The organism is Flammeovirga sp. OC4 (genome assembly GCF_000812565.1).
In the GTDB taxonomy this organism is placed as follows: domain Bacteria; phylum Bacteroidota; class Bacteroidia; order Cytophagales; family Flammeovirgaceae; genus Flammeovirga.
On the sequence record NZ_JTAM01000004.1, the window covers coordinates 173,014 to 230,684 of the forward strand.

Annotated in this window: 51 protein-coding genes, 3 tRNA genes and 1 riboswitch (2 of these 55 only partly in view); of the genes, 15 read left to right on the top strand and 39 right to left on the bottom strand. The window is 36.3% G+C overall.

Annotated features, from left to right (window positions below):
• From PL77_RS04930 to PL77_RS04945, 4 genes are all read right to left on the bottom strand, one after another.
• Window positions 1-631: the 5' portion of a TetR/AcrR family transcriptional regulator gene (locus PL77_RS04930; protein WP_044202313.1), read on the bottom strand. Its footprint begins 14 nt before the window's first position; the window shows 631 of its 645 coding nt (coding positions 1-631); the start codon lies at window positions 629-631; its stop codon lies off the left edge, out of view.
• 344 nt (window positions 632-975) lie between these two features.
• On the bottom strand, window positions 976-1,413 hold the full coding sequence (locus PL77_RS30270) for a hypothetical protein (protein WP_052444183.1): 438 nt from the start codon (window positions 1,411-1,413) through the stop codon (window positions 976-978).
• A 21-nt stretch (window positions 1,414-1,434) separates the two neighbouring features.
• Entirely contained in the window at window positions 1,435-1,899 is a 465-nt protein-coding gene (locus PL77_RS04940; RefSeq protein WP_044202314.1) for a DUF4920 domain-containing protein, read from the bottom strand.
• A 216-nt stretch (window positions 1,900-2,115) separates the two neighbouring features.
• Window positions 2,116-3,042 (bottom strand): peptidylprolyl isomerase, encoded by a 927-nt coding sequence (locus PL77_RS04945; protein ID WP_052444184.1) that lies wholly within the window; start codon window positions 3,040-3,042, stop codon window positions 2,116-2,118.
• Window positions 3,043-3,510: 468 nt separating this feature from the next.
• Here PL77_RS04945 and PL77_RS04950 point away from each other — a divergent pair, with 468 nt between their 5' ends.
• The gene (locus tag PL77_RS04950; RefSeq protein WP_156152245.1) at window positions 3,511-3,924 is read left to right on the top strand and encodes a response regulator; all 414 of its coding nucleotides are present in this window, start codon (window positions 3,511-3,513) and stop codon (window positions 3,922-3,924) included.
• Window positions 3,925-3,991: 67 nt separating this feature from the next.
• On the opposite strand, the gene fabD is transcribed toward PL77_RS04950, so the two are convergent.
• From fabD to PL77_RS04980, 6 genes are all read right to left on the bottom strand, one after another.
• Complete coding sequence (gene fabD / locus PL77_RS04955; RefSeq protein ID WP_044202316.1) at window positions 3,992-4,861, bottom strand: ACP S-malonyltransferase; 870 nt, start codon at window positions 4,859-4,861, stop codon at window positions 3,992-3,994.
• Between the two features lie 207 nt (window positions 4,862-5,068).
• Window positions 5,069-5,142, bottom strand: a tRNA-Asn gene (locus tag PL77_RS04960).
• A 16-nt stretch (window positions 5,143-5,158) separates the two neighbouring features.
• Window positions 5,159-5,232 (bottom strand) — tRNA-Asn (locus tag PL77_RS04965).
• A 19-nt stretch (window positions 5,233-5,251) separates the two neighbouring features.
• Window positions 5,252-5,325, bottom strand: a tRNA-Asn gene (locus PL77_RS04970).
• Between the two features lie 157 nt (window positions 5,326-5,482).
• The gene (yihA, locus tag PL77_RS04975) at window positions 5,483-6,085 is read right to left on the bottom strand and encodes a ribosome biogenesis GTP-binding protein YihA/YsxC (RefSeq protein ID WP_044202318.1); all 603 of its coding nucleotides are present in this window, start codon (window positions 6,083-6,085) and stop codon (window positions 5,483-5,485) included.
• A gap of 127 nt (window positions 6,086-6,212) precedes the next feature.
• Window positions 6,213-7,541 (bottom strand): discoidin domain-containing protein, encoded by a 1,329-nt coding sequence (locus PL77_RS04980; RefSeq protein ID WP_044202319.1) that lies wholly within the window; start codon window positions 7,539-7,541, stop codon window positions 6,213-6,215.
• Between the two features lie 196 nt (window positions 7,542-7,737).
• Here PL77_RS04980 and PL77_RS04985 point away from each other — a divergent pair, with 196 nt between their 5' ends.
• Together PL77_RS04985 and PL77_RS04990 are read left to right on the top strand one after the other, a co-directional pair.
• Window positions 7,738-9,102 carry a saccharopine dehydrogenase family protein gene (locus tag PL77_RS04985; protein ID WP_044202320.1) on the top strand — a complete coding sequence of 455 codons (1,365 nt, stop codon included), beginning with the start codon at window positions 7,738-7,740 and terminating at the stop codon, window positions 9,100-9,102.
• 147 nt (window positions 9,103-9,249) lie between these two features.
• Window positions 9,250-9,888, top strand: a complete 639-nt coding sequence (locus tag PL77_RS04990) for a MarC family protein (RefSeq protein ID WP_044202322.1) — start codon at window positions 9,250-9,252, stop codon at window positions 9,886-9,888.
• A gap of 72 nt (window positions 9,889-9,960) precedes the next feature.
• On the opposite strand, the gene PL77_RS04995 is transcribed toward PL77_RS04990, so the two are convergent.
• Together PL77_RS04995 and PL77_RS05000 are read right to left on the bottom strand one after the other, a co-directional pair.
• Window positions 9,961-10,614: a DUF1349 domain-containing protein gene (locus PL77_RS04995; RefSeq protein WP_044202533.1), complete on the bottom strand. Its 654-nt coding sequence runs from the start codon at window positions 10,612-10,614 to the stop codon at window positions 9,961-9,963.
• 147 nt (window positions 10,615-10,761) lie between these two features.
• Window positions 10,762-11,358, bottom strand: a complete 597-nt coding sequence (locus PL77_RS05000; protein WP_044202324.1) for a hypothetical protein — start codon at window positions 11,356-11,358, stop codon at window positions 10,762-10,764.
• Between the two features lie 236 nt (window positions 11,359-11,594).
• Between PL77_RS05000 and PL77_RS05005 the strand changes: the two genes are divergently transcribed.
• Window positions 11,595-11,966 (top strand): hypothetical protein, encoded by a 372-nt coding sequence (locus PL77_RS05005; protein ID WP_044202325.1) that lies wholly within the window; start codon window positions 11,595-11,597, stop codon window positions 11,964-11,966.
• A gap of 448 nt (window positions 11,967-12,414) precedes the next feature.
• The gene (locus PL77_RS05010) at window positions 12,415-14,262 is read left to right on the top strand and encodes a PAS domain-containing sensor histidine kinase (protein ID WP_044202328.1); all 1,848 of its coding nucleotides are present in this window, start codon (window positions 12,415-12,417) and stop codon (window positions 14,260-14,262) included.
• A 134-nt stretch (window positions 14,263-14,396) separates the two neighbouring features.
• On the opposite strand, the gene PL77_RS05015 is transcribed toward PL77_RS05010, so the two are convergent.
• A complete protein-coding gene (locus PL77_RS05015; protein ID WP_044202329.1) occupies window positions 14,397-15,179 on the bottom strand; it encodes an outer membrane beta-barrel protein in 783 nt (260 codons plus the stop codon).
• 376 nt (window positions 15,180-15,555) lie between these two features.
• Here PL77_RS05015 and rpsL point away from each other — a divergent pair, with 376 nt between their 5' ends.
• From rpsL to rpsJ, 4 genes are all read left to right on the top strand, one after another.
• A complete protein-coding gene (gene rpsL, locus PL77_RS05020) occupies window positions 15,556-15,930 on the top strand; it encodes a 30S ribosomal protein S12 (RefSeq protein ID WP_044202330.1) in 375 nt (124 codons plus the stop codon).
• Between the two features lie 102 nt (window positions 15,931-16,032).
• A complete protein-coding gene (rpsG, locus tag PL77_RS05025; RefSeq protein WP_044202332.1) occupies window positions 16,033-16,515 on the top strand; it encodes a 30S ribosomal protein S7 in 483 nt (160 codons plus the stop codon).
• A 6-nt stretch (window positions 16,516-16,521) separates the two neighbouring features.
• Window positions 16,522-18,660: an elongation factor G gene (gene fusA, locus PL77_RS05030; RefSeq protein WP_044202334.1), complete on the top strand. Its 2,139-nt coding sequence runs from the start codon at window positions 16,522-16,524 to the stop codon at window positions 18,658-18,660.
• Window positions 18,661-18,765: 105 nt separating this feature from the next.
• Complete coding sequence (gene rpsJ / locus PL77_RS05035; RefSeq protein WP_044202335.1) at window positions 18,766-19,071, top strand: 30S ribosomal protein S10; 306 nt, start codon at window positions 18,766-18,768, stop codon at window positions 19,069-19,071.
• Window positions 19,072-19,147: 76 nt separating this feature from the next.
• Here rpsJ and PL77_RS05040 read toward each other — a convergent pair whose 3' ends face one another.
• The gene (locus PL77_RS05040; protein ID WP_044202337.1) at window positions 19,148-20,107 is read right to left on the bottom strand and encodes a FecR domain-containing protein; all 960 of its coding nucleotides are present in this window, start codon (window positions 20,105-20,107) and stop codon (window positions 19,148-19,150) included.
• 363 nt (window positions 20,108-20,470) lie between these two features.
• Here PL77_RS05040 and PL77_RS05045 point away from each other — a divergent pair, with 363 nt between their 5' ends.
• Window positions 20,471-20,923: a hypothetical protein gene (locus PL77_RS05045; protein ID WP_044202338.1), complete on the top strand. Its 453-nt coding sequence runs from the start codon at window positions 20,471-20,473 to the stop codon at window positions 20,921-20,923.
• A 211-nt stretch (window positions 20,924-21,134) separates the two neighbouring features.
• Window positions 21,135-23,324, top strand: a complete 2,190-nt coding sequence (locus PL77_RS05050) for a bifunctional alpha,alpha-trehalose-phosphate synthase (UDP-forming)/trehalose-phosphatase (protein ID WP_044202340.1) — start codon at window positions 21,135-21,137, stop codon at window positions 23,322-23,324.
• A gap of 549 nt (window positions 23,325-23,873) precedes the next feature.
• Here the strand turns inward: PL77_RS05050 and PL77_RS05055 are convergent.
• The gene (locus PL77_RS05055) at window positions 23,874-24,905 is read right to left on the bottom strand and encodes a ferredoxin--NADP reductase (RefSeq protein ID WP_044202342.1); all 1,032 of its coding nucleotides are present in this window, start codon (window positions 24,903-24,905) and stop codon (window positions 23,874-23,876) included.
• Window positions 24,906-25,376: 471 nt separating this feature from the next.
• On the opposite strand from PL77_RS05055, the gene PL77_RS05060 reads away from it, so the two are divergent.
• Window positions 25,377-25,985 carry a YceI family protein gene (locus PL77_RS05060; RefSeq protein ID WP_044202345.1) on the top strand — a complete coding sequence of 203 codons (609 nt, stop codon included), beginning with the start codon at window positions 25,377-25,379 and terminating at the stop codon, window positions 25,983-25,985.
• On the opposite strand, the gene PL77_RS05065 is transcribed toward PL77_RS05060, so the two are convergent.
• On the bottom strand, window positions 25,982-26,779 hold the full coding sequence (locus PL77_RS05065; RefSeq protein WP_044202346.1) for a hypothetical protein: 798 nt from the start codon (window positions 26,777-26,779) through the stop codon (window positions 25,982-25,984). The genes PL77_RS05060 and PL77_RS05065 overlap by 4 nt on opposite strands.
• Before the next feature lie 62 nt (window positions 26,780-26,841).
• Between PL77_RS05065 and PL77_RS05070 the strand changes: the two genes are divergently transcribed.
• The 3 genes from PL77_RS05070 to PL77_RS05080 all read left to right on the top strand — a co-directional run bounded on the left by PL77_RS05070 (window position 26,842) and on the right by PL77_RS05080 (window position 31,497).
• Window positions 26,842-28,683 carry a ComEC/Rec2 family competence protein gene (locus PL77_RS05070; protein WP_044202348.1) on the top strand — a complete coding sequence of 614 codons (1,842 nt, stop codon included), beginning with the start codon at window positions 26,842-26,844 and terminating at the stop codon, window positions 28,681-28,683.
• Between the two features lie 83 nt (window positions 28,684-28,766).
• Entirely contained in the window at window positions 28,767-30,176 is a 1,410-nt protein-coding gene (gene glmM, locus PL77_RS05075) for a phosphoglucosamine mutase (protein ID WP_044202349.1), read from the top strand.
• A 175-nt stretch (window positions 30,177-30,351) separates the two neighbouring features.
• Window positions 30,352-31,497 carry a cysteine desulfurase family protein gene (locus tag PL77_RS05080; protein WP_044202350.1) on the top strand — a complete coding sequence of 382 codons (1,146 nt, stop codon included), beginning with the start codon at window positions 30,352-30,354 and terminating at the stop codon, window positions 31,495-31,497.
• Between the two features lie 120 nt (window positions 31,498-31,617).
• Here the strand turns inward: PL77_RS05080 and PL77_RS05085 are convergent, their stop codons facing one another.
• The 23 genes from PL77_RS05085 to PL77_RS05195 form a co-directional block, all read right to left on the bottom strand.
• Window positions 31,618-32,157: a YceI family protein gene (locus tag PL77_RS05085; protein WP_216595882.1), complete on the bottom strand. Its 540-nt coding sequence runs from the start codon at window positions 32,155-32,157 to the stop codon at window positions 31,618-31,620.
• A 5-nt stretch (window positions 32,158-32,162) separates the two neighbouring features.
• Entirely contained in the window at window positions 32,163-32,843 is a 681-nt protein-coding gene (locus PL77_RS05090; protein WP_156152246.1) for a hypothetical protein, read from the bottom strand.
• 207 nt (window positions 32,844-33,050) lie between these two features.
• The gene (gene eno, locus PL77_RS05095) at window positions 33,051-34,322 is read right to left on the bottom strand and encodes a phosphopyruvate hydratase (protein ID WP_044202355.1); all 1,272 of its coding nucleotides are present in this window, start codon (window positions 34,320-34,322) and stop codon (window positions 33,051-33,053) included.
• Between the two features lie 122 nt (window positions 34,323-34,444).
• Entirely contained in the window at window positions 34,445-38,185 is a 3,741-nt protein-coding gene (gene cobN / locus PL77_RS05100; RefSeq protein WP_044202357.1) for a cobaltochelatase subunit CobN, read from the bottom strand.
• 291 nt (window positions 38,186-38,476) lie between these two features.
• The gene (locus tag PL77_RS05105) at window positions 38,477-39,055 is read right to left on the bottom strand and encodes an MFS transporter (protein ID WP_082026401.1); all 579 of its coding nucleotides are present in this window, start codon (window positions 39,053-39,055) and stop codon (window positions 38,477-38,479) included.
• Window positions 39,056-39,059: 4 nt separating this feature from the next.
• Entirely contained in the window at window positions 39,060-40,076 is a 1,017-nt protein-coding gene (gene cobW, locus PL77_RS05110) for a cobalamin biosynthesis protein CobW (protein WP_044202360.1), read from the bottom strand.
• The gene (locus PL77_RS05115) at window positions 40,073-40,660 is read right to left on the bottom strand and encodes a cob(I)yrinic acid a,c-diamide adenosyltransferase (protein WP_044202361.1); all 588 of its coding nucleotides are present in this window, start codon (window positions 40,658-40,660) and stop codon (window positions 40,073-40,075) included. Before PL77_RS05115 ends, cobW begins: the two co-directional genes overlap by 4 nt.
• A gap of 219 nt (window positions 40,661-40,879) precedes the next feature.
• A complete protein-coding gene (locus tag PL77_RS05120) occupies window positions 40,880-42,214 on the bottom strand; it encodes a cobyrinate a,c-diamide synthase (protein WP_044202364.1) in 1,335 nt (444 codons plus the stop codon).
• A 5-nt stretch (window positions 42,215-42,219) separates the two neighbouring features.
• Window positions 42,220-42,735: a bifunctional adenosylcobinamide kinase/adenosylcobinamide-phosphate guanylyltransferase gene (cobU, locus tag PL77_RS05125; RefSeq protein WP_044202367.1), complete on the bottom strand. Its 516-nt coding sequence runs from the start codon at window positions 42,733-42,735 to the stop codon at window positions 42,220-42,222.
• A gap of 3 nt (window positions 42,736-42,738) precedes the next feature.
• The gene (locus PL77_RS30275) at window positions 42,739-44,337 is read right to left on the bottom strand and encodes an AAA family ATPase (protein WP_052444185.1); all 1,599 of its coding nucleotides are present in this window, start codon (window positions 44,335-44,337) and stop codon (window positions 42,739-42,741) included.
• Entirely contained in the window at window positions 44,337-45,050 is a 714-nt protein-coding gene (locus PL77_RS05135; RefSeq protein WP_044202370.1) for a cytochrome c biogenesis protein CcdA, read from the bottom strand. The genes PL77_RS30275 and PL77_RS05135 overlap by 1 nt, the downstream gene beginning before the upstream one ends.
• 2 nt (window positions 45,051-45,052) lie before the next feature.
• Window positions 45,053-46,138 carry a cobalt-precorrin-5B (C(1))-methyltransferase CbiD gene (gene cbiD, locus PL77_RS05140; protein WP_044202373.1) on the bottom strand — a complete coding sequence of 362 codons (1,086 nt, stop codon included), beginning with the start codon at window positions 46,136-46,138 and terminating at the stop codon, window positions 45,053-45,055.
• A gap of 268 nt (window positions 46,139-46,406) precedes the next feature.
• On the bottom strand, window positions 46,407-47,222 hold the full coding sequence (gene cobK, locus PL77_RS05145; protein WP_156152247.1) for a precorrin-6A reductase: 816 nt from the start codon (window positions 47,220-47,222) through the stop codon (window positions 46,407-46,409).
• The gene (gene cobM / locus PL77_RS05150; RefSeq protein ID WP_044202379.1) at window positions 47,171-49,015 is read right to left on the bottom strand and encodes a precorrin-4 C(11)-methyltransferase; all 1,845 of its coding nucleotides are present in this window, start codon (window positions 49,013-49,015) and stop codon (window positions 47,171-47,173) included. The genes cobK and cobM overlap by 52 nt, the downstream gene beginning before the upstream one ends.
• Window positions 49,012-50,229 carry a precorrin-6y C5,15-methyltransferase (decarboxylating) subunit CbiE gene (gene cbiE, locus PL77_RS05155; RefSeq protein WP_052444186.1) on the bottom strand — a complete coding sequence of 406 codons (1,218 nt, stop codon included), beginning with the start codon at window positions 50,227-50,229 and terminating at the stop codon, window positions 49,012-49,014. The genes cobM and cbiE overlap by 4 nt, the downstream gene beginning before the upstream one ends.
• A 3-nt stretch (window positions 50,230-50,232) precedes the next feature.
• Entirely contained in the window at window positions 50,233-51,603 is a 1,371-nt protein-coding gene (gene cobJ / locus PL77_RS05160) for a precorrin-3B C(17)-methyltransferase (protein ID WP_044202382.1), read from the bottom strand.
• Window positions 51,600-52,313 carry a precorrin-2 C(20)-methyltransferase gene (cobI, locus tag PL77_RS05165; RefSeq protein ID WP_044202385.1) on the bottom strand — a complete coding sequence of 238 codons (714 nt, stop codon included), beginning with the start codon at window positions 52,311-52,313 and terminating at the stop codon, window positions 51,600-51,602. Before cobI ends, cobJ begins: the two co-directional genes overlap by 4 nt.
• Window positions 52,313-53,248 carry a sirohydrochlorin chelatase gene (locus PL77_RS05170; RefSeq protein WP_044202388.1) on the bottom strand — a complete coding sequence of 312 codons (936 nt, stop codon included), beginning with the start codon at window positions 53,246-53,248 and terminating at the stop codon, window positions 52,313-52,315. The genes cobI and PL77_RS05170 overlap by 1 nt, the downstream gene beginning before the upstream one ends.
• Before the next feature lie 2 nt (window positions 53,249-53,250).
• Window positions 53,251-54,087, bottom strand: coding sequence for a hypothetical protein (locus PL77_RS05175; RefSeq protein ID WP_044202391.1), 837 nt, complete (start codon window positions 54,085-54,087; stop codon window positions 53,251-53,253).
• Entirely contained in the window at window positions 54,084-54,872 is a 789-nt protein-coding gene (locus PL77_RS30280) for a ferredoxin (RefSeq protein WP_052444187.1), read from the bottom strand. The genes PL77_RS05175 and PL77_RS30280 overlap by 4 nt, the downstream gene beginning before the upstream one ends.
• Window positions 54,873-55,007: 135 nt before the next feature.
• Window positions 55,008-55,200: riboswitch (cobalamin riboswitch) on the bottom strand.
• A 46-nt stretch (window positions 55,201-55,246) separates the two neighbouring features.
• Window positions 55,247-55,786: an AAA family ATPase gene (locus PL77_RS05185; RefSeq protein ID WP_044202394.1), complete on the bottom strand. Its 540-nt coding sequence runs from the start codon at window positions 55,784-55,786 to the stop codon at window positions 55,247-55,249.
• A 319-nt stretch (window positions 55,787-56,105) separates the two neighbouring features.
• Window positions 56,106-57,041 (bottom strand): adenosylcobinamide-phosphate synthase CbiB, encoded by a 936-nt coding sequence (cbiB, locus tag PL77_RS05190; protein ID WP_156152248.1) that lies wholly within the window; start codon window positions 57,039-57,041, stop codon window positions 56,106-56,108.
• On the bottom strand, window positions 57,032-57,671 hold the 3' portion of the coding sequence (locus tag PL77_RS05195; RefSeq protein ID WP_044202400.1) for a histidinol-phosphate transaminase. It continues 365 nt past the right edge of the window; the window shows 640 of its 1,005 coding nt (coding positions 366-1,005); its start codon lies off the right edge, out of view; its stop codon occupies window positions 57,032-57,034. The genes cbiB and PL77_RS05195 overlap by 10 nt, the downstream gene beginning before the upstream one ends.

Below are 57,671 nucleotides of genomic sequence, written 5' to 3' on the forward strand. Positions count from 1 at the left end.
TTTGTGATTCTTGACTAATAAATTCGTTTAGGTATTGATCCAATAATTTGACACCATTTGGAGTGGCAATACCTCTAATAAAGTGTTTGAATAATTCCACTTGTAGCTTGGCTACTGGAAACCGGTCATGTGGGAATACAGAAGTATCAAAAGCGACCTCTACTTGCCACATTCTCATTAAAACTAACATTTCCACATCAATATCATCATAGAAATGTCCTTCGGAACTCCCTTGCTTGATGATTGATATTAAAGTTTCATGAAAGCACCCTTCTTTATGGCATTCGTATTTATCCCATACTTCAGGATAAAACTTCTTCAAGTCCATAAAAACTGAAGGATTAATCGCACGCATTCTTTCATAAAAGAAATAAAATATCTTAGCCAGTTTGAAAACACCATCCTGGTCTAATTTCCCTACTCCTTCTATAAATTTTGAGTCCTCTTCCATATAAAAAGAAAGAGTAAATTCGATAAGTTCTTTTTTATTTCTAAAGACATTATACAAGGTTTTTTTTGACATGCCCAATTGCTCAGCAATGTCTGACATTGTCACTCTTTTGAGCCCTAAACCTTGAAATTGTTTTCGTGCTACTTCAATGATACGAAGACGTAATTGATCATTTACCACGACAGATATGATTGACTATTTAGTTAGAGTATGATAAAAGTTAAGATGAAATGAATTGTCATTAGGCACCTGTAATTAAATGAGTTTCATAATTAATTAGATGTTTAATTGACGAGACAAACATAAGGAAACCCAAAGTAATAAAAAAGTTTCCATGGTTTTATTTTACTTAATTTTAAAAAATATTCCATGGAAACTATTGTTTTGTTAAAATTCACATTTGTTTAATTGAAAATGAGTTGAATTTATTCGATAACACTGCACTTCAAACACATGAGTTTGAAAAAAGTTTAATAAAAAAAAGAGGTGAAGTTTTGAATGCTTCACCTCTTTCATTTTATCAATTATATCTTATCGAGATACAACTTCTTAATTCTCACATTTGGCCCAGGACATTGCGTCTCATGACAATTGACACACAATGAAACGGTATTATTAAAAAACTCCATTTGTCCTTCCAAAGGAATCTCTTTTTGCTGAGCTACATGTTTGATAAACATTGCTGCTTTTTGCTGGTAATCTTTTGTCGCTGTTTTTCCTTCTTCTGTTGGTACTGCAGTCAAAATATGTCCCACATCCAAAGCAATATTGTTCAATGATTCACCTTTAAGTATTGCACTTCTTTGTGCTTCCATTTGATCTGTTGCTCCACGCATCAACCATGCTAATTCAGAACCTCCATTAGGATACCTTGAAGATACTTTTTCTTTGGGTTGCTGGCAACGAACAAAAGAGAGTAGGATAAAACTGATAGAAGCTACAATAGAAATGTACTTTTTCATTTTCAACACTATTATGACGACTTAGTTTTCAATGGCTACACCTTCTGCCATAAAAGTATATTTTACTTCAGGAGCATCAATTTTAGCAATCTCCTCTTCTGATTTCCCTGCATCTTCTGCATAGTGCTTTAACGTCGGTACATCAATGACCTCTTTTTTAGCCACACCTTTAATGACCGCCTTTTTCCCAGCTGCATCTTTTGGAACAAAAAATTTGTAATCTTTGAATTTCACAAAGACATCTTTTTCTCCTTCACCCATTGGCATGGTCAACCAACATCCTTTTTTCTGACAAACACCTGTAATTTCGCCTTCCAATTGTACGTTCACAGTTTCTTCTTGTCCTAGTTTTGACTTTAATGCTGAAGAGGCAATAGCATTTTCGATTTCAAAAGTATCTCCAAAATAAGCTACATCTTGAGATTTTTTTTGTTCACAGCTGAAAAACAACAGCAATGAAATCAAGGCTAAATGAATAGATTTCATGTTAGTAAGTAATATGTTTATAATTAAATTAGTTATTTCAGTACCATTCCTAGTACTTAACAAAGGTAAGTACTAATACAAAACTATTTAATACGAATCCCTATTATTGTTTTGCAATTTCTAATTAGACAATTGACTTTTAATCTGTAATTAGACCATCATTTAGTAGTACCTCCATCGGCCTTGAAGGTAACATTAAGTTAGTTTACGATGTACTTAATGAATTTTCTTCAAAAGTTGCTCTACATAAACTGAGGGAACTTCTTCTACTGTAATAGACATTTTAATATCCTCTAAAGGTCTATTTTGAGGATTTACTTTTTGCGCAGCAATTTTATCAATGACTTCCAGCCCTTCCACCACTTGTCCTAATACTGTATATTCTCTATCAAGGAAAGGTGCTCCACCGTATTTTGTATATGCAATACGCTCTTTTCTTGTTGGCTTTTCGATCAGCTGCACCTCATACTTTTTCTCCATCATAGGAATACATTTCTTCATTAGTCGTTTTTGACCTGCCACATCCCCTCTTTCTCCTAATTGTACATAAGCCTGATTAATTCTAGAATATTCTGGATCTTCAATCAAAGAAGAAAAATATTGATTCACTCTTTTATAATCTGTTTTGGAATCATAAAGGCTCTCTTTTGTATATTTTTTTCCATCTACAATATAAAACTGACAACCACTTGATTTTTTATCTGGATTAGAAGGACCTCCTTTTCTTGCCATTGCCAATGCTCCTTTCTGATGAAAATACTTGTAATTGATTTCTGCAGGCAAAAGGTCTCCTATTTCTCCCCTTCCAAGATTTTCATTTTCATCCGCAAATCTTGAATCAGGATCACCTCCTTGTATCATAAAACCGTTAATTACTCGATGGAATAATAAACTGTCATAATAATGTTGGCGGACCAATTTTATAAAGTTTTCTCTATGAATCGGCGTCTCTTTATAGAGAACTATCTTCATTGCTCCATATTCTGTCGTTAGGGTTAATAAAAAGTCATCATTAGGATCTTCTACCTCTGTAGCCACTTTTTTGTCCTCTTCCCAATCACCATTTTGAGATTTTGAACAAGAAAAACCTATTAAACTGACCAGTATTAGATATAAAAAAGCTGTTTGTAATTTTTTTTTCATTTTTTTCTCTGTCGGATATATTGTTTTCGACTTTTTGTCGTTATAAAAATAAATGCTTAGTAATCAGACTGAATAACTTATGATTGTTATTCGCTATTTTTTTGTAATTACAACGCTCAAAATGCATGATGACTAGAAACTCTAATCATTTTTTAAGGTAGTGATATCAAAGCAATAGTAATCAAAAAGTTTATCTGATTACAAAATACTCATCATAAATAAATTTACGTTGTATTATTTATTTATCATGTGCGACACGAAGTTAAGGACCAGTTCAGATGTAAACGAAGTTTTACCATTTCTTTTTTTGCCCTATTCTTTATTGGATTATCATTATGTAACCTAGGTTATACTATGTTATCCTATTTTGAGTAGAAGAAAAGTAACCAGCTAAGATTCTCCGTTTCTTTTGTACGAATACTTCATAAATGATAATCAAGACAAGGACCAAGATTAAAATAGCAACTTATGACGATGGCGTTCTCAAACAGCATAGAAAGACCTATGGTACAAAACAAAGCAATAGTGGTTGATAATAATATTATCAATGCGCACTATCTTAAAAAAATCCTCATGGATGAAGGACTAGACATTAATGTGATTACTGAAACAAGTCAATTATTTACACTAGTAGATAATCCATCCGTGAAAATGGTATTTCTGGATTCGGAAACACTCGGAATGTACTTACAAGAGACAATCAACAAACTTCAAGATTACTGTGAAGCAAATGATAGAGAAATTACAATTGTCGGTACAACTCCATATTCTTTAGCAGGTGCTAGAAAAAAACTTTTGAACTTGGGCGTACAGTATGCTTTAAGTACTCCAATTTATAAAAAACACCTTGCTGAGATCTTAAGTGCAAGTATCATTGCATAAAAAAGCACCGTAATAGATCAAACTACTACAGTGCCATTTTTTATTTTGTTTCTACTTATCTCTTCTTCTATAAAGAAGTAGTAGGCATCTTACGGTCTACTTTTTTCACAAGACCTGACAAAACTTTACCTGGTCCACACTCAATAAACTCAGTAACGCCATCAGCGATCATTGCTTGAACAATTTGCGTCCATTTTACAGGAGCAGTCAATTGTGCAATCAAGTTTTCTTTGATTACTGCTGGATCAGTTTGTGGTTTAGCGTCTACATTTTGGTAGATTGGGCATTTTGGAGTGTTCAATACAGTCTCCTCAATAGCCTTTTGTAATTCAGCTTTTGCTGGCTCCATAAATGGTGAGTGGAAAGCACCACCGACAGGAAGTGGTAAAGCTCTTTTTGCTCCCGCTTCTTTTGCAGCTTCACAAGCCTTCTCAATTCCTTCTTTGCTACCAGAAATCACCAATTGACCTGGGCAATTGTAGTTAGCAGGTACTACACCTTCAACACCTTCACATACTTTTTCTACATCCTCATCTGAAAGGCCTAAGATAGCAGCCATTGTAGAAGGATTCATTTCACATGCTTTTTGCATCGCTGCAGCTCTTTTTGCTACTAATTGTAAAGCATCTTCAAAGTTTAATGCTCCACAAGCTACTAAAGCAGAAAATTCACCAAGAGAGTGTCCAGCAACTACGTCAGGAGTAAACTCTTCTGCACATAATGCAGTGATTACCGAATGAAGAAATACAGCAGGTTGTGTAACGTTTGTTTGTTTTAATTCTTCTGCAGTACCTTCAAACATTACGTCAGTGATACGGAAACCAAGAATATCATTGGCTTTTTCAAAAAGTGCTTTAGCCTCTTCATTTGAGTCATATAGCTCTTTACCCATACCAGTAAACTGAGCTCCTTGTCCTGGGAATACGTATGCTTTCATATAAAATATCTTTATTGGTTGATAACAATATTCATCAGTATTTCACCTCAAAAAGGTAGAAAATACATGGTCTAAAAAAATTGCAACGGCAAAGATAAATGATTTATCCTCTTTGTCTTATGATTTAAATAACATAATGGATTGATTTTGGGAATTTCTATCATCTTTGGGCAACAAAAAAGCCTTAACATTTCTGCTAAGGCTTTGCTCTCCTTCTTGGACTCGAACCAAGGACCCTCTGATTAACAGTCAGATGCTCTAACCAACTGAGCTAAAGGAGAAAATTATTTTATGGAGCTCCTCTTCTTGGACTCGAACCAAGGACCCTCTGATTAACAGTCAGATGCTCTAACCAACTGAGCTAAAGAGGAATGAATTTGAATAAATTTGCTCTCCTTCTTGGACTCGAACCAAGGACCCTCTGATTAACAGTCAGATGCTCTAACCAACTGAGCTAAAGGAGAAGATATTTCAAATTCTGCTTTATTTGTGGAACGTTTTTCCTTTAAAGCGTGGCAAAAGTAGTAGCATTTTTTGAATTTGCAAAATCATTAAATAAAAAAAATGCTAATTAATTTAAATTCTACTGATTTTCAGCTCTAAAAAGATTGAAGTTTTTTTTTAAGACTCCCAATATCCGTTGATTTCTCCAATATAACTTCTCAAATCATTGACACCAGTTTTGTCCTCTGAAGAGGTAATAAACATAGGAGGAAACTCTTCCCACTGCTTTTTTAACTCTCTTTTATAAGTGGCCACTGCTTTGCTGATCTTTCCTTGGCCTAATTTATCGGCTTTTGTAAAAATAATAGCAAACGGCAATTCTTTCTCTCCCATCCATGCCATAAAATCCAAATCGTTTTTCAACGGCTCGTGACGGATATCTACCAAAACAAAAGTACACATCAAGTTTTCTCTCGAAGCAAGGTACTTCTTCACCATACGCATAAACTTCTCTCTCTCCGTTTTACTCACCTGTGCGTATCCATACCCTGGAAGGTCACATAAATACCATTCATTATTAATAATAAAATGATTGATCAATTGTGTCTTACCTGGTGTAGATGATGTTTTTGCTAATTTCGTTTTTCCCGTAAATGCATTAATTAATGAAGACTTACCCACATTGGATCTTCCGATAAATGCATATTCAGGAATTTTAGGTTCAGGACATTTTGCAACATCCGTATTACTTGTCACAAATTCAGCTTCTTTGATTTTCATGCTTCTTTTACTTTGTTTTGAAATGCAAAGGTAAGAGTAATGATTTAAGAATGAATCATTAAGAATAAAGAGTGAAGAGTGAAATTTGTTAATATAGTTTTCAAAGTATAATTATTCCACTTCTACTCTATTGATTACTTTCTTTATGATAGCCATAAAAGAAGACTTCAGAAATACATGTATCATCATATTTTGCTCCTTTATAAATATCCTTAATTATGATTTTAACCTTTCTTGTATGCTCTGCTACTTCAAAAAGTTCATCATTATCATATTGTAACCCTGGATCATAATCAGTGTAAATAAGATCTATATCTGAATAGATGCTATTTTCATCTATTACTTTATAGCAACTATTAGGAAAAATATAACTATGATCATGATCGCTTTCATAAAAATGTCTCTCATTTAAAAAGACGTTTACACTCTTTAGTTTTCCATTATTCTCATAAGTACTCTTATTTTTTGCATAACCATTTAATACACCTACACCAGTGATAATAACATTCTCCTTAAACTCAAACTCAATCCATTCATCAATTCCACCACCCGAAACTCCTTCGACCCATGCTGTATTTTTATCTCGATCCAATAAGTATTCTTTCTTATAGTTTCCTTGGAGTTGGGATGACACTGAAACCTTAGTAACTATGTTGTTGGGTAAATAATTATCTGTATCCAACCTTCTTTTGTGTTTACTTATATCATATTTAACACTCAACTTCCTTCCTTTGGGATTAAAATTTTGACAGTCCACATGAATTAGGTTTTCATCATAAATTACACCATCAACACCCTGTAATTCAATATTATCAACACATAAAAAATCGGGTACTTTTAATTTAAATGAGAATTCATCAATAACTCCATCTCCCCAAAAACCACAAGGAGCAATGTCATAAAGAAACAATCGGTCGGAGAAAAAAGAAAAATAGTTTAGACCTGCAGGGTAATTCGAGTAATTCGTTTTGATTCTGTATTCCACCTTCAATTCTTGAGTCCCTTCTTTTTCAAAATCCAGTGTAGTAATAAACCATTTCCGAGAAACGATGCCTTTTCCATTTCCATATGCTCTATAAACTTGACTCTCGATACTGTCTTCTTCTACAATTCTATACTTTAATTTTTCATCTTTGAATAGGTATTTGAAACCTGATACATAATTCAAATTTGGAATATAATACCCATCAGGGGGTAAATAATCGACAGGAAAGCCGTACTCTACTTTTTCTTTCTGTCCTTCATTTTTAAATAAATATCTTACTTTCACCAAACAATCATCTCCTAGGATCTTAACTTCTAAATCTTCTTTTAGGACTCTAATTTTTTCATTATTAATTAGTTTGATAGCTCCTGACTGTTGAACATAAGATCCTTCAATTGGTCCTCCATTCGAAAGAACAGAAAATGATCTTAATACTAACAAGAAAAAGAAAATTGCTTTTTTCATCATCATAAATTCTAGTTTGCGTCACTCACGATAGTTTACTAATAATTAATGCGATACGAAAATAACAGGCCAAACTCAAAAAATAATAAAATGTATTTATTACACTAATTTAAATTTTCCTTTCAACCAAAACTTAAATCCTCTATTTTTACCCTACCATATAAACACTATCAGTGTACTTCGATACACCAAATAAACACTTATGAAAACAATTATCATTTTAGGTGCAGGACGTTCTGCATCCTCATTAATCCATTATTTATGTGGCCACGCAGCTACCAATGAGTGGCAGATAAAGGTAGGAGACTACCAAAAAGAGCTAGCAGACGAGAAGATCAAAGGGTTTGAAAATGTAGCTTCTGCTTTTCAATTTGATATCAATAATGAAGAACATCGTGAAACCTATATTTCACAAGCTGATATAGTAGCCTCACTACTTCCTGCCCGTTTCCATATAGAAGCAGCAAAAGTTGCCGTAAAACATGGAGTACCTTTAACTACCGCTTCTTATATCACTGAAGAAATGCAGGCTTTGAGTGAAGAAGCTAAGAAGAAAGGAATTATTCTCTTGAATGAAATTGGACTAGACCCTGGTATAGATCATATGTCAGCCATGAAAATGATTGAGGAGGTAAAAGATAAAGGTCATTCTATCGAAGGATTTGAATCTTTTACAGGAGGTCTCGTTGCTCCTGAGTCTGATAATAACCCTTGGAATTACAAGTTCACCTGGAACCCTCGTAATGTAGTTTTAGCTGGTCAAGGTGGTGCCGTACGCTTTCTTCATAATGGAAAACATAAATACATTCCTTATAATAAGGTATTCCGTAGAACAGAGCGAATTGAGATTGAAGGCTATGGGAAATTTGAAGGTTACGCTAATAGAGATTCTTTAAAGTATGTTGAAAAATACGGTTTGGAGGGCGTTCCCACCGTTTATAGAGGTACTTTAAGGAGACCGGGGTTCTGTAGAGCATGGAACTGCTTTGTTACTTTGGGTGTCACTGATGATAGCTATGAAATGGAAAACACTCAGGATATGACTTATCGTGAGTTTATCAATTCCTTTTTAAGGTATAATCCCAATGATTCTGTTGAATTAAAATTGATGCAATACCTAAAGCTCTCGCAAGATGATCTTGAAATGGAAAAATTGGACTGGCTGGATATTTTTAGTGATAAAAAAGTTGGACTTCCTAAGGCTACACCTGCTCAGATTCTTCAGAAAATTCTGGAAGAGAAATGGCAACTTGCCCCAGAAGACAAAGACATGATTGTAATGTATCATAAGTTATTTTATAAGAAAGGAAATGAAAATATCTTGAGAACGTCACATATGGTGGTTAAAGGTAAAGACCAAACATACACCGCCATGTCAGATACAGTAGGTATTCCTTTGGCTATTGCCACCAAACTGATCTTACAAGGCAAAATCACAAAAACAGGAACTTGCATCCCAATTCATAAAAATATCTATGAACCAGTGTTAGAAGAACTGGAAAGTATGGGGATTACTTTTACAGAACAAGAAGTAGTCATGAGCCCTCAGGAGATGGCTAGTTTATAACTTTCCAAATCAATATCAATCCAATCATAAAGACTTAATCGTAAACTTTCGGTTAGGTCTTTATTTTTAAGGAAAGTAAGTTATGTTTCTTCCTTCATTCTCCTTTACTTTGCACCCAACACACATACAACTCCATAGAATACAAAAATGAACGAAGTTTTTACATATGCCCTTTTGGCATTTACGTCTTTCTTTACGTTGATTAACCCCGTGGGGATTATGCCGGTCTTTATGACCATGACCAATCAACTTTCAAAAGAAGAAAGAAAAAATACGGCATTAAGAGCCTCATTTATTGCATTTTGCTTCCTACTTTTTTTCGCATTGACGGGGCAATCCCTTTTCCGCTTTTTTGGAATTTCAATTGACAGCTTAAGGGTTGTTGGAGGTATGATTTTCTTCTTAGTAGGTTTTGACATGCTTCAAGCACGTTTGGGAAGTGTGAAGGTCACTAAAGATGAAATTCATGAATACGCTAGAGACGTTGCAATTACTCCTTTGGCTATTCCAATTATTTGTGGTCCTGGATCCATTGCTAACTCTATTATTTTAATGGATAATGCTGGAGGCGACCCCATGAAAATTGGAGGACTAATATTGGCAATTTTCGCCGTATTACTAATTACTTGTCTGAGTTTACTTTCTGCCAGTTCTATCATGAAAGTGATTGGTGACACTGGTAATAAATTGATGCTTCGATTAATGGGTTTGATCGTAATGGTCATGGCCGTAGAATTCTTCTTTGCAGGAATTGGTCCATTGATTGAGCGTTTTATTATGAAATAATTCATATCCATAAAACAATAAAGCCATTGAGGTTTCTATCTCAATGGCTTTACTGTTAGAGAAAAAGTACAATTACTCTTTATTTCTCTCCAACCACTCCAATCTTCTCTCATCTGCAAGATGTTTGATTTTAAAATCATCGAAGGTCGCTTCAAAACCATCACCATCTGGGCTTGCCGCCATCATTCCTACCATGACCGGCTTATGATCTGGAAGGTAGGCCAGGTTACTCAAAGTGTATTTCTCACCATCTAGAGAGTAGAATATTTCTACTGCATCTTGTCTTCTAACTGCTTTAATCCAAATTGATTTTGGCTTACCTTCTAATGCAACATAATTCCATGAACTATGTTCGTTAGTGACTACAGCACTGAAGTTATAATCGCCGTCTACATACTCGATTCCTGTTTTAATCCAATGTTTTTCATCAATTCGAAGCATTAAACCCATCTGATCAAAACGTGTTTTGTATGCTCCAGTGATTTTTACTGAGACCTCAAACTCGCCACCTCTTAATTCATACATAAAAGGGCCGTCATCTACCGTGAATCCATAATGGGTTTTCCTCCAATAATCTGTTTGTGGAGTCACCTGCATTTTCAAGGTATTTCCTTCAACACTCCATTTTTCTGGAGCATTAAACCATTGCATTGTATTTAAATTCTGTCCCATAGTGAGTTGAATTATACCTAAAAGAAGGCTTAGGCTTAGTAATAACTTTTTCATTTTAATGGCGTTAATAATTTCTTTCAATTTAGTAAAGAAACGATTTGTATAAATGCAGTTTAAAAACATTAGGACAAAAAAACAGGTGTACATTGTTGCACACCTATTAATTCTTTATAAATCCATATTCTCTCAATATGAAATCTTTTAGTTTACCAAAGATTGTAATTCTTGACTTCTCTCATTTAATTCCTCTTCAGACAATAACTGCCCTTTAAAACGAGGAGCAATCTGGATTTGTGTATGCCATCCACTTCCTACTTTATCTGCATGAATACCATAAGTATAAATTGTAATTTGATTCATGTTATCCACAGTTTGATCAAGATCTTTCTCAAATAACCACTGTTCATCGGATGCCTTGTTTTCTTTCCAACCTTCCGTGGCTGCAATTGTATTCTCTAGGTTTTTCAAATTACTTATCACATCATCAGAATATTGACCTCTAAGTATAATTTCTACTCTTTCTAATTTCCCATCATCATAAATAGGTCGCATGAAAGCATCCTGATCAAAAAACTTCACCGCATAGTCACCGTTTGTTTCGGGCTTTCCATTTAGTTCATTGACAATATAATTTTCAACTGATTCATCCTCCATTGACAAATAGAGTCCCTTGAAAATTTTCACATGACTTTCTGTTTTCACATCAGTCGTTTTCTTTTCACCATCTTCTGGGCTATTCGACGCATAGGAGAATAAAGCCACTAGGGTCAACAAGATTGATAATAGCTGTTTTTTCATTTTCTTATTATTTAAATAGGTAAACAATCATTTTGAACATTGTTATATACCATACGAGCAAATGATATATTCTCCTCTAAATTAAAGTTGATAAATAATATATTTTGAGTAATTTTAAGACACATTAAAGAACAAAATTTAATGACCGGCTTTTTATTCGTGTGTGACTTCTATGCTGACCATTAAAACAATGGGAATGAGCATAGTATATTTTTAAAACATAATTTTTTACTGAAATGAAAAAGTATTTATTTATTCTTGTAGCACTACTTGTAACATTATCATCTTTTGCTCAAAATGGTAAGCCCAACAAGAAACAACAGAGAGCAAAACAGTTTTCAGAAGAAGTTGCTGAAAAGTTCGAGCTAGATGAAGCCAAAACAAAAGAGGTGTATGAGTTAAAACTAACTCAAATGAATGCATCGGGTAAAATCTCGAAAAAGAAGAAAAACGGTGAAATCACTGTTGAAGAGGCAAAAGCTCAAACAAGAAAAATCAATAAAGAAACAGTGAACGCAATGATGAAAGTTTGTGGAGAAACTGATAGAAAAGCTTTTTCTTCTGAATTAAAAGCGATTAATCAATCACTGAAAAAAGGAGCTCACTAAATAGCATTAGCTTCTGATAAAAATACCTCCTCTACTTTTTAATAGTACAGGAGGTGTTTTTTTATGGACAAAAAAATCATGTACAAATACAATTCAAAGTGTAAATAATTAATCAAGTATTTACGAAAGATAAAGTAGTACTTTTAAAACTATTCGGTGAATACACTTCCTCTTAATTTTTAATTGTTCTTGAAACTAATTATTTTGATTATTATACCACTGCAAAATATTTTCTATGATTTGTGCTTTAAAATTAGTTCATCTAAGGCACTATCTAAATTTATTTTGGCGTTATACTAAAAAGAAACTGAAGGATTAAAGATAAACTATTTCTGATTGGATACTCATAACTTTAATAATGGGGGCAACACTATTAATTATCAGTATACTCATGTCATTTATAAGGTTTGCTTAATCGAGAGATGTTAACCTATAAACTATTTCAATTGTGGATTCTCAACTTGCTATTCTCAAGAACCTCTCTGAAGCATTAATCATGGTCAACCAAGAAGGTATCATCGAATTTGCAAACGATGCTATTACCGGAACGTTAGGCTTTAAACCAGAAAACCTAATCGGAAGGCCAATGTCTGTATTAATGCCTGAAAACACTATTCTTGGGCATAAACAGAAATTTGACTCCTTTTTCCATAAACCAAAAACTAGGAAAATGGGAAACACGGATCCCATCCGAATAAAACATCAAAATGGGAGTATCATCAATGTAGAAATTTCTTTAAGCAGCGTTAAAATTGATGGTGAAAGAAAAGCCATTGCTTTAATTGTTGACTTTAGTCGATTCTTCAAATACAAAAACCCCTTACGAGAAAAGCTTGAACTCTATTATTCATTAATTGAACACAATACAGACCACCTATTTCAAATCGATCGAGAATTTAAAATTAATTATATCAACCATGTTTCTCCAGGTTTATCAAGAGACAAAGTAATGGGAGCCTACCTTTTGGATTTACTCCCAAATGATTACACAAAAGACATGGTCAAAAATATACTCAATTCTGTCTTTGAAACAGGTGTTGCACAATCCTATGAGATTGATTTCCCTTCCCCCCTAGGAGCTCTACATTATGCCACAACTGTTACTCCAGTCATTAAAAACGGAGAGATCTTTCGCTTAAATTTAATTACTAGAAATGTAACTAACGATTACAACATCAAGAAGCAACTACTCGAAAGAAAAAACTTTATTGAAAAAGTAGACAGAAACTCCTTAAATGGTATCTATATCTATAATTTCGAAACCTCAACAACTGAATATGTCAATTCAAAGTATAGCGAAATTTTTGGTTATTCTAAGGAAGATATTAACAAGATGACCAAAGAAGATTTCTTTTCTTTGTTTCATACCAACGACAGGGAGGATGTTATACAACACCTCAAAAATATCAGGCATTCCAAAGAAGGACAGTTTTTTACAATTAAATACAGGATTAAGACGAAGAAAGGAGATTGGGTTTGGTGTATTTCGCGTGATAGTGGATTTGAATATGATGAAAATGGAAAACCTACATCATTTATAGGTGCTTTTATTGATATTACTGAAACTAAAAAAATTGAAATTGAGCTTCTCAAAAAAAATAAAGAAGTAGAAAATTTTGTTTACCATGCCTGTCATGACATCAAGTCTCCTATCAATAGTATTTCACAATTGATCGATTTATCTCTTGAAGACAGCAAAAACAAAGAAGAGCTAGAATTGATTGATAAATCGATAAAAAGGCTAAAAAACCTTGTGATATCTTTGTTAGACTTTGGTAATGAGAGCGTATTCAAAAAAGCAGAACTTGTTTCTCTTGATGACTTGATTGACAACGTTATGGATGACCTCAAAATTGATATTGACGCATCTTCAAGCCAAATAATCAGGGAAGATGAACTCCCCAAAATCAACTGCTACAAGCTAGGTATCTATCAAGTATTTCTCAATCTGATTGCCAATGCGATCAAATTTAGAAATGGAACTACTCACCCTGTGATTACTATCAAAGCCTATTCCCAAGTTCAACACTGGAAGTTTACAGTAACTGATAATGGCATTGGTATTCGTGAAGATAAAAAAGACGCCATATTTGATGCCTTTACTCGTTTACACTCCGAATATGATGGAAGTGGATTAGGGCTAGCAAACTGTAAAAAGGTGATTGACAGACATGGTGGAGATATTTGGGTAGAAAGTAATGAAAAAGAGGGAAGCACATTTGTATTCACTATTTCTAAAGACCTTGACCATTCTCCAAAAAATCTTGAAGTATCAAGTTCACTAGACGATGAATAAACTAATACTCAACGTAGCATGAACTAAGGATGACAAATTCAAAAAAATAAGGTTTGCCCATTTTAATATGAGCAAACCTTATTTTTTACTAATTATTTAGTAATCTGGTCTCTTATAAAAATGTTTTTCACGGCCTAACTTTCAGGGAAAGTATGCTTCTTTTCATACTCAGAATAATAGAATTTTGTATTTCTGAATAAGCTGAAATTCAATGAAACATAAAACACATTTCCAGTCATTTGGTTGTAGCTCATTCTTCTGCCTGGCTCATTTGGATCTATAGTTCCATACATTCCACCTTTGTCTTTATCCCAAGATGAACTAAAATAATTATTAAGGTAGTATTTCATTTTCAGGTTTGTACCGTAAGGAAACTGAATACCTAACATTAAACTATGCTGCACATCTACACGGTCTGAAAACCATACCGAAAACTTATCAATCTTTCTCTCAGAAACAAAAGTTTTTTCCTTGTATTGAATAGGAAGCTCGAACTCGTACCCACCATATACAAACATTCCATGAAGGTTACCTACTTTAAAACCAACAGGAATACCTAAATTGTAAGTACGCACTTTTTTACGAACTGGCCCCGAAAGTTCAGGGTCTTTATATTCATTGGGTACATCAAAAATCATCCCCACATTTCTAACTCCCAAACCAGTGTAAAGTCCAAAGTGAGGACTAAAATCAAAGTTTACTAAAGATTGCCAGTTAAAAACAGGAGCAAAACGAACAACCCCATTATTTAACTCTTGACCATCTATCTTAAGTCCTGTATTACCAGATAAAATAACTTCTAAACCACCTGTAACATATATATCTGTCTTTCTATTTTTTTCATCTTGAGCAAAAATGCTAATGGTGGTAAGCAAGAAGACAGAAGACAGTAATAAAACTTTACGTAAATCGAGCATAAAAATTTTAAGTAAATATTGTTGACACTAATAGCATGTTGTAAGCATACCCAAAAAATGTGTAAAACTATCCTTTACACATTGTAGAGTAAAGTTAGGATAAATAATAGTATTACATACAATAAGTGACAACAAAAAAAATGAAAGGTTGCAGATCTATTTTTATCCATTCAATTTTTCATTAAAACTTTCAAAAAGAGACGTTTAGCTTTTATTAACAGCATTATTAATTAATGATAACACTCTCATAACAAATTGTTTATAATAAGATGTGGATTTCACGTAAATAATTGATACCTTTGCCCACTGTAAAATTTTTGCATTCGAGAATTAATAGTATCGAACGTTAGACGCATTTAAATTAAAAGTTAAGTAAATGCCTACTATTCAACAACTTGTTAGAAAAGGAAGAAAGAAGATTGTTTTAAAATCTAAATCTCCTGCATTAGATTCATGCCCTCAACGTAGAGGTGTATGTACAAGAGTTTATACTACTACGCCTAAGAAGCCTAACTCGGCGATGCGTAAAGTAGCAAGGGTTCGTTTGACTAACGGTAAGGAAGTCAATGCTTATATCCCAGGTGAAGGACACAACTTGCAAGAGCACTCAATCGTTTTGATTCGTGGTGGTCGTATTAAAGATCTTCCGGGTGTGAGATATCACATCGTTCGTGGAGCACTTGATACTGCTGGTGTTGAAGGACGTGGTCAACGTCGTTCTAAGTATGGTACTAAGAAACCTAAGAAGTAATAGATACCTACTTACTTAAAAAAATTAATTAAAGTCCAAGTCCTGAAGTCAAGACATTTTTGTCAGTAAGGGCATCTCTTAAATTATTTATTCTTTAGAGAAATGAGAAAGGCAAAACCTAAAAAGCGCTACGTATTACCAGATCCTAAATTTGGTGATACTATGGTAACAAAATTCGTTAACAACTTAATGGTTGACGGAAAGAAAAGTATTGCATACAGCATTTTCTACAACGCGTTAGAAATCGTTGAGCAAAAACTTTCAAAAGAAGGCGAAACTGTTGACGCATTAGACGTATGGAAGAAAGGTCTTTCTAACGTAATGCCTGCAGTGGAAGTTAAAGCTCGCCGTGTAGGTGGTGCTACTTTCCAAGTGCCAGTAGAAGTACGTCCAGATCGTAAAACGTCACTAGGTATGAAGTGGATGATCACTATGTCTAGAAAGCGTAACGAGCGTACTATGAAAGAACGTTTAGCTGCCGAAATCATTGCTGCTTCTCGTGGAGAGGGTGCTGCAGTGAAGAAAAAAGATGATACTCATCGTATGGCAGAAGCAAATAAAGCATTTTCACACTTTAGATTCTAATAATCCGTGGCTAAGAAGATCCATCTTTCGCACCAAAGGAACATCGGTATCATGGCTCACATCGATGCTGGTAAAACTACGACTACAGAGCGTATCCTTTATTACACAGGTAAATCTCACAAAATCGGTGAGGTACACGACGGAGCTGCTACTATGGACTGGATGGAGCAAGAGCAAGAGCGTGGTATCACTATTACGTCTGCTGCTACAACCACTACATGGAACTACCCTACAGAACAGGGTAAACCAACTCCAGCTTCAGAAGAGTACAAAGTAAACATCATTGACACTCCTGGTCACGTTGACTTCACAGTAGAAGTAGCGCGTTCACTTCGTGTACTTGATGGTGCTGTAGCTCTTTTCTGTGCCGTATCTGGTGTAGAACCTCAATCTGAAACTGTATGGCGTCAAGCTGATGACTACAAGGTACCTCGTATCTGTTTCATCAACAAAATGGACCGTGCTGGTGCAGATTTCTTAAAAGCAGTGAAAACAATTGAAGAGAAATTGGGTGCAACTCCAGTTCCTTTACAATTACCAATCGGTGCTGAAGAAAATTTCAAAGGTGTAGTAGACTTAATTACAAACGAAGCTATCGTTTGGAACGAGGCTGACCAAGGATTTACTTACGAAGTGATCGACATCCCTGCTGACATGGTAGACGAAGTTGCTGAGTGGAGAGAAAACCTTATCGAGGCGGTTTCTACTCACAATGAGGAGTTGATGGAGAAATTCTTCGAAGACCCAGATTCAATTACTGCTGATGAAGTTCGTGCTGCAGTTCGTAAGGCTGTTATGAACATGGAATTCTCTCCAGTAATGTGTGGTTCTGCATTTAAGAACAAAGGTGTTCAAGCACTTCTTGACGCTGTATGTTCTTACTTACCATCTCCACTTGACTTACCTGATACAAAAGGTACTAACCCTGAAACAGGTGAAGAGGAGACTCGTAAGGCAGATGCTTCAGATAAATTCTCAGCGTTAGCATTTAAGATCGCTACTGACCCATTCGTAGGTCGTTTATGTTTCTTAAGAGCTTACTCTGGTACTTTAGAAGCTGGTTCGTATGTATTGAACATGCGTACTGGTAAAAAAGAGCGTATCTCTCGTTTGATGCAAATGCACTCGAACAAGCAGAATCCAATCCCTCAAGTTGAGGCAGGTGATATCTGTGCGGGTGTAGGTTTCAAAGACATCAAAACTGGTGATACTCTTGTTGAGCTTGGTGCTCCAATCGTATTAGAAGAGATGGTATTCCCTGAGCCGGTAATCGGTATTGCTATTGAGCCTAAAACAAAAGGTGACGTAGACAAATTAGGTATGGCTATCGCTAAACTAGTAGAAGAGGATCCAACGCTTACAGTTGAAACTGACCACGAAACTGGTCAAACTATCTTAAGAGGTATGGGTGAGCTTCACTTAGAGATCATCATCGACCGTCTTAAGAGAGAATTCAACGTTGAAATCAACGAAGGTGCTCCTCAAGTTGCTTACCGTGAGGCGATCAAAGGTTCTACTGAACACAGAGAGACTTACAAGAAGCAAACAGGTGGTAAAGGTAAATTCGCCGATATCCAATTCGAACTTGGTCCAGCTGAGCCAGATGAGGATGGTGTTGTTAAGCCAGGTCTTCAGTTTGTTGACGAAATCAAAGGTGGTGTAATTCCAAAAGAATTTATCCCAGCTGTACAAAAAGGTTTCGAAGCAGCTATGGGCAGCGGTGCTTTAGCAGGTTACCCAATCGACGCAATGCGCGTTCGTTTATTCTACGGTTCTTACCATGATGTCGATTCAGATGCTTTATCATTCGAATTAGCAGCTAAATTAGGTTTCAAAGCGGCTTCAAAATCTTGTCAGCCAATCATCCTTGAGCCTATCATGGACGTATCTGTAGTTACTCCAGACGAATACACTGGTGCGGTAATCGGTGATATCAACAAGCGTCGTGGTCTTCCGAAAGGACAAGAGATCTCAAACGGTGCAGTTGTAATCAAAGCTGATGTACCTTTATCAGAGTTGTTCGGTTACGTAACTGACCTTCGTACTATTACTTCAGGTCGTGCATCGGCTTCATTAACTTTCTCTGAGTACAAAGAAGTACCAAGAAACGTTGCTGAAGACGTAATTGCTGAAGCTAAGAAGTAATTATAAATTGTCAATAATCATAAACTTCTGAATCTACAACGGTAGATTCAGAGTTTATGAAATATATAATCCGCTAGTGGACGGCTAGCAATCATAACAAAAGATATGACACAAAAAATCAGAATCAAGCTTAAGTCATACGATCACAACTTAGTAGACAAGTCTGCTGGTAAAATCGTTGAGGCTGTAAAGAAAACAGACGCTGTAGTTGCAGGTCCTGTACCTCTTCCAACAAAGAAAGAAAAATTCACTGTTCTTCGTTCACCACACGTTAACAAGAAATCACGTGAGCAATTCCAACTTTGTACTTACAAGCGTTTGATCGACATCTTCTCGTCTTCTCCAAAGACAGTTGATGCTTTGATGAAGCTTGACCTACCTTCAGGTGTTGACGTAGAGATCAAAGTCTAAGTTCAATAACTGATCATATAAATAACCCCCATGCACTTTTTGTACATGGGGGTTGTTTTTTATCTATCATTTTCATCTATTTTCTATGTTGAAGAAAAACCTTACCTTCAACAAGATGATAGTCCAATGGAACTTGAGCACACAACTGAGTTAGTGCTTTCTCAATGCTATTCTCTTTGAATTTACCTGTAAATATTAAATCTAAGGAATGTAATTCATGTTCTATAATTACATCAAAGTGTTTCTCCATATCTTCAATTACCATTAATAGTGGTGCTTCATAATACGAGAAACTTCCTTCGGTCCATTTTGTGTGAGATATATCTCTTTGCATTGGCAATGAAAGTTGAGTGGTAAATGACTCTAACATTTCTCCGCTTTTTAATGCTAAAGCTTTTTTAGCTGCATTATGTTCTTCTATATAGGATATGGAAGATTTACCTAAGTTTGTCAATTGAAAAATATGCTGATCATCTCTCAAGTCAAATTGCCCACCGTCAGGTACAATCACTACAACTCTATTTGTTTTTACTTCAAAGTTATGATCGCTGTCTCCGTCATCATTTACATTAAACTGAGCATGACCATTAAGATAAATATGCCCATCAAATCCAGTTTTCAAAAACTGTATTGAAGAGCCTTTCTTTAACAGAGCAATAGACCCATCTGGAAAAGTATATTTTAAAACACCTTCATCAGATGTTACTCGTTCTATATCATTGGAGAAAAACCACAAAGTATAAATCCCAACCAAAACACCTACTACCGCTGCAACTCTTGTGATTACCTTTGAATGAATAAACCTTTCAAAAGTATTCGAACGCTCTACCTTAAACTTATTTTTATGAATATCATTTTGTATGTTTTCCCAAGCTTTATCACGAGATGTTTTTGATGTTGGAAGAGAAATAGAGTTGGTGTAGTCTGAAATTTTTTCCAATAGCTTACCGTCTTTATCGTTTGACAGTTCCAAAGATGTTTTCTTACCATCTTTAAAGGCTTCATTACCTTTGCTTATGAAATCATTTTCTGACATAATTAAAATTAAGAGTAGTTAAAATCATCGTTAACATATATTTACTTATACAAGTATACGCAAAAATACCCTACCAAAAAGCACTAAATTATTAGTTATCAATCTAAAAAAAGAGTATTGGGTACTTTCAAACAGCAATGCATTATCAACTCAATCAATCTATTATAAACGCGACAACACTATAAATAGAGAAATAAGAAAACAATGTCGCAAATTTTAAAGAGGAGCAGAATGAAAAAGCAATTTTAATACATCCTAGAACTTTTGCCCTAGTACTTATACACTTTAAAATTAATAATTGTAAATTGTAGTGTTGCATTTTTTAATGCTAATAGGTATTAATACCAACAAAATTTTTTATATATGAATGATGTATGGTTTCAACTAATTCATAATTTTCAACAGTATCTCTGGTGGTGGATTGGCGGTCTTTCACTTTTTACCATTTTACTATGGGTTTATATCTATTTTCCATTTGAAAAGAAAAAGCCAATCAACGAAAATGAATTAGATGATCTATTTAAGGAACTCAAGCAGTCTAAGGACAGTGTATTAAGTGTACTGGAAAATTATCAAGAAATTTTAGATGCCAAGGATAAAGAGCTTAAGGATTATGACACTAGGATTGAGGAACGGGAAAATCATCTTTTATTGATTTCTGATTTACCAGAAGAAATTGAGCTTGAAATAAAATTAAAAGAAAGAAAGCATAACCAAAAAATGCTCTTACTAGGATCAAGTATTGGAATTGTTCTTGGAGGAATAGGAGTATGGGTTTTCCTTAATTGGGAAAGTGTGTTTCAGTTTATATTATAAATACCTTACCAAATAAATAATTACCGGAACAAATATTATCGAGGTCTTTTCAGTGTCTATATTCTATATCATAACAAATGGCTATGCTTTATAAATTTGAGTTCAATAGGATTAGAAAAATAACTGATACTACCTTAATTACTTTTGATCTAGTATATCTCTTAATTTTGAGCAGGTATCTCATCACCAAATTATTTAACTAACAAATAACATGTCTAAAAAAACAATTATTGTCTCTAATAGACTTCCGGTTACTGTAAGTAAAAATGCAGAAGACGGAACGCTTAGCTTTCACCCAAGTTCAGGAGGATTAGCAACAGGTTTAAGCACTACTTATAAGCAAGGGGGTAATTTATGGATTGGTTGGCCAGGTACGTATGGTCATGATGACAAAGAAAAAATACACATTGAAAAAGAGCTTAAAGAAGACAATATGGCTCCTGTGTATTTAACAAAGGAAGATGTCAATAAATTTTATGAAGGTTATAGTAATAAAACCTTATGGCCTCTTTTTCATTACTTCACTGAATATGCCACTTATGAGAAAGATTTGTGGGATTCATATATTCATGTAAATGAACTTTTCTTAAAAGCGATTCTTGAACATGCTGAACCTGAAGATACAATTTGGGTGCATGATTATCAGCTATTGTTATTACCTGGAATGCTTAGAGAGGCACTACCAGATGCAACAATTGGTTTCTTTAATCACATTCCTTTCCCTTCTTATGAGATTTTCCGTTTACTCCCTTGGAGAGAGGAAACTTTAGAAGGTGTATTAGGAGCTGACTTAATTGGTTTCCATACCTATGACGATATGCGACACTTTTTAAGTTCAGTAAACCGTCTATTAGGTTATGATAGTTCATTGGGGCTTGTCAAAGTTAAAAACAGATTAGTTGCTGTCGATGCATTCCCAATGGGAATTGATTATGATAAGTTTGAACAAGCTGCCGATTCGGAGAAAACAAAACAAAAAGTAATCGCTTACGGCGACTTATTAAGTAAAAATAAATCGATCCTTTCTATTGATAGATTGGATTATAGTAAAGGAATTAAACACCGTTTACTAAGCTTTGATAAATTCTTATCAAAATACCCTGAATACCAAGGTGAGGTATCGTTAATTCTACTTGTTGTGCCTTCAAGAGACAAAGTAGACCAATACCAACACTTAAAAGAGGAAATTGACACTCTAGTAGGTAAAATCAATGGTAAATATAGCCGTATGAATTGGTCTCCGATTCATTACTTCTATAGATCATTTAGTTTTGATGGTCTATCAGCTCTTTACAAAGCTTCTGACGTAGGTCTTGTGACGCCACTTCGTGACGGAATGAACTTGGTGTGTAAAGAATTCGTAGCAAGTAAAACGGACCAACAAGGTGTGCTTATCCTAAGTGAAATGGCAGGTGCTGCCAAGGAACTTTCAGAAGCAATACTTATTAATCCAAATGATGAAAACCAAATCGTTGAAGCTTTATACAATGCACTCACTATGCCTGAAGATGAGCAGCGCAGTAGAATGAAAGAGATGCAGAAAAAAGTAAGACGATACAATGTACACCGTTGGGTAGAAATATTTATGAACCAACTCGATAATATTAAAGAAAAACAAATGGCGATGAACTCACGCCTATTGCCTACAAAATCTCAAGAAAGAATGCTTGAAAAATATGAAGCAGCATCTAAGCGTATCATTTTCCTTGATTATGACGGTACGCTAAAAGGTTTTGCTGCAGATCCACAATCAGTATCACCAGATCAGGAGTTAAAAGAAATCATGGCCAGTATCACTGCTGACCCTAAGAACAGGGTAGTCATTATCAGTGGTAGAGACAAAGAGACTTTAGGGGCTTGGTTTGCCGACTTTAAAGTAGACATCATCGCTGAACATGGTATCTGGTTAAGAAGAGGTGATCAAGACTTTGAAATGATTGATAATCTTAATTCTGATTGGAAATCTAAGATCAGCAGAATGCTTGATCGCTATGTAGATAGAACACCAGGTTCTTTTGTTGAAGAAAAAGCCTTTTCTATTGCTTGGCATTACCGTAAAGCTGATGCAGACTTTGGTGATTTAAGAGCAAACGAATTAGTAGGTAACTTAAACTACTTAGTGTCTAACATGAACCTTCAAGTAATGCATGGTAACAAAGTAGTGGAAGTAAAAAGTCAAGATGTCAATAAAGGAAAAGCTGCGGTTAAATTCCTTAATGACGACAAATACGACTTTATTTTTGCTGCCGGCGATGACGTTACAGATGAAGATACATTCTTAGCAATGCCTAAAAAGTCATATACGATCAAAGTAGGTATTGGTGCTTCTGCTGCAAGGTATAACCTTAAAACAGTTGCTGATGTAAGACAGTTGTTAACTACTTTCGGTAATATCAAATAAGTAGTAAAAACACGATAAGAATAAAGGCTAGTGCAAAAATGCACCAGCCTTTATTTTTGTACTTTACCAAGAAATCAATCATAATATAAATATATACCATGAGTTCCTAAAAAAAGGAAAAATACGTTAATATTCTACTATAACCATAACCTTAACCGGGTAAGCCCGTTAAGTCATTATGTAAGTAAATAATAAATGTCAGATGAATAGAAGAAGAAAGGAAAGAGGAGTTGTATTTACTTGCTTTATTATACAGTCGATAATTAATGTCAGAGGAATAGACTGAAAAGAGACTGTTTACAAATAGATACGAAAAAATATTTTACTAAAAATTTCTATTAATCAAAAAAGTCGATAGTAATTGATAGTCGAATATTCAAAAATATAAGTTTAGCGAAATGAACAGATTGAAGAGGAGTTGAAGTAACCCTTTACCTTATAGGTAAAGGGTTCTTTTTTTCTTCAATCTTGATGTTTCAAAGTAACGACTAAAATTTCAATATTCCAAGATTCATTAACAAAAAAAGTAAATGAAGATCAATATTGTTATTAATCATAAGTGATTTTAACATTTCCGCTTAGTGGATGACTAATACATGTTAAGATATCCCCATTATCAATCTCCGATTGAGATAAAACCATGGTATCTCCCATTTCTACCTTTCCAGAAGAACAGTTAGCTCTACAAGCAGTACATACTCCATTTTGACAAGAGTAAGGTACATCAAGACCTTCTTCTAATGCTGCTTCTAAAATTGTTTGGTTAGGCGATACAAACACGCTATGTTCTTCTCCATCCACTACGAGAGTAATATTTTCAGGTGACACATTATCACTGTGATCACTTCCTGATACAGGAGTAAAACTTTCTTTAAAAATTTTAGATGTAGGAATTTTATTTCTTTTCAGAGCACTTGTCACTGCATCCATCATACCATCAGGTCCGCATAGGTAGTGTTCAGAATCTGTTAATGCTAACCTATTCATGATATTAATTGCCACTACATCATCAATTCTTCCAGAGAAACCACCCCATTGCGTTGAAGGTTGGCTTAACACATGTACCACTTCTAAGCGGTCTTGAAATTTCTCTTTCAACTCTTCTAATGCTTCTTTGAAAATGATAGTATCTTCATTTCTATTACCAAATACCAAAGTTACTTTTGATTTTGGTTCAAAAAACAAACAGCTTTTCAACATAGAAAACAAGGGTGTAATACCTGAACCTGCTCCCCAAAGTACTACGTGTCTCTCTGCTTCTTTACTAGGGTCATATAAAAATTGTCCCATAGGTTCTACGACTTCCAACATATCACCTACTTTGACTTTGTCATTTAAATGATTGGAAACTTTTCCGTCAGGAATTCTTTTGACTGTAATATCAATCGTAGCATCAAGATGTGGAGCAGAAGACATCGAATAAGATCGTCTTAATTTTTCCCCTTCTACTTCAGTGATTACTGTAAGGAATTGCCCTGCTTGATATTGTACCTTCTTAAAAAGTGGTTGTTTTAGCTTTATAGTGACTGTATCAGAAGTTTCCTGTACTACTTCTTTTACCTTGAGTGTAATTTGATTCATTGTATAAATTTTTATTGCCTTCTACAATTACAATAGTGTATTCAATTAAGTATAAGTACAAATTCAAAATTATCTAATACTAATTCTATTTATTATTTTGCGATTACTTCCTTTAAAAAACTTTCAATAGAACCACTATTAATACGTTTTTTGGCGTTGTACTCACAAAAAATGAATTTGAATTAACTATAATTTATTTTTGACTTTGTACATATGAACAAAATTAACAGTGCATAAACACCTATTTTAATTCAAAATACAGTGTTACAAACCTACTCTAAATGCTCGTATAGTTAATTTAAAATATAATAATTATAAAAGTAAGGCATTTTTAAATTGTATTAAGAAGTTCCTGTTTAAGTCTTCCTATTTTTCTATTAATTTTAATCTTAACTACTGAAAGTGGATAATTGTTACTAACAATTTCCACACTAAAGCTGAATTATCTAACACCTGATTTTTAATACATCGATGCGTCACTTACTTCATATAATTGTACTTTCCATTATTTCATTTAATGCTTTTAGCCAAAAAGCAGATTATATACCTACTGAATATATTTTAGAAGTGGTTCCCAATACGAGTATGCATATTGATGGAAAAACCAATATCAATACTTTCGATTGTGTTTTTCAAAATGGGATACAAAGTCAATTGACACTGACTCAAAATATCTTCAATGAATTAACCGATGTACAACACTCTGGGTTAGAATTCTGCGTGACCTGTTTTGATTGTGGAATCGCACTTATGAACAAAGAGTTTACTGAATTATTGAATGCTGAAAAGTTTCCAATCATAACCATGAAGCTGGTTTCTATGCATATTTTTCAAGGTGAAGATAAATCCATCAAGGGGATTGGAAAAGTAAGTATGACCATTGCAGGAGTAGAACGTATTGAAGATATCACCTACACTGTTCCTCATTTAGAGGGCAAAAACTTCCAAATCGTAGGCGAAAAGCAAATCGATATTTTAGATTATGGGCTCACGCCTCCTAAAAAAATGATGGGTATGGTAAAAGTAGATCAACACATTGATGTTAATTTCAACTTCAAATTTACGGTTGACGACCACTAATAGGCTTCCATGGTTTGTGAGGTCAATTCAGCATGTTGATTTCCTATTTGATAAATGTATCGATAACCATATTTTCCTTTTCCAAAAAAGACCACTACAGCATCTACCTTATGATCATTATGAACGTCATGGTCTGACTTCAGTTTCTTGATGTTAGAGTAGTTTAAGTCTTGTTCAAAAGAAATTTTGGTATGAAACATAAACGCCTTTCTTTTTGCAAAATTGACATATTTTCCGCTATAAACTTCTTTTGATCTCTCATAAAATCCTTGCCCAAACTCTGCAAAATCACCTGCCCCACTCCAATTGACAGCCTTATCGATATCATATATATCAAAGTAGCTTTGCTGGGTTTTGTATCTTTTCAATAACCCCTTATTTTTTAACTTCTCCTCAAAATCAATCTCATTTACATCAAAAGTCTCTGTAGTTTTAAAACGAACTCTAAACTCTTGATAATCCACAATGATTAATTTGTCTTCTCTAACAACCTCTTCTTCGATTTCCTCGACAATATCTTCTTCCTCCTCAAGAATCACATCTTCTTTATTTTCTATTACCTGTTCTTCCTCTTCTTGATCAACTTCAATTTTTGGAATCTCTAGTTTTGGTTTCTCATTACTTGGTTTTAATATCACCTCTTCCTCAATAACATCTTCTTCCTCTTCTTCTTCATTATCATCAAAAAAATCAAAATCAAAAAACGTATCTTCACTCTCGTTTTCTGTGTCTTCCTTTGGAGAACAAGAAAAACAAACTACGCTCAAAATTAGGACTAGGTATAGCTTTTTCATTGGTGTAAATCTTCTTTATATTAGTGGTGCATAAATTTCTAAAACTAACTCAACTGCTAAAAATGATTCATAATGCTCCTTTCTTCAAAATTAATATATTTCTAATTCTAGGAATACTCTTTTCTTCATTATTTGATACACTGATTATCAACAGTGAATACCTCATTTTGTTCTGTATTTTATTATTTGTGGTTTCAGTTGTACTTCATAGAAAAAATACAGCTTCAATCTTTCCTACTTTTGGTATTTGCAGTACGGTTTTGATGATAGGATTTACCCTATTTCAATGTCAAAAAGAATATATACCTTTACCTAAACATGATGGTGTGTACCTTGAAATCACATCGGTAATTTCGGAAAAAGAAAAAGTCAAACGCTATCTCTCAAAGATCCGAAATATTGATAATCAAAACCTCAACCAACTTGAGCATAAAGTAGTACTGACTTATTTCGGTAGTGAAAAAATATTCCCTCAAAGCATCGTGTTTATACCAGATTCACTCCAACTTATTCCTAAAAACCAATTCCCTTTCATGTATGACTACACTGACTATTTGATAGGTAAAAATGTACATTACAAGATCACCACAGATACAATTGAGATTATTGAACTCCATTCTTATACTCCTACTTTTAGAGATCAACTTCAGCAGAAAATTCAATCTATTTTTCCAGTAGCATTACACGGTATCAGTTCATCACTGTTAATTGGGAATAAAAAAAATCTACAACAAAATGAATACGAACTTTTCCAACAGACAGGAAATATGCACCTGTTGGCATTATCGGGAATGCATGTGGGAATTATTGTTTTAATATTGGATTTGTTTTTCTTCTGGAGGAAATATCTACATATCAGAACAGCTCAAAAACTCCAACTTATTTACTTACCCCTTCTTTGGTTTTATGCCTCCATTGCTGGTTTTACTCCATCTATTTTGAGGGCAGTGAGTATGTTTTCAATTTTGATTTTAGGGAAAGCATTTCACCAAAAGGTAAATCTTTTAAACTTACTTTGCTTTGTCTCTTTCTGCTTTCTAATTTATGATCCATTTCTACTCTTCGATATCGGTTTTATTCTTTCCTTTTCAGCAGTCCTATTTATTAGCGTCTTTCAGCATTGGGATAAAGTAGGCCAATACCCTTACATGATAAGAACACTATTTTCTATCATTATAGTTTCAATATTAGCTCAATTAGGAACTATTAGTTTCACTTCTTATTTCTTCCAATATATACCTGCCTATAGCCTTTTTTCTAGTATTCTAAGTGGATTTTTTACGTTACTTTTAATGTACAATGGACTATTGATTCTTCTTTTAGATGCTTTGCATATTCCTATCAGTATATTGATTGATTTTTATGAATGGACCTACTTCTTGTTCCAAAAATGGTTATTGCTGTTTAAAGACTTACCACAACTCCCATGGGTGAACATCTCTGCTCCTACTGCTCTTTTACTTTGCTCTACAATTTATATCAGTTTAGCATTCAAAAGAAACAAATGGCTTTCTTTAAGTTTAATGTTCTTGACGATGATAATTCAGTATAACACAACTTATCATCAACATCAAAAGGCGGTTTATTTCTATGCTTCAAAAACACCCATGTTTAGTTTCATAGACCACAATCAAATTCATTCTTTTGTTTTAAGAGATAGTTCTAAAACCATGTTCGAATATGAAACCATTATTAAAAAGCATCAATCTTTATTTTCTAATCCAAGCACGCATTTCATCAATATGAATCAAAAGAAAGACAGTATTGAAATTCAATTAAACAATGGTTTAATTTATCAATATTCAAATCCTTATTCATTTCTTAACAAAAACGACTCAATACTACTTAAAATCAACCATTTAAACTTAAGAAATACATCAACAAGGATATATAGCCTTTATTAAATAATAATTAACAAGAATGTTAATTCTCTTTACAGTATCACTTAAAGCGTTATTTTTGTAGCCTAATCAAATAATTTGAGACATTGACATTAATTAAGTCTATTTCTGGTATTAGGGGAACTATTGGCGGATCTACAGAAGATTCTTTAAACCCTATCGATGCAGCTAAATTTATTTCCACTTATGCAAAGTGGATCCTTGAAAACTCTGACAACAACAATAAAGTAGTATTGGGTAGAGATGCCCGTGTTTCTGGTGGCTGGTTAGCAGACATCGTTTCAGGTACTCTTCAAGCAATGGGTGTTCATGTGATCAACTTAGGTCTTTCGACTACTCCTACTGTAGAAATGGCAGTAGAAATGGAGGAAGCTGCTGGTGGTATCATTTTAACTGCAAGCCACAACCCTGCTAATTGGAATGCCCTAAAACTATTGGATTCAAAAGGTGAATTTATTTCTGCTGAAGCAATGGGAGAAATCCTTCAAAATGCCGAAGATGGAAACTTTGAGTTCGTAGATTACAAAAAAACTGGCAAAGTTACTCACGACGACACTTACATTGACAAACACATTGAGAAAATCTTAGCACTACCAATGGTAGACGTTGAAGCTATTCGTGCGAAAGACTTCAAAGTGGTAATTGACTGTGTCAACTCAACAGGAGGTATTGCTGTACCTAAAATTTTAAATGCTTTAGGTGTGACTCAAATTGAAGAGTTATACTGTGAACCTAATGGTAGATTCCCTCACAACCCAGAACCACTTCCAGAACATATCACGGAATTAAGTTCAACATTACAAAACGGAAACTATCACTTAGGTATTATTGTAGATCCTGATGTGGATCGTTTGGCATTTACTACTGAAGACGGTACTCCTTTTGGAGAAGAATATACATTAGTGGCTGTTGCGGATTATGTTTTAGAACATAAAAAAGGCAATACAGTTTCTAACATGTCATCAACAAGAGCATTGCGTGACGTTACAGAAAAGCACGGCGGTACTTATACTGCTTCTGCTGTAGGTGAGGTCAACGTAGTAAAAATGATGAAAGATACTGATGCTGTCATCGGTGGTGAAGGTAACGGAGGTGTCATTCTTCCAGAACTTCATTATGGAAGAGACGCATTAGTAGGAATCGCATTATTCCTTTCTAAGTTGGCAAAATTCAATGGTTCTGCCAGCATGTTACGTCAGTCTTACCCTGACTACCATATTTCTAAAAATAAGATCGAACTGACTCCTGAGATTGATGTTGATCTTATTCTTCAAAAAATGGAAGAGAAATATGCTAATCAACCAGTAAATACTTTAGACGGTGTAAAAATCGAATTTGATAAAGAGTGGGTTCACCTTAGAAAATCGAACACAGAACCGATTATCCGTATTTACTCTGAATCAGCTTCAGAACAAACTGCTGAGCATTTAGCTCAAAAAATCATTTCTGATATCAAAGAAATCATTCAGTTCAAGGCTGAAGGTTCAGATGCTTAATAAGAAAGAATAAAAACAGTTAAACACTTCATAGTCTGACTGTTGACTCTTAATATATTATAATCAAGCGGGCGATCTTCTCAGATTGCCCGTTTTTTGTCTTAACTTTACACTTTGGAGTGTAAACGATATAACTTTCACACATACACACAACCAATTCTTAATTAAACACGGCATGAGCATTTACTTAGATAGCGCTGCAAGTACTCAACTTGATCCACAGGTAAAAGAAGCAATGATTGCTTCCATGGATACAGTATTCGGTAATCCATCTTCCACACACGCACATGGTAGAGCCTCTAAAGCAGAGATTGAAAAAGCACGTAAAACGATTGCTCAGAGCATCAACGCTTTACCTTCTGAAATCATTTTTACATCTGGTGGTACCGAAACAGATAATGCGGCTATCAAAGGTCTTGTGCAAGCTTATGGTCTGAAAAGAATCATCTCTTCTCGATTAGAGCATCACGCTGTACTTCATATTACCGAACACTTAGCAAATGAGAATGGTATTGAATTGGTCTTTTTGGATGCTGACTCAAAAGGCAATCTTGATCTTGATCAGTTAGAAGCACTTTTAGCTGAAAATGGATCGGAAACTTTAGTGACATTGATGCACTGTAATAATGAGATCGGAAACATTTTGGATATCCACCGTGTAGGAGAACTTTGCAAAGCTTCTGGTGCATTTTTCCATTCAGATACTGTACAAAGTGTAGGTCACTTCCCAATTAATGTCAAAGAGATGCACATCCATACGTTAGCAGGTGCTGCACATAAATTCCATGGACCAAAGGGTGCCGGTTTTATGTACATTAAAAAAGGAACTAAAATGCCCGCTTTGATTGAAGGTGGCGGACAAGAAAGAGAAGTACGTTCGGGTACTGAAAATGTATGGGGTATTGTAGGTTTGGCAAAAGCGTTGGAAGTTGCCAATGCTGAAATGGATGCTCATACTGCCCATATCAAAGAAGTGAAAGAATACATGAGAGGTCAATTAGTCGAGCATATTCCTGGCGTTGAGTTTAATGGAATGAGCGACGATCTTGACAACAGCTTATACACGGTCTTGAATGTGAGCTTCCCTCCTTCTCCAAAAAATGGAATGTTGTTATTTGCTCTAGATCTTCAAAAGATATCAGTATCTGGAGGTAGTGCATGTAGCAGCGGTGCCACTCAAGGCTCTCACGTTATTGCAGGAATTGGCGGTGACGCCGATAGAACTTCAGTTCGTTTTTCTTTCTCAAAATATAATACAAAAGAAGAAATTGATACTGTACTCGTAAAATTGAAAGAAATCTTAGATCTAGTAGAGGCTTAATAGCCTATTAGTTCGAGTCAAAATATTGAAACACTCTGCTGAAAAGTAGAGTGTTTTTTCATAAAAAAAATCATCATCTGTAAAAGCTTTGATCTTTACAGATGATGATTAATAAGTATCTTAATTCGATGAATGTAAGACACACGTAATTTTAATTTCAACTTCATCCCCAACTGTAAATGTGCCCGTACCTTTACCTAAGTCATAATCTAAACGATTGATCTCAAACTTACCCACTAAAGTTGAACTATTAGCTGTAAATGGAATAGACACTTCTTTGGTTATGCCATGTAAAGTGAGATTTCCTTTGGTCATATATTGATCTCCATTTTTAATGATTTCACTAGACTTAAAGCATATTTTGGGAAATTTCTCAACATCAAAAAAGTCCTCATTTTTTAAATGTTTATCTCTTTTTTCATTGTCCGTATTAACAGTGGATGCATCAATACAAACATCAAATTTTGCAGAGAATAAATCATTTTCATCAAATTGAATACTGCCACTCATTCCATTGAAAAAACCTTCAACAGAATTGACTTTGAAATTACTGATTGTAAAATCAATTTTTGAAGCTGAAGCATTGATTTCTTGAGCGTGTCCTGTCAGGACGAAAAGGAATAATGAAGTTAATAAGATTAGGGTTTTGTTATTCATCATAATATCTATTTAATGTTGTATCTCGCACCAATCACTAAACCATCACTGACTCCTCTAAACCTATCATTACCAGGTTGCAATTCTGTTGGTGTTTGAAATTCTGTGAAGGTATGAGCAAAACCTAACTTCGCTGACCACTTTTTATTGAAGTGATATTGCACATAAAATTCAGAACTTAACATACCAATATCATTGGCTCCAATCAATAAAGCTGAAACGTTGTTGGAAGAAGCTGTTGTGGGTTGAGAACTTCCATTTCCTGTATAAATAGCATCTTTGTCTGATCCAAAAGTATAACCTACAGCATCAATATTCATACCGACTTCAAACTTACTTTTGATACGGTAACTCAAAGAAATATAAAGCACGATGTTTGACTGACTAGGAGAAGCAATTGTCAAAGTATCTTGCTTGTCTTCTTTTCCATAAAACTCTGGAGGAGCAGAGTAAAACTCTTTATTATCTTTCCCTTGGAAAAAAGAATATCGAAGACCTGTCCCTAGTACGAATTTCTTCTTTTGTCCCAAGCCCCAAGAATGACCAAGGGACAATGACCCTACAAAATCAGAACTGATTTGAACAGTCGCGTCTGCATATAAATATTTTGAAGGCAGTATTTCTGAGTCCTGAGCGTACAAACCCAAAGAAAAAAGTGAGATGAATAAAGTCAATAACAGCTTTTTCATAGCAAAAGTTAAAATTTGGTTTAAAAAATTATTGTTGTTTGATGTCTGTCTCATTCAATTTTTTAGCAGCATCATATTTAAGTCGTGGTTTTAGTATTTTACTGACAAAAAAACTTTAAAAATTAATGAGGAATTGGTTTTGGTTCTTTTAAAAAGCCAAAGAATACCACCCGAAAAGATGGTATTCTTTGTTAATTGAAATGTTTTTTACTTCCATCTATATTCTGATCTCCCTGCCAATTCATGCTCAATTTCCAATAGACGGTTGTATTTAGCAATACGTTCACCTCTACAAGCTGAACCTGTTTTGAGATGCCCTCCATCCATTGCGACAGCAAAATCAGCCAAGAAAGTATCTTCTGTTTCTCCAGATCTGTGTGAGAGGAAATAACGCCACCCTGCCTCTCTACACATTCTCACCGCTTCTATGGTCTCAGTCACGGTTCCAATCTGATTCAGCTTAATCAAACAAGAGTTAGCTGTTTTTTTCTCAATCCCTTCTTTGATGTATTTGGTATTGGTCACAAAAATATCATCGCCAACCACCTCTATCTTATCTCCATATTTTGCAGTGAATTTGGCAAAACCATCCCAATCTTTTTCTGCTAGAGGATCTTCCCAAAGAATAATCGGGTACTTGTCCAACCACTCTCCTGCTAGATCGATTAAGTCATCTGAAGTCATTTTTCCTCTTCCTGACCAGACTAAATCATAATTATCTTTTAGGTTAGAGCAAAATGAATTAGCAGCATTATCCACCGCTACTGAAAGGTCTTTTCCTGGTTTGTACCCTGCCTTTTCTATGGCTTCAATAATCAATTCAATGGCCGCTTCATTGCTTTCACAATCCGGAGCAAAACCTCCTTCATCACCTACACTGGTGGCTAGTTTTCTTTCTTTTAAAATTCCTTTTAGAATATGGAAGGTTTCCGCCACATAACGTAGCCCTTCTTTGAATGAAGGTGCACCATGAGGTACGAGCATGAATTCTTGAAAGTCTACACTGTTATCTGCATGTTCTCCGCCATTCAGAATATTCATACAGGGCACTGGAATACGAACAGCGTTGGTTCCTCCCAAATATTGATACAAGGGTAAATCCAATGACCTTGCTGCCGCTTTTGCCACTGCCATTGAAACACCTAAAATTGCATTAGCACCGAGTTTTGACTTATTGTCCGTCCCGTCCAATTCAATCATAGTGTAATCTATTTCTTTTTGTTGGGTGGCATCCATTCCTTCCAAGGCATCAGCAATAGTAGTGATTACATTTTCGACTGCTTTCTGTACTCCTTTTCCTCCATACCTTTCATCTCCGTCTCTTAGTTCTAGTGCTTCATTTTGACCTGTAGATGCTCCTGATGGAACGGAAGCGTATTCTCTTGTTCCGTCATACAATTCTACATAAACGCGTACGGTAGGATTGCCTCTTGAGTCTAGGATTTCAAGGGCGTAGATTGATTCAATTAATGTGTCCATAAATAGTTTTAGGGTTGTGGATTATTTTATATAAGTTAAATATAAAATGAAAACCTATTGATACATTCATCACACAAATTTGCACTCACATTACATTGAATATCAATTATATTACAATTATCCTATTCTAGTTCCCCCTCCGCTTTCATATACAATGATTTCAACTGATCCAAAGTTTCTTGATTTGGTTTTTCCCACAATCCTCTTTGAATCGCTTCCAGCATTCTCTCCGACATATCTTTCAATGCCCACGGGTTATGTTGTCGGATAAACTCTTGATTTTTTTGATTGAAAAGATACTCTTCTGTGATGCCTTCATACATAAAATCTTCAATCAAATTAGTGGTTGCATCATAAGCAAAAAGGTAATCCATGGTAGCGGCCATTTCGAAAGCTCCTTTGTAACCATGATCTCTCATCCCTTCCATCCATTTTGGATTGACTACTCTTGAGCGGTATACTTTTAATAGTTCCTCTTTCAGCGATTTGATTCTTGGCTGTTCAGGGCGTGAGTGATCCCCAAAGTAAGTGGTCGGCATTTCTCCTTTCTCCAAGTTGACAGCCGCTGTCATTCCTCCTTGGAATTGGTAATAATCATCAGAATCTAATAAGTCATGCTCTCGGTTATCTTGATTTTGGACCACTACCTCCACCATAGATAATCGCTTTCTGAAAGTCTCATGTGCTGACTTTCCTTCATTTCTTCTTCCCGTATACGCATAGCCTCCCCAATTGATATATACATTAGCAAGGTCTTCCTGATTCGTCCAGTTTTTCTCATCAATCAATCCCTGCAAGCCTGCTCCATACGCTCCTGGCTTGGAACCGAAAACTCTGTACAATGAACGTTCGTGAGCCGTTTTTTCATCCAATCCTTCTTTCTTCCAATCCTCTCTTTCTTTTTCAAAACGAGCTTTTATCGGGTTCAAATCATACGGCTCATCCAATTGAGCTACTTTCTCAACAGCTGAATTGAATAAGGAAATCACATCCGGAAAGGCATCTCTGAAGAAACCAGAAATACGCAATAAAACATCGACTCTTGGACGTTTTAATTCCAATGTTGAAATGACTTCAAAATCTTTGACTCTACGGTTGGCTCCCTGCCAAATTGGTCTGACACCCAATAATGCAAAAGCTTGTGCTATATCATCTCCACCTGTTCTCATAGTTGAGGTTCCCCAAACAGAAATCGCTACTGAACTTGGAAACTCTCCCTCTTCCTGCAAGTATCTATCAATGATATTTTGAGCACTTTTCACGCCTAGATCATAAGCGGATGGAGAAGGAATTGTTCTTGTATCTACGGAATAGAAATTTCTTCCTGTCGGTAAAATATCCAAACGTCCTCTGGTCGGAGCACCCGATCCACCGGCAGGAATATATAGGGCATTTAAACCTTTCAGAAGGTGGTCTATTTCATTCCTTGTTTTTAGTAAAGTTGGGATCGTTTTTTCTTTGATAAATAAGACGACTTTTTGTGTTTCCTCACCGTAATTCCCTTCTTGATTATGAATGATTCCTTCTATGATCGTCTTCGCTCTATTTTCCAAAACCTCAACTGCCTGACCAATCGTTCTGCATTCTACTCCCATGATCGTTTGGTGTAATGCCGTTTCATAAACAGTATCCAAAGGATCAAATGCTAATTCCAAATCAATGGCTAAGGCTTGTAAAATACTCTTTGTATCTCCTTGAGGTAAGCGGTGCAATGCCACCAACATATCCAAGAATTTCTCCTCTGATGGCAGTAAACCGAAAATATGTAATCCACCTCTAATTTGAGCTTCTTTTAATTCACATAAATAGCCATCGATCACCTCCAAAAGTACATCAATATCTTTTCCATCTTCATTCAAATCCACTCTCAAATGAGTTGTATTGACAAGGTTTTCAATTTTCGATTTAATCAAATTGGCTCTCTTGGGATCAAGTAAAGCCGACTCGTAAAACTCATCAATCAACAATTCCAATTGAAGCAACTCACCGTAATTTTCAGCCCTTGTCATCGGTGGAATTAGGTGATCTAAAATAATGGCATGATTACGTCTTTTAGCTTGTGTTCCTTCCCCTGGATCATTAATAATAAAGGGATAGAAGTGAGGAATTGCTCCCAAAATGGCGGCAGGAAAACAAGATTCCTTCGACAGTGCTACCCCTTTCCCTGGCAACCATTCCAAGTTGCCATGCTTTCCAACATGAATGATGGCATCGGCTGAGAAGTAATTTTGCAACCAAATATAATACGCCAAATAAGCGTAAGTCGGTGGTAAATCAGGAGAGTGATACGTGGCTTGCAGATCGATATTATAGCCTCGATTGGGTTGAATACTTAAGAAAATATTGCCTAGTTGCTTTCCTGGAATTAGAAAATAACCTTCCCTGTAATTCGGTGATTTTGATGGATGCCCCCACCGTTGTTCTACTTTCTCTCTTAATGCAATGGATAGATGGTTATAGTGGGTGTAAAATTCTTCTTCTTTGATTTTAATTTCAGCTGATTTGTAAGAAAGTGATTCCAGTTCGTTCGTGACATTTTCCGTCAGCAACTCCATTAATTCCTCTGTCCCCTCGGGAACATTTTCACCTAACTTATAGCCAGAGTCTTTTAAAGCTTTTAGTATTTCAACCGTACTTGCTGGCGTATCTAATCCTACTCCATTGGCCAAACGGCTATTTTTACTAGGATAGTTCGGAAGAATAACCGCCACATTTTTCTGGTTGTTTTCTTTTTCTCCCAATTGAATCCAAGCCTTTGCATGTTCGGCTACAAACTGACAGCCTTCTAAATGAGGCTCAAAATATACAATTTCAGAATCCGTCAACTCGTCCTTTTCCTTGGCTTCTTTGAAGGCGATCACTGAGGTAATGATCTTTCCATCCACTTCCGGCAAAGCGATATTCATGGCGATATCAGTCGGAGGTAAACCGAAAGTCCCTTCTTCCCACACTTGCTTATTACAACTCGCCAATATTGCTTGGATGACGGGAACATTGAGTGTATCAAAAATTCCTTTGGTTTCATTGTCTTGAAAACCTTGTAATGAAAAACCGGTCGTATTGATCAGTACATTAGGCGGAGCAATTTTACAATTTTCTAAAAGAGAAAAAATACGTTGCTGAATATCTTCATCACGATACGACAAGGCCATGCAAGTAATGACTGTCACTCCTCTTCGTTCCAACTCTTCAGTGACTGCAATAAAAGGATCAAGGTTATCGGCTAAGAAATAACTTCTATAGCCTAATATCAATACCGTTGCCTTTTCTGTATGTGCTAAAGGTTGATTAAGAATTCCTTTTGAAGGATGATAAAGGAATAAATCAGGAATACTTTCTTGGGCCTTGATTGGAAAATCGTACTCCAATGTTTCATTCATGATCAGCTTCAACACCTCTTTAGTATTTTGCTTTCCTCCCATCACAAAATATTGCCATATTTCACTAACTTTTGAAAGGGGCAAGGTGGACATCTGCATCAATTCCAAATCGGGTTTATTATCGCCCGGCAGGAAAATCACATCGATATCATTGTCTTCTGCAAACTCAACAATGGCTTCACATAAATAAGAAAAGTAAGCGGTCCCTCCCAATAATTTCAACACGACTACTTTGGCTTCTGACACTACTTCCTCGATATAAGTATCAATCGTCAATTCCTGCTTGAAGTACGTCAAGTTGGCTAAACGTAAACTTGGCAGTTTGGCTTCTTCTTGATGTAATTCTTGATAGGCTTTGTTGACGGTGAATAACTCCGTATCTGCTGCGGATAAGAAAAGAAGATCACCTGTAGTTTGTTGGATATGGAAAACGCCTTCGTCGTTGGGGTTCCATCCTCCGGGAAGTGTTGAAATTAAATGCATTTTGAGAGGGGGCTAAAAATAAATTGTGAAGGGTTTGTGCTTTACTTTCAAAGTACTACTTTCAATCACCTTTCCTCTTCATTTTGTCTTGAAACAAAACGAAGCAAAAATTCAAGGCTGTGAAGTCAAAAGCTAAATTCTACTCCAATCGGCTAAATGATTTTAAACTCGCTTTGCTCAAACAAGAAAATCATTTTTAACGCCTCATTACATAGAATTCTTAACGCTTTTCCCTTCAATGCCAATAAGGATACTACCTTAATTGGAAAGACATTTCTTCGATTGTTAGCACTAAGCAACCTTTACTTTTTCTGGTTCTGATATCACATGTTCTTCCACTAATAAGGATAAAACACTTGACGCTAAAGAGAAAAATGCCATTAGTGAAAAGACTAATGCAAAACCAAATTGCATGGCGAATAAGGCTCCAATGATTGCGGCGATGCCTTCTGATAGGGAACGGTAGCCGTAAAAGTGAGAGTAGATACTTTTCTCTTTTCCTTTCTTCAATGACATGGCAATAATGGCACTCCACGAAGGCGTAATGACTGTTTCGCCTAAGGATAAAATGACTTGGATGAGGAAAACATGGGTTGGACTGCTTGCAAAAACATACAAGGCATAACCGGTTCCCATCAAAATATAGCCAATACACATCATGGCTCTTTTACTCAACCTTGACTCATCGATTTTATCAAAAAGGAAAAAGAAAATGCCTTTGAAGATGGCGTAAACACCAATAGCAATTCCGGCATCCATTAACGTCCCTCCTATTTTCTCAATAAAAATGGCATAAATGGGAGCAAGTAAATTTGCTCCCATATGAGTTAGAATTGAGGCTAGTAGTAATAGCTTTATATTCTTATGCATGATTTTAGATCGCTGTTGAAGCTAATTTTAAGTCTCTACCAATCACTACTAAATGTGTCTTTCTCGTTTCTTCTTCTTTCCAAGGTCGATCGAAATAATAATCAAAACGATCACCTACACCTTGAAGAATCATACGCATTGGTTTGTTCGGAATATTGACAAAACCTTTGATTCTGTAGATTTCATGTTCCTTTACCAATTGCGTCATTTCTTTCACCAATTGCTTGATGTCTGACGTTTCTGGGAATTCTAATAATTCTGTGACTAATGAATCGTCGTGATCGTGGTCATGACCATGTTCGTGATGATGCTCGTGGATAGAATGACGGTTATCTAAATCGTCTTCTGCTGACGCTTCAATTCCTAATAATAAATCATTGCTTACTTCTCCATTGACTACAGGAATAACTTTCGTGTTGGCTCTGATTTTTTGCTGAACGTAAGATGAAATTTCTTCAAATTTTTGATCATCCACCAAGTCTCTTTTACTGACCAATACCAAATCTGCACATGACAATTGATCTAAGAACAACTCTTCAATCGGTGTTTCATGATCCAAAGATTCGTCTGCCAATCTTTGTTCTTGTACTCTTTGTCTATCGCAAAATTCTCCTGTTGCTACACCTACAGCATCTACTACAGTGATCACTGAGTCGATTGTAATGTGTGGTTTTAAGTCAGGCCAGTTCACTGCTCTTACTAATGGTTTTGGCATTGCCAATCCTGAAGTTTCAATCACGATATGGTCGATATCATCTTTTCGCTCAATCAACTCCAACATAGACGGCAAAAATTCTTCCTGTACGGTACAGCAAATACAGCCGTTGGATAACTCAATCAAGTTACACTCATCATCACCACAACCTGCTTTGATGATTTCACCGTCAACACCTACTTCACCAAATTCATTCACCAATAAAGCAATACGCTTTCCGTTGGCATTTTTCATCATGTGGTGCACTAAGGTCGTTTTTCCAACGCCTAGGAAACCTGTAACAATCGTTATTGGGATTTTTCTCATGCTTGTGGTTTTTTCTTTCTTTTATATAAAAATAAATTCCATTTTTCTTCTGCTACTCCGTGCTTATCCATCTCTGATCTTGCCATGGTAAAAAACAAATCAGACATACGGTTGATATACGAAGAGATATAGTCTAATACACTTTCAGGGTCTTCATGACTTAAGGTCACTAAGACTCTTTCTCCTCTTCTTACTTGTGTTCTGCAGACATGACACAAAGCTGAAATCTCGTTCCCTCCTGGTAGTAAGAAATAATCCGAGGGGCTACTCATTTTCCCTTCCATTTCATCAATCCATGCTTCACAAAATTCTGCTCCGTCAGTAGGGTGAGGATTTTGGTTTTCTTTTTTAGAATCTGATGGTCGAGCCAAATGCGACATCATATTCATCATGTCTTTTTGAACTCTATGCAAATTCGGTTGCCACTCGTGGTCATTACCTAATTTTGACCTTAATAGCCCTATGGTCGAATTCACTTCATCCAGTGTACCTATGCATTCTAAACGGGGAGCATCTTTGAACTCTCTTTTTCCGCCGAATACGCCTGTTTTTCCTGAATCACCTTTTCTAGTGTAGATTTTCATAGCGTAAGAGTTTATTTGTTATGTATTTGGACTATTCTGATTCCATCATCAGCCCATGATTTAAATCATGGGTTGGTGATGGAGTAGATTCAATATCGCAAGTGTTAAGCCGACAGGCGTCACTTGTGATTTATAATTGGCGAAGTCTCCCGACTTCGAAAGACAATATTATTCACCTCGAAGTCAGGAGACTTCGCCAATAGACAGTTCCAAGTGATGCTATCGCTTAACACTTGAAACATGGTTATTTTGTATATGATGAAGCAACTGCTGAAGGTCTCCTACTTCACCAAAATAAAAGTGGATGTAAGAGGCCAATACGTTTTTATATTGATAGATTTTTGTTGGAACTTCCTGTTCTCTTGCACTCCAAACGGTTCCAACGGTGGTTACATTTTCGTCTTGATGAACTTTTGAATAATGAAATTCGTGTCCTTTGATGGTGAAATCATCGATGTCAATTTTTCGATAACCCAATGTGAGTTTCATAGCTTCCATTGAACTTGTAAAAGGGAATACACCAACCATCGGTAATTCATTTCCTTTTTGGTCGACCATGTTTTTTCCGAGGTACATCATTCCTCCGCATTCAGCGATGATTTGTCCTCCGTTTTCAGTGTAACTTTTGATGCTTTCTCTCATTTTTGCATTTGCAGAAAGCTCTTGTGTATAGCATTCGGGATAACCTCCGGGGAAGTAAACTAAATCAGAATTAGGGAGTTCTTGGTCATGAATTGGGCTAAAAAATTCAACAGTTCCCAATTGCTTCAAGGCTTCAATATTTTGATAGTAGCTGAAGTTGAAACCTTCATCTTGTGCTACTGCTATTTTGAAGTCGGCATTAGATGTTTCCGACTTAGTTGCAAGGGTTGCCTTTTCTCTTTGAGTAATAGAAAGTAGTTGATCAATAGCGATGGTTTCATTCATCTGATCCGCCATTTTACCGATCATCTGATCATATTTTGAGAGGTTATCAATCGACAGTCCTAAGTGTCTTGAAGGGATTTTACATTCTTCAATAAAAGGGACGTGACCTAATGCTTTTATCCCAACATCATCACATGCTTCTTCTAAAAACTTGTAATGGCTTTTGGTATTGACACGGTTGAAAATTACACCCGCAATATTCAAATCGGGATCAAAGTTTTTAAAGCCATATAATAATGGAGCAACTGAATAAGCAACCGATTTGGCGTCGACCACAAAAATGACAGGGATGTCAAGTTTCTTTGCCAACTCAGCGGTACTTCCTTCCGACTTTCTCGCACCATCAAACAAACCCATTACGCCTTCGATACAAGCCACATCTACCTCATTTGCCAACTCATGATAAGTAGCACGCATGTGTTCTTCTCTCATCATAAAAAGGTCGAGGTTGATACCCGTTTTCCCACAAGCTATTTTATGGAATTTGGGGTCGATATAATCCGGACCACTTTTGAAAGGCTGTACGCTATATCCTTTGTTTTTCAACAATCGAAGTAATCCCAACGTAACAGTGGTTTTGCCCGAATTACTTGTTGGTGCGGCGATAATGAAGCTTGCTGTTTTCATTCAATTTATTCTTTTACGACCATCGGAAGGCCGGATACTACAAATGTTACTTTTTGTGCTTGCTTGGCTATAAACTGATTGATCAATCCATGAATATCTGTAAACTGACGACTTGCTTTGTTCATGGATATCCCACCCAAACCAATTTCATTACTGACCACAATCAGTGTACAGTCCTGCTGTATTAATGCAGTCCATATTTCCTGTGCTCGTTGCAAAGCTTTTTCTTTATCGTAAGCTACCTCATCAAAAATATTGGTAAGCCAAAGCGTAATACAATCCAATAAAACTACTTTTCCAGCAAAATTATGATGATGAATATCAATGGGTTCTTCCACGGTAGTCCAACACTCCTCCCTTCTTTCTTGATGCAATGCAATTCGCTCATTGTGCTCCTCATCCCATTTCTTAGAAGTCGCCAAGTAAATAGGCGAGTCAGATAACTCTAACGTTATTTTTTCAGCAAAAGCACTCTTTCCTGAACGTTGACCTCCTGTGACAAAATGAATATTAGCTTTCATGATTTAAAGGGATAATTTTTGATAATTGCCTCTTAAACGATCGGCTAAATCTTGCATAATGCCTAATTTCACTACGCCCGTTTCCGCATCGACTAAAGTCAAGTGATCTACTTTTTTACAATGGAATTGATAGCTTGAAATAATGTCTTCAATGGCAGTTTCAGCACAAAAACGTCCATCAGAGACAATCACTAACTCCGTTTCTGACAAATCGAAGCCCACCAACATGCTTTTTATTTTTTTCAAAGCGGCGATGATGTTCGTCTTTCCTCCCGTCTGCAATTGCTGAATTTTTTCTGTCACAAAACCGACGTTAGAGGTTTCCTGTACTAACACTTCCGCTTCATTTTGAAAAAGAGAAATCAATGAAAAATGCACATCCGATGATTCGTACTTTTCTATCATCTTCTGAACCGCTCCTTTGGCATAAACAATCACTTGATCTTTGATCATAGAACCACTTGAATCCAAAATAAAGATGACCTGCTTTTTTGTTGGTTCTACTTTAGATTTTTTGATGACTTCGAAAGTATCAGTGGCTAAATATTGACTCACTGTTTTTCGAGTATCTGTGGAAGATTTTATTCCATTCTGATGGATGATTTGCTTATTACTTTCCTTAAAAGACTGTTGTAGTACGACCTCTTTCTCTGGAATTACAGATTCAAATTGATTGGGAGGTGTTTCTTCTTTTGAGTTTTCAGGTTGCTCCTTTTGTTCTTCTTGAGGTGGAGGGTTTTGAGGTGGTTCTTGATTTGGAGGAGTTTGATTTTTACGATGCAAAAGCACAAATTCCTGAATCGCTTTCACATCCTCTTTGGTGACTTTCTTTCTATTTTGAAATGCCACATACGCCCTTGCCGTTTTGACTAATAAAATATCTGCTCTTAAACCTTCTACCGCATGATCAATGGCGAGCTGAGAACAATATCCTAAAACATCACTTTCTAATTCAATGCTTGATAGTCTTTCTTGTGCTGAAATTATTTGATTAAAAAGTTGTTTCTGCTCCTTATCAAAACCTTCAAAAAATGCTTTCGGATCGTCATCAAAAGCCAAGCGGTGTTGTACTATTTTTGTCCTTTCCTCTAATGAAGTTGGCGTTTTCACCTCTACCGAAAGACCAAAACGATCTTTTAATTGAGGACGCAAATCTCCTTCTTCTGGATTCATGGAGCCGATCAAACAAAAACGACTCTTCAACTTTCTTGAAATTCCCTCTCTTTCCAAATGATAACTTCCCGTTGCGGAAGCATCCAATAGCACATCCATCAGATAATCATTCAAAAGATTGATTTCATCGATATATAAAAACCCTTGATGCGCTTGTGATAGCAAACCATGTTGGACTTCTTCTTTTTTATCATTGATGAGCTTTTCCAAATTGATATGTCCCAAAACTCTGTCTTCAGAAGCACCAATCGGCAAGTTGACAAATGGCTTTTGCATCAAATCAGACAGTGAACGGATCAAAGTAGTCTTGCCCGTTCCTTTATCGCCAACGGCTAAAACTCCACCCAAAGTGGGATCGATGATATTAAGAATAAGTGCCAACTTAAACGATTCCTGACCGATGATGGCTGTAAAAGGGAAATTGTTCATTAAGCAAAAATTGAATTGTAAATCCAGTATGATCCGATGACGATTGAGGCTACTCCTGCGAGTCCGTTCATCCACTTAAAAATGGCGATGTTTTTTTCTATAAACCGACTTAAAACCGTCAATAAAGTATAGCTGTAAATGCCCATCGCTAAGATGATACCTACAGATTCTACCAATAGAATTAATACGGCATCCCACATTGTAGCAGAACTTAAAATCAAAGCGGAAGTCAAAGCTCCACCTGTCCCCGCCAATCCATGAAGCATTCCTACCCAAAATGAGCGGTTCATAGGATTCATGGCGATTTCTTCCCCTTGCTTTCCATGAAGGTGAATCGGGTTCGTATCTAAATGATCATGCTCTTCGATCCTTTTATGATCCTGCATCATATCATTGATCTTGTGGTTTCTTTTGATGGCCACAATACCCAACCAAATCATGATCGGACCTACTGACATTTCTGCCCAACTTGATAAATCATGGACAAAAACTTCTGCTGTACTTTTGAACAGCAAGGCAATTCCACCTAACAAAATCAGGGTCACTGAATGTCCTAAAGCCCATTGTGAAGCTTTGAATACATTTTTAAAAGAGGCTCTTTCTTTTTTGATTGCGTTTTCGGTAGCTAGTACGGATACTGCTGTCACGTGATCCGGCTCGAAGGAGTGTAATACCCCTGCCATTAATGGTCGAATGAAACTTGCTCCTGTCATAATTATTTTAGTTTAATAAAATCACCCTCTTTGCCGATGAGGTAGATAGTGAGTTTGGTTTGTTGAATAATAGATTTAGTGGATTGATAACATTTTTGGAGTAGTAACTGATAGAATAATTCCTCTTCGGTAAATGGAAAAATTTCTACAAGTCTACTCGCCATATTTAATTGAAGAATTGCTTCTTGTTGTTCTTTTGAATACCCGCCTTCTTGGGCGATGGATTGAATAAATTCTTTGTTCCAACTGGAAACACAACTGTGCGTATCGGTTTGTCCTTCTGCCAACTTCACCGCTTTTCCCAACATAATTCCGATGGTCACTGCTCTGATCGGTGCACTTTGAATTTTGCGAAGCGTATCACCAATCCAGTTTCCATAATGGATATAGGCTTGCTCCGAAAAATCAGGAAATAGTGCTCTGAGGTATTTCTCACTTCTCGCTCCTGAGTTGATCACGAGTTCATCAATTCCATTGGCCACGGCCACATCGACGCCTTGCTCAATACTTGCGATATAGGAGGAGGCTGAATAAGGTTTTACAATGCCTGAGGTGCCTAAAATGGAAAGGCCGTTCATGATCCCTACTCGCTCATTTAGGGTCTTCTTGGCGAGCTTTTTTCCATTCACCACATAAACAGTGACTGCTACTCCCATTTCCAAATCATAATCATGCAAAAGTTTTTGTAAAGCATCGGTGATCATTTTCCTTGGAACAGGATTAATCGCCGGTTCTCCTACTCCCAATTGCAAACCGGGAAGTGTGACTGTTCCCACACCATCGCCTGCTATAAATTGGATTTCCTGCTCTTCAATCAGCTGTAATTCACAACCTATCTCGGCACCGTTGGTCACATCAGGATCGTCACCTGCATCTTTGATGACACTGCATTTTGCGGAGCTAAAAGAATACTCGCAGTGGTGAACAGGTATAGACAATATTTTCCCTATCGGTAAATGTACTTCTACCGCTTCCTGTTTTTGTTGAAAAATGATCGCCTTTAAGCCTGCCTTTGCGGCAGCCGTGGCTGAGGTTCCTGTTGTAAAACCTTCTTTCAACTCACCTTCTGGAACTTTCTTTAAACCCATGTTTTATCTTTAAAATGTTACCCGATTCCCCCTTCTCCCTACTTCCAATTTTTCTTCTTCTTCATTTTTTCCATTGATGAAAAAACGAAGCAAAAAAATCTAGGCTGTGAAGTCAAAAGCTAAATTTCACTCCTTTCGCCTCAATGATTTTAAACTCGCTGCGCTCAAACAACAAAATCATTTTTAACGGCTCATTTCATGAAATTCTTAACGCTTTTCCCTTCAATGCCGTAAGAAAGGCAGACGTCCTGCGAACAAATAGCATTTATTAAAAACCATTTTGTTCTAATTTATTTTCGAGTTCTTGAACTGTGTAAACCACCTGAAAGGAAGCTGGTATTTTTGGTTCTCGAATAATGATGATCGGAATTCCACAAGTTTGTGAAGCATCAATTTTAGTTTGAAGAAAACCGCTTGCTCCACTTTCCTTGGTCATCACTACATCAATTCCTTTTTCTTTAATCAAAGACTCTTCTAACTCCTGCTCTTGATTAGGCATTGAGAGAATCAAATCTTCTTTAGGAAAACCTGTTTTTTCAGCAATCTCTTTGGAAGATTCCCTTGGCAAAATTCTAAAAATAGATGGATGCTGTTTCCACCATTTCTCAAACTTCTCAATGGTCTGTACCCCTGTTAGTGCCAACAACTTTTTCCCTTGAAATCGATCAAAAAGCAAGGTTTCGGCATCTTTATAATCTTCCGCCCAAAGTATTCCGTTTTCTCCCTCTAGCTGTATTGGCTTTCTTCCAAATCGGATGACTGGAAGCTCATTTTTAAGAGCAATGGAAGCTATCGTTTGATGCAATATTTCTGCAAATGGATGAGCCGCATCAATGATCATTGAAATTTTATTTTCATGGATAAATGCATCCATTTGTTCTTGATCCAATGCACCCGAATGATATTTCATGTACGCACTCTCCTCTACCTCCACTTTTGTTTTCGTAGAGTAAATAAATGACTGTTGACGTCTTTCAAGACATTCCATCACTTTTTTGCCTTCCGTTGTTCCTCCAAAAACCAATACCATGCTTATGCTTCTTTTACGACGAACTTTTTGTTGGTTCTGAAGATATGTTGCCAATCAGGGCTGTATAATTGAGAGCGATTTTTTCTAGCTCCAATTGCCTTTCCGACTACAATCAATACCGTTCTTGTTTTCTTGCTGTCTTTGACGATTTGAGCGAGGTCTTTTAATTGACCTTGATAAACTTCCTCGTCTCTCCAAGTCAATCGGTACATCACGGCCACTGGCGTGTTTTCATCAAAATGATTTAATAACTGTGCTTGAACTTTCTTGGCAATTCCGGCACTGAGGAACAAGCACATTGTCGCGTTGGTCTTGGCAAATGCTTCCACACTTTCTTTGGGTGGCATTGGTGTTTTTCCTTCTCCACGCGTCAACACAATCGACTGCACTACTTCAGGAATGGTAAATTCTGATTTTAAAACCGCCGCCGCCGCACTAAATGCAGAGATACCCGGAACGATGAAATACTCCATTCCCAATTCATCAAAAATGGTCATCTGTTCCTGGATCGCTCCGTAAAGTGATGGGTCACCGCTGTGCAATCTCACTACCGAATTTCCTTTCTTATATTGATCAAACATTAAAGTGATCTGCTCCTCCAATGTCATCATCGCTGAGTTACGAACAATTGCACCTTCTTTACACCAACTGATCATTTCCTCTGGCACCAAACTTCCTGCATACAATACGCAGTCTGCTTCTTCCAAATACTGCTTGCCTTTTACAGTAATCAATTCCTCATCACCCGGACCTGCACCAATAATGGCTACGGCAGATCTTCTCTCAAAGTCCTTGATTAATGCGATCGAATAGGTAAACTTATCGTCGTTTTCTAGGTGTACTTTTGTTTTTTCCACCAATACTTTGTCTTGCTTGGAAAGTAACATGGCTGAAGATTCAGAAACGCCATCCACTCCTATTTTGGATTGTACCATCTCACTTGGATTCGGCACTTTTACTTCATCAATTTCCTCTTTTGAGAAAGTAGAAAATGGTAAATAGTATTTTTTGGAAAGGTCGAGGTAAGCACTTTGCTGGGCTTTGATATCAATAGATCCAAACGTTTTCAAGGCTGAAAAAGCAATCTTCTGCTCTTCTAATTCCGCCTTTAATCGTGCTTCAAAAAGAGGAAAATCTAAGGTCTTCGAACAACCCGAACCTAAGGCCAATACTTTAGGTCTGTAGTAGAGAGATGGTAGATTGAAATCGTAAATTTTATATGTCACCGCGATCAATAACTCAAACTTCTCTGCATCGATTTCTTCTGCATCATAAAATACCGTCACAAACTCGGGAAGGTTTTTCTCTAAGTAAGCTGTGCCTTTGTCCTTTACATCCAACAATAATGCTGTAGGCTGATTATTGACAAATAAGCTGATCAAATGATTTAAAGGCTGATCTGTTTCTACCGTCCAATCATAAGTTTGGCTCAGCGTATCCAACGCCCATATTTCTTGTAAATCACTCGATGTACTGATGATAGCTTTTCCTCCTACCACTTGAGCGATTTTCTCCGCAAATTGATTGGCTCCACCTTGATGTCCTGAAAGGACCGACTGAATATTTTTGCCGTGATCATCAACACAAACCACCGCAGGATCTGTTGCTTTTGTTTCGATAAATGGAGCAATCAAACGCACACAAATACCCAATGCACTGACAAAGCAGATACCATCTAGTTTATGGAAATAGTCGTTTAGATAATCATTTAAGGAGGCCACAACAGATACATTTTCGTTTTCTGTTGTTCGAGTAGTGACCACTAAAGATTTTGGGAATTCTTTCTGGAGAATAAGCGCCTGTGCTAATCCTCTATCAGTAGTGGCTATTATAGCTATTTTTTTCATTTAAAATTCTTTTTTGCGACCAATAGATGTATCGTATTGTGGTCATTGAGACTCATTTTAATCGGCTCTGCTACGGTATAATTCAATGTGAGACAAACTTTTTGGAAGGTCTCATAAGATTTCTCTAATACCGTATTCATCACCATCAAACCATTAGGAAGTAAAACAGAATTCAGTTTATGAATCATCTCTTCTAATCGGTTGCCATGACCTCCAATAAACACGACATCTGGAGGCGTAATTTTTTGTATATCTTCTTCAAAGAAATCATCAATACTTACCACTATACCCGGGCAATGATGACGCTTTGTATTGTTGTCTATGATTTCTCCGCATTCTGTTCTTTTCTCAAAAGCGAAAACTTGCAATGACGGATAGTTCAGCTGAGCTTCAATGGCAATGGAACCTGTGCAACTTCCCACATCCCAAAAGCACTTCTTATCCCACAATTCCAATGCTTGAAGTGTCAAAGAACGAATGGGCTGTTTGGTCATCATTCCCGGTCTGCCTTCCAAGGTTTGGAAAGTACTATCTGCAATACTTCGGGGAGGAACAAAGTCAGAGGTCTTCATCAGAATTACACAATTCAGCAATTGGTAATCGGCAATTTCACTCGCTTCTCCCAAGGTGAATTGACGAACTCTTTCTTGCTCTCCATCCAATTCTTCACCGACATAGACGGTATAATTTGGATAGCCATAAGTGAGTAATCGCTGTGCAATATGCTGTGGCGAATGCTCCTTGTCCGTCAAGATTCCTATCATCTTTTCACCCTGCATCAAGCAAACATCCAAAGGTTTCCAAGTACGTCTGCCATGTAATGAAATGCTTTTCAAATCGCTGTAATTCAAAGAGGCTTTGTGTGCCAATCGTTGAATAGAATTGAAATACGGCAATACTTCTAGTTCGGCAGAGGGTAAAAGTCTTTTCAGCGTATTGCCAAAACCAAAAAATAATGGATCGCCCGAAGCGAAGATCACTACCTTTTGCTCTTTCGTTTGATACTGATGAATGACGTCCTGCATTTTACCCGAAATCTCAATCCATTCATGATTTTCAGGCAAATGCTTTTTCACCAATTGATAATGCCTCTTTCCACCAGAAAAAACAGTATGATGGTGTATCAACTGTTTTACCTCAGCGTTCAGTTGCACTTCAGAATGATTGCCAATTCCGATGATGTAGAAGTCTATATGTTTGTTTTCTTGTGTCAAGACTTAGAAATAGTTTTCAGATTCTTGAAGCGTGAAACAAGCATTGACCAAAGCGGCAGCAATATTACTTCCACCTCTGTTGCCATTTAATACAATCCACTCGGCATTTTTCACTTGTACCAACTGTTCTTTGGATTCAATGACATTGACAAAACCTACCGGAACGCCAATGATCCCTGCCGGTTGGAAATCAGGATTTTCTCTCAACTGATCTGTCAATTCAAACAAAGCTGTTGGCGCATTTCCTACCACAAACAAAGCATTCGGATACATAGCAATTGCTCTTTTTATCCCTGCTTGAGAACGCGTCAGACCTTCTTCTTCTGCCAAAAGGAGTGTCTCTTCATCATTCAAAAGACAAACAACTTGATTGCCGTATTCCTTTGTATATTTTTTTGTAATACCGGCTTGCACCATCGTTACATCCGTCACAATTGTCCCACCGTTTTGAAGGTATTTTGATAAAGACTTGACCGCTCTTGATGAGGCTTCATAATGCACATGATCATCGATTACCCCCGTGGTATGAATCAAGCGTGTAATCGCCCATTTATCTTCTACTGAATGCTCTAAATCTTGTAATTGCTCTGTGACAATACGGAAACTTTCTTGTTGGATTTCCTGTCCCGTTTGTGGTTTTCTATTCAAATACCCTCGAGGTGTCACTAAGTGATCTTTAAACTGGAAAGTCTGCGAATTACCAATCATCACTAAAGAGAACATATCCACCATTTCTACATCAAAAGTCCCTAAGGTCTGAATTGTGATTTTCTCTTCAGGGCGTGTCACTTGACGAATAATCGCTACAGGTGTGCTCGGGTCACGTTCTTCTAAAAAGATTTTTTTCAAACGCTCCAACTGCCAATATCTTTTCTTGCTTTTGGGGTTATATAAACTACAAACAAAATCACCTACAGCTGCCGCTCGGATACGCTTTTCAATCACTTGCCAAGGCGTCATTAAATCTGATAAGGAAATACAGCAGAAGTCGTGTCCCAATGGAGCTCCCAACTTACTTCCTGCCGCTAAAAATGCAGAAACACCCGGCAAGGTTTCCAACTCAATTTCGGCCTCTTTTTCTAAAGAAGCCACTTGATAAACAATGGCAGCCATGGAGTAAATACTCGCATCTCCCGACCCAATCACAAATACATGTTGGTTCTTTTTGGCTTCCTCAATTGCTACAATTGCTCGCTCCTCTTCTTTCCCCAAAGGCATGGCAATTTTTACTGCACCTTCTTTCAGATAGTCTTCACAAAATTGAAAGTAATAGTCATAACCAATCACTACATCTGCTTTTTGCAGTGCATTGACCACTACCGGTAATATATAGTCTTTGTGTCCAGGTCCTAAACCTGCTACTGTAATTTTCATGCTTGTTTGTTTTTCTTTATAATCAGTAAAGAGAAATAAGGGATCGTTCTCTCTTGAAGTTTGTCTAATGATGAAGTCATGAATTGCTCCGTAGTTCCGAGCTTTTCACAATACGTAAAATTGATTTCCTCTCTTTCCAAAATAGGCTGAATGTGTCGCATGACAGATCTGATTTTCATCAAAACCACCGTATCCGAAACTTTCAAGGCATCTTCTAGTACCTGTGTTGATTTTAGAATAGGAAGCACGTGAATCGTCTCTCCTAAAAGGGCGAGCGGTTGTTGAATTTCTGCTGCTCCTAGATGGAAAGAACTAATGCCCGGCACCAACGAAATTGGAATATCTGTCTGTTGGAATTTCTCTAAGAGATAAGAAAATGAGCTGTACGTACTCAAGTCTCCTTCACAAACGATGGCTACGTCCAACCCTTCTGAAACATCTTTCTTGATCTTCTGAAAAGCCTCTTCATATACAGGATGAACATGGACTCTATCGATGGTCATTTCCATATAAAAGCCGACTAGCTTCTCCTCCGGCAAATCATAACCCTCCATGATTTGAAGTGAGTAACTACTCTTTCTTCCATCTTGAAAAATGGATCCGGGATAATAGATTTTATCAACAGATTGAAGCAGTTTATATCCTTTCAGCGTAATCAAATCGGGATCACCTGGACCCAATGAAATGCCGTATACTTTTCCTTTCTCCATTAGATCCCCAATATATTTTTCACCGTTTTCATCACTCCTTTCTTCTCATCCACCTTTTCATCCTCCTCGAAAAGAATTCCTTTTACATTCAAATGATGACCGATTTGCTCCTTGCCTTCCTCTTCTTCAAAACCAATAATCTGCTTACGGTACTTACACATCTGACAGTTCATATTGGCCATTCCGTTTTTGGCTTGATCGAGTCTTTCATCAAAAGCTTTCATAATCAATTCATCAGATCCAAAGGCCTTAGTATTGACATATTCAGTAGTGGAATCCTTATTAAACTCCTCTACAGTTTCATAAATTCTTTCTAATAAAACACCCGTAAAAAAGAAGAATGGAATCACATAAGTACGCTTCATACCTAGTTTCTCAAACATTGGCAACGCTTCTGCGGTCGAGGGATAAGCTGTACCGCTGTAGGCCACGGATGTAAATCCGAATCCCATTCCTTCCCAAAGCATCGCCGCTAATTTGTGTACATCAGAGTTGGCATCTGGATCCGTAGTTCCTCTGCCAATCACCATCAATCCACATTCTTTACGATCAATTGGTGGTAATAAGGCTTCCTGCTCCTCAATTCGCTTCTTCGATAAATCCAACAAATAAGAACTTACACCAATGTGTGTTCCCATCTTGATTTCAAGATCAGGGTAGTACGATTGGATCGTGTTCATCTCATAAGGAATATCATTTTTGGCATGTGAACCCGCAAACAGTATGACAGGCAAAGCGTAGATTTTTCGTACTCCTTTTTCATACAATCGCTCTACTGCAGCTTCATACAGTGGATGACTGAATTCCAAGAAACCATAATCCACTTCATATTCATTCTCGTATCTTTTTTTCAATAAAGCCACGAGCTTTTTAAATGCGTCAGTTCCTGTTTTTCTTCGGGAACCGTGTCCACATAATAATATTCCTTGTTTCATTCTTAATGTATTTTTACTCCTTCGTTTTCATTGAAGTAGGCTTGAGGATCATCGTATTTATATTCAAAGGATAATAATCGCTTTGATTTACTATTATCAACTAATTTGTAAGCAGTGCTTTTACAATCTCGGAAAACTGGAAGAGGCAATCCCAACGTCATTGCCGCATTGGTATACAAATCCCTTCGAATAGGATGAAGGGCTGCACACCCATTAATGATTTCTCCAAAAACATCTTGCTCTATGACTGCCAAAATCAAATTGATCGCATCCGCTTGATGAATGACATTGACAGGCACATTCGGATTTTTCAACACTCTATTTTCTCTGAGAAGTTGAGAAGGATGACGCCCTCCACCAATTAAACCTGCCATACGAATAGCGGTCAATTGCTCTCCAAAATGTTGACGTAAGACTTGTTCTGCTTGATATATATTTTTACCTCCTATGGTTTCAGGAGTAAATTGATCTGATTCTTTGATGGTTTGATTGGTATTCGGATAGACTGAAGTGGAACTTACAAAGATGACTTTTTGATGAGGAGGCGTTTGTTTTGTCAGTTGTTCGATCTGCCTGACATAAACTCCATGTTTATCTCTTCGATCAGCAGGCGGAAAACATACGATCAAGACTTCTGTTTCAGCAATCAGATTATCCCAATCTCCTTTGATATGATCTTCCTCTACTTTTACAAGAGTAATCTGATCTGTGAGTTCAAAAGCGATTAATTCCTCTTCCGAAGCCACACTTCCTTTTATATCAAAACCTCTTTCTTTTAATCGTTCTGACAATGGAATTCCTAACCAACCGACGCCTACAATAGTCACCTTCTTTTTCATACCGTTTCCAATTTTATTCCTTTTAATTGTACTTCTAAACAGTATTCCCAAGCGTGATTCTCCAACCAAATTAGTCCAATATCTTCTCCGAATTTATTTCTCATTCGGACTCCTTTTTTCAGAGTATCCAATTGTTCAAAATATTCGACTACGGCAATTCTCTTTTTGACGAGTTCTTGATTTTTCTGGTCAATAGGAGCGATAATCAATTCAATCGTTTCACTCTCCAATTCCAATTCAAGTGTATACTTTTGACTGTAATTGACGCTTTTGATTTCACTAAATGAGATTGATTTTTGACCAGAAAGTGTGAGCGTAGATTTTGGACTATTTTCTGATAAATAAAGAAAAAGAGGAAAGGTGTATTGGTCCGAAGCAAAGCCCCTAGTGATCCGACATTCTCCAAGTTCAGGATCCATTTTGATTGAAAATGGTTTAGGAGTAAATGCTTCTCTTTCTTTGTCTGATTTGATTGCAGACCATTCGTCCTGATACAGTAAATAATCAGTGACAGGTTCCTGATTTTCGATATGGCTTTTGATGATTTCTAAGCCTTTTTCTGGATTAAGGTCCTTGTACCAATAGTTAGGTTGCACAATGCATGTTGGAGCATCTTCACACCGACCGTTACATCTTGTTTTGATCGTGTGTGTGCTGTCCCATTGTCCACTATTTCTTAAGTAAGCACGTACGTTGCGTACCACTTCCTCTGATCCTGCTTTTTGGCAAGATCCTCCATCACAAAATAAAAAAATCTGTTGAGTTTCAGCGATGTTTTTCCCCATTAGTCAGATTGTTTGATTGAATAGCAACAATTGGGGATAATAGAATGACAATCTGTTTATTTAAATTAGTCTGGGAGACTAATAGTTTTAGCAATAGATTGAAAGTCAGAACTTTTATTCCCGAAAGTCTTATAATTTCTTAGTACTTCTTCAGGCAGGTATTCTGACTTACTTTCTTTTGTTACTCCTTCCCATTCCTCATAAACAGTGGCTCATTGTAACAAAATTGTTTTCCGAAAAAACGAAAGCTTACAGCTGCGGGTACAGTCTTGGATTTTCACCAAATTCCCTTTTCATTCCTTAAAGAACATGGATATTTTATCTTTATTCTTTTATCCTAGTACTTGTTGGAACACCCTTAAAGCATAACAAAGTTACTTAATTTTCATTGCCATACAAATGTTGTCAAAAACAAAATCCATACGGTTTTCAACAGACTCAAATGGAAGGTAAATTAGTTCAAATCCACACTCTAAATAGGTTTCTTCAAGCACTTTAGAGAGTGATTTTTGATAAGAAAATGATTCAGGTCTTTGGGGATCAGTGATATAAATCTTCTCCCATGGAAGTGCAAAAAAAACCTGCTTATGATAATATTTCTGATAAGGAAACGCTGTTAATTCTTTTTGAATGGGTTTGTTTTGAAACTTCAGATAGGCTATTGTATCAATAATACTGCGATCGCAAAAAACTGCATCTGGATTATCTTTTAATTGATGCTTTGTTTTTTGAAATACTAATTCACTAAACCGTTCTACATCTTTCCAGGGCATTCCTTCTCCACCCGTCAACTGTTCATGCATAATCACCTGTCGGGAAGCTTCGGGCATTGTAGGAGTACCGTCATTATTTATTGCATTAATTAATGTCGTTTTTCCTGTACCTGCTGCGCCTGAGATGATGTATTTTTGCATTATAAAAGTTGAATTAAAATTCTAGTAGTTAGACGATCTACACCTTTAAAAATTTACAAGAAAATTGAATCCTCACCTCCCTTTTCTTGTGTGTTCTTCATTTTTTCCATTGATGAAAAAACGAAGCAAAAAAATCTAGGCTGTGAAGTCAAAAGCTAAATTTTGCTCCATAAGCCTAAAATCTTCAAAACTCGCTGCGCTCAAACAAAAGAAGATTTTTTAACGGCTTATTACACAAAATTCTTAACGCTTTTCCCTTCAATGCCACCTGAGTGTCCTAAACCTCATCAATTGTAATTTTCTGTCAACATTCAAATTTTCAAAGTGCTATTAGAGTGTAAATAGAAACGATTGACAATATGAAAAGCCAGCTTGTAGCATAGTTGACATTACCTACTTTGAAAATTTCTTGATGCTGAATATTTCTATCATTATGACCTATATAAGGCTTATCTACTAATTTCCCTCCGTAAAAATTGGGTCCTCCAAATCTCACATTAAGAATATAAGCCAATGCTGCTTCTGGATAGCCGGCATTTGGGCTACTGTGTTTTTTTCCTTCTGAGAAAACCGTAAAAAGTCCACCTAAACGGAAAGTAACAATCAACATAAAGAGAGCTGTTAAACGGGCTGGAATATAGTTGGCTACATCGTCCAGTCTGGCGGCAAATTTACCAAACTTTTCGTAACGCTCATTTTTGTAACCAATCATGGAATCAAAGGTATTGATCATCTTATATGCCATAGCACCCGGCACTCCGAAAACGGCAAAGTAAAAAAGTGGAGCGATCACGCCATCACTTAAGTTTTCTGACATGGTTTCTAATGTTGCTGTGCGAATTTGCTGTGCACTTAATTCAGAGGTATCACGCCCTACAATCCATGACAATCGCTTTCTTCCAGCTTCTAACCCGTCTTTTTCTAATGCATTAAAAACGGCAATTCCTTCTTTGACCAACGTCTTATTCGCCAAACAATAGAACAGTAAAATAATACTGATTACCGAAGTAATAATTGCATTAAAAGAATGTAGCAAACCTAAAAAATAATAAGGCACGGCAAAAGAGAGACTCACCAATATAATCGTCAGAAGGGCGCCTTTGATGAGTTTATTCTTGCCTTTATTCAACCTTTTTTCTCCAAAAGAAATCAAATTTCCATACCCCACAATAAGATGAGGTAATGACCTTGGATCTCCAAAAATAAGGTCTAAAACAAAAGCAATAGTTAGTATAATGACAGATGCTAAATCCATGATTTTAATGCTTTAATGATTTGTTCGTTAGCCATTGGTAACTGTACTGAAAGTCGAATATGCTCTCCTTCCAAATTGGTGAAGTTGGTGGCATCACGAATTAAAATTCCTTTTTCAATTAAGTAGTTTTTTAACTCACTTGCCTTTCCTTTTAAGAGCTTCACTAAGAAATAAGAGGTGTTAGTAGATTGTATTTCTATAAAATCTATTTCCTTTAATTGCTCTTGAAAAACCTTTCGCTCTTCCAATAATTGATCAATATCAAAAATCAAATCATCGTAGTTTTCAAACAAAAACTTCCCTGCCGAAAGTGCCAATCCATTTACACTCCATGGGATTCGGATGGCTTTCAAGCTATCAACTTTTAATGCATTAGAAATGATATAGCCTAAGCGGAGCCCAGGAATGGTAAAAGTTTTCGTCAGAGAACGGACAATGATTAAGTTATCATATTTTTTGACCAATGGCACAACTGAAATTGTGGCTGAAGTGAACTCAATATAGGCTTCATCAATCACAAAAGTTGTCTTAGTATTTTCCTTTAGTAGATGTTCTATTTCTTCAAAAGTGAAAATACTTCCCGTAGGATTATTAGGGTTACAGATAAAGACTAAATCATTACAATGCTCT

Bases quoted from the DNA above. Each gene is read 5' to 3' on its own strand.
- PL77_RS05005 (WP_044202325.1), top strand. From the start codon at position 11,595: ATGAAAAAGTATTTATTTATTCTTGTAGCACTACTTGTAACATTATCA.
- fabD (WP_044202316.1), bottom strand. From the start codon at position 4,861: ATGAAAGCATACGTATTCCCAGGACAAGGAGCTCAGTTTACTGGTATG.
- yihA (WP_044202318.1), bottom strand. From the start codon at position 6,085: ATGAAAATCAAAGAAGCTGAATTTGTGACAAGTAATACGGATGTTGCA.
- eno (WP_044202355.1), bottom strand. From the start codon at position 34,322: ATGGACACATTAATTGAATCAATCTACGCCCTTGAAATCCTAGACTCA.
- PL77_RS05105 (WP_082026401.1), bottom strand. From the start codon at position 39,055: ATGCATAAGAATATAAAGCTATTACTACTAGCCTCAATTCTAACTCAT.
- cobW (WP_044202360.1), bottom strand. From the start codon at position 40,076: ATGAGAAAAATCCCAATAACGATTGTTACAGGTTTCCTAGGCGTTGGA.
- rpsG (WP_044202332.1), top strand. From the start codon at position 16,033: ATGAGAAAGGCAAAACCTAAAAAGCGCTACGTATTACCAGATCCTAAA.
- cbiD (WP_044202373.1), bottom strand. From the start codon at position 46,138: ATGGGTTTAAAGAAAGTTCCAGAAGGTGAGTTGAAAGAAGGTTTTACA.
- PL77_RS05080 (WP_044202350.1), top strand. From the start codon at position 30,352: ATGAGCATTTACTTAGATAGCGCTGCAAGTACTCAACTTGATCCACAG.
- PL77_RS05040 (WP_044202337.1), bottom strand. From the start codon at position 20,107: ATGTCAGAAAATGATTTCATAAGCAAAGGTAATGAAGCCTTTAAAGAT.
- cobN (WP_044202357.1), bottom strand. From the start codon at position 38,185: ATGCATTTAATTTCAACACTTCCCGGAGGATGGAACCCCAACGACGAA.
- PL77_RS30280 (WP_052444187.1), bottom strand. From the start codon at position 54,872: ATGGGGAAAAACATCGCTGAAACTCAACAGATTTTTTTATTTTGTGAT.
- PL77_RS05120 (WP_044202364.1), bottom strand. From the start codon at position 42,214: ATGAAAACAGCAAGCTTCATTATCGCCGCACCAACAAGTAATTCGGGC.
- PL77_RS05170 (WP_044202388.1), bottom strand. From the start codon at position 53,248: ATGAAACAAGGAATATTATTATGTGGACACGGTTCCCGAAGAAAAACA.
- PL77_RS05115 (WP_044202361.1), bottom strand. From the start codon at position 40,660: ATGAAAATCTACACTAGAAAAGGTGATTCAGGAAAAACAGGCGTATTC.
- PL77_RS04995 (WP_044202533.1), bottom strand. From the start codon at position 10,614: ATGAAAAAGTTATTACTAAGCCTAAGCCTTCTTTTAGGTATAATTCAA.
- PL77_RS05015 (WP_044202329.1), bottom strand. From the start codon at position 15,179: ATGCTCGATTTACGTAAAGTTTTATTACTGTCTTCTGTCTTCTTGCTT.
- PL77_RS30270 (WP_052444183.1), bottom strand. From the start codon at position 1,413: ATGAAAAAGTACATTTCTATTGTAGCTTCTATCAGTTTTATCCTACTC.
- PL77_RS30275 (WP_052444185.1), bottom strand. From the start codon at position 44,337: ATGAACAATTTCCCTTTTACAGCCATCATCGGTCAGGAATCGTTTAAG.
- PL77_RS05135 (WP_044202370.1), bottom strand. From the start codon at position 45,050: ATGACAGGAGCAAGTTTCATTCGACCATTAATGGCAGGGGTATTACAC.
- PL77_RS05065 (WP_044202346.1), bottom strand. From the start codon at position 26,779: ATGAAAAAGCTATACCTAGTCCTAATTTTGAGCGTAGTTTGTTTTTCT.
- PL77_RS04945 (WP_052444184.1), bottom strand. From the start codon at position 3,042: ATGAAAAAAAAATTACAAACAGCTTTTTTATATCTAATACTGGTCAGT.
- PL77_RS04985 (WP_044202320.1), top strand. From the start codon at position 7,738: ATGAAAACAATTATCATTTTAGGTGCAGGACGTTCTGCATCCTCATTA.
- cbiB (WP_156152248.1), bottom strand. From the start codon at position 57,041: ATGGATTTAGCATCTGTCATTATACTAACTATTGCTTTTGTTTTAGAC.
- rpsL (WP_044202330.1), top strand. From the start codon at position 15,556: ATGCCTACTATTCAACAACTTGTTAGAAAAGGAAGAAAGAAGATTGTT.
- PL77_RS05175 (WP_044202391.1), bottom strand. From the start codon at position 54,087: ATGAAAAAGAAGGTGACTATTGTAGGCGTCGGTTGGTTAGGAATTCCA.
- PL77_RS05090 (WP_156152246.1), bottom strand. From the start codon at position 32,843: ATGAAAAAGCTGTTATTGACTTTATTCATCTCACTTTTTTCTTTGGGT.
- PL77_RS05060 (WP_044202345.1), top strand. From the start codon at position 25,377: ATGCGTCACTTACTTCATATAATTGTACTTTCCATTATTTCATTTAAT.
- cobJ (WP_044202382.1), bottom strand. From the start codon at position 51,603: ATGAAAATTACAGTAGCAGGTTTAGGACCTGGACACAAAGACTATATA.
- PL77_RS04980 (WP_044202319.1), bottom strand. From the start codon at position 7,541: ATGATGATGAAAAAAGCAATTTTCTTTTTCTTGTTAGTATTAAGATCA.
- PL77_RS05185 (WP_044202394.1), bottom strand. From the start codon at position 55,786: ATGCAAAAATACATCATCTCAGGCGCAGCAGGTACAGGAAAAACGACA.
- PL77_RS05050 (WP_044202340.1), top strand. From the start codon at position 21,135: ATGTCTAAAAAAACAATTATTGTCTCTAATAGACTTCCGGTTACTGTA.
- PL77_RS05045 (WP_044202338.1), top strand. From the start codon at position 20,471: ATGAATGATGTATGGTTTCAACTAATTCATAATTTTCAACAGTATCTC.
- cobU (WP_044202367.1), bottom strand. From the start codon at position 42,735: ATGAAAGCTAATATTCATTTTGTCACAGGAGGTCAACGTTCAGGAAAG.
- PL77_RS05000 (WP_044202324.1), bottom strand. From the start codon at position 11,358: ATGAAAAAACAGCTATTATCAATCTTGTTGACCCTAGTGGCTTTATTC.
- PL77_RS04950 (WP_156152245.1), top strand. From the start codon at position 3,511: ATGACGATGGCGTTCTCAAACAGCATAGAAAGACCTATGGTACAAAAC.
- PL77_RS04990 (WP_044202322.1), top strand. From the start codon at position 9,250: ATGAACGAAGTTTTTACATATGCCCTTTTGGCATTTACGTCTTTCTTT.
- rpsJ (WP_044202335.1), top strand. From the start codon at position 18,766: ATGACACAAAAAATCAGAATCAAGCTTAAGTCATACGATCACAACTTA.
- PL77_RS05070 (WP_044202348.1), top strand. From the start codon at position 26,842: ATGATTCATAATGCTCCTTTCTTCAAAATTAATATATTTCTAATTCTA.
- cobI (WP_044202385.1), bottom strand. From the start codon at position 52,313: ATGGAGAAAGGAAAAGTATACGGCATTTCATTGGGTCCAGGTGATCCC.
- PL77_RS05055 (WP_044202342.1), bottom strand. From the start codon at position 24,905: ATGAATCAAATTACACTCAAGGTAAAAGAAGTAGTACAGGAAACTTCT.
- PL77_RS04940 (WP_044202314.1), bottom strand. From the start codon at position 1,899: ATGAAATCTATTCATTTAGCCTTGATTTCATTGCTGTTGTTTTTCAGC.
- PL77_RS05085 (WP_216595882.1), bottom strand. From the start codon at position 32,157: ATGATGAATAACAAAACCCTAATCTTATTAACTTCATTATTCCTTTTC.
- cobM (WP_044202379.1), bottom strand. From the start codon at position 49,015: ATGAAAAAAATAGCTATAATAGCCACTACTGATAGAGGATTAGCACAG.